Source organism: Vibrio sp. KUL80 (assembly GCF_059725495.1).
The window spans coordinates 2,130,687-2,188,357 of record NZ_AP045841.1; the positions used below are offsets into that span (position 1 = coordinate 2,130,687).

At 45.5% G+C, this 57,671-nt stretch carries 52 protein-coding genes and 1 pseudogene (2 of these 53 cut by a window edge); 19 read left to right on the forward strand and 34 right to left on the reverse strand.

Features of this window, described 5'->3' with window-relative positions; translation table 11 throughout:
• From AC6I8U_RS09830 to AC6I8U_RS09865, 8 genes are all read right to left on the reverse strand, one after another.
• Positions 1-853 carry the 5' portion of a quaternary amine ABC transporter ATP-binding protein gene (locus AC6I8U_RS09830; RefSeq protein ID WP_498016729.1) on the reverse strand. 410 nt of this gene lie to the left of the window's left edge, so the window shows 853 of its 1,263 coding nt (coding positions 1-853); its start codon is at positions 851-853; its stop codon lies off the left edge, out of view.
• Positions 853-1,746 carry an ABC transporter permease gene (locus AC6I8U_RS09835; protein WP_234493950.1) on the reverse strand — a complete coding sequence of 298 codons (894 nt, stop codon included), beginning with the start codon at positions 1,744-1,746 and terminating at the stop codon, positions 853-855. Before AC6I8U_RS09835 ends, AC6I8U_RS09830 begins: the two co-directional genes overlap by 1 nt.
• Before the next feature lie 129 nt (positions 1,747-1,875).
• On the reverse strand, positions 1,876-2,886 hold the full coding sequence (locus AC6I8U_RS09840) for an ABC transporter substrate-binding protein (protein WP_234493951.1): 1,011 nt from the start codon (positions 2,884-2,886) through the stop codon (positions 1,876-1,878).
• Positions 2,870-3,256 (reverse strand): hypothetical protein, encoded by a 387-nt coding sequence (locus AC6I8U_RS09845; protein ID WP_498016730.1) that lies wholly within the window; start codon positions 3,254-3,256, stop codon positions 2,870-2,872. Before AC6I8U_RS09845 ends, AC6I8U_RS09840 begins: the two co-directional genes overlap by 17 nt.
• A 542-nt stretch (positions 3,257-3,798) precedes the next feature.
• A complete protein-coding gene (glpC, locus tag AC6I8U_RS09850) occupies positions 3,799-5,058 on the reverse strand; it encodes an anaerobic glycerol-3-phosphate dehydrogenase subunit GlpC (protein WP_498016731.1) in 1,260 nt (419 codons plus the stop codon).
• Positions 5,055-6,416 (reverse strand): glycerol-3-phosphate dehydrogenase subunit GlpB, encoded by a 1,362-nt coding sequence (glpB, locus tag AC6I8U_RS09855; protein ID WP_498016732.1) that lies wholly within the window; start codon positions 6,414-6,416, stop codon positions 5,055-5,057. The genes glpC and glpB overlap by 4 nt, the downstream gene beginning before the upstream one ends.
• Entirely contained in the window at positions 6,413-8,068 is a 1,656-nt protein-coding gene (gene glpA / locus AC6I8U_RS09860; protein WP_498016733.1) for an anaerobic glycerol-3-phosphate dehydrogenase subunit A, read from the reverse strand. Before glpA ends, glpB begins: the two co-directional genes overlap by 4 nt.
• A 185-nt stretch (positions 8,069-8,253) precedes the next feature.
• Positions 8,254-9,015, reverse strand: coding sequence for a DeoR/GlpR family transcriptional regulator (locus tag AC6I8U_RS09865; RefSeq protein WP_498016734.1), 762 nt, complete (start codon positions 9,013-9,015; stop codon positions 8,254-8,256).
• Between the two features lie 314 nt (positions 9,016-9,329).
• Here AC6I8U_RS09865 and AC6I8U_RS09870 point away from each other — a divergent pair, with 314 nt between their 5' ends.
• Both AC6I8U_RS09870 and glpK read left to right on the forward strand, forming a co-directional pair.
• Complete coding sequence (locus AC6I8U_RS09870) at positions 9,330-10,190, forward strand: MIP/aquaporin family protein (protein ID WP_498016735.1); 861 nt, start codon at positions 9,330-9,332, stop codon at positions 10,188-10,190.
• A gap of 57 nt (positions 10,191-10,247) precedes the next feature.
• Entirely contained in the window at positions 10,248-11,771 is a 1,524-nt protein-coding gene (gene glpK, locus AC6I8U_RS09875) for a glycerol kinase GlpK (RefSeq protein WP_128650173.1), read from the forward strand.
• A 92-nt stretch (positions 11,772-11,863) separates the two neighbouring features.
• Here glpK and AC6I8U_RS09880 read toward each other — a convergent pair whose 3' ends face one another.
• The 5 genes from AC6I8U_RS09880 to AC6I8U_RS09900 form a co-directional block, all read right to left on the reverse strand.
• Positions 11,864-12,292: a DUF3995 domain-containing protein gene (locus tag AC6I8U_RS09880; protein WP_498016736.1), complete on the reverse strand. Its 429-nt coding sequence runs from the start codon at positions 12,290-12,292 to the stop codon at positions 11,864-11,866.
• Positions 12,293-12,460: 168 nt separating this feature from the next.
• Positions 12,461-13,534 (reverse strand): lipocalin-like domain-containing protein, encoded by a 1,074-nt coding sequence (locus tag AC6I8U_RS09885; RefSeq protein ID WP_498016737.1) that lies wholly within the window; start codon positions 13,532-13,534, stop codon positions 12,461-12,463.
• Complete coding sequence (locus AC6I8U_RS09890; RefSeq protein WP_498016738.1) at positions 13,534-16,047, reverse strand: ABC transporter permease; 2,514 nt, start codon at positions 16,045-16,047, stop codon at positions 13,534-13,536. The genes AC6I8U_RS09885 and AC6I8U_RS09890 overlap by 1 nt, the downstream gene beginning before the upstream one ends.
• The gene (locus AC6I8U_RS09895) at positions 16,034-16,711 is read right to left on the reverse strand and encodes an ABC transporter ATP-binding protein (RefSeq protein ID WP_498016739.1); all 678 of its coding nucleotides are present in this window, start codon (positions 16,709-16,711) and stop codon (positions 16,034-16,036) included. Before AC6I8U_RS09895 ends, AC6I8U_RS09890 begins: the two co-directional genes overlap by 14 nt.
• A gap of 266 nt (positions 16,712-16,977) precedes the next feature.
• Positions 16,978-17,718, reverse strand: a complete 741-nt coding sequence (locus AC6I8U_RS09900; protein ID WP_498016740.1) for a GlcG/HbpS family heme-binding protein — start codon at positions 17,716-17,718, stop codon at positions 16,978-16,980.
• Positions 17,719-18,043: 325 nt separating this feature from the next.
• Between AC6I8U_RS09900 and AC6I8U_RS09905 the strand changes: the two genes are divergently transcribed.
• The 5 genes from AC6I8U_RS09905 to AC6I8U_RS09925 all read left to right on the forward strand — a co-directional run bounded on the left by AC6I8U_RS09905 (position 18,044) and on the right by AC6I8U_RS09925 (position 23,696).
• Positions 18,044-19,075 carry an IS630 family transposase gene (locus AC6I8U_RS09905; protein WP_498016649.1) on the forward strand — a complete coding sequence of 344 codons (1,032 nt, stop codon included), beginning with the start codon at positions 18,044-18,046 and terminating at the stop codon, positions 19,073-19,075.
• 216 nt (positions 19,076-19,291) lie between these two features.
• The gene (locus AC6I8U_RS09910) at positions 19,292-20,377 is read left to right on the forward strand and encodes an L-dopachrome tautomerase-related protein (protein WP_498016741.1); all 1,086 of its coding nucleotides are present in this window, start codon (positions 19,292-19,294) and stop codon (positions 20,375-20,377) included.
• Between the two features lie 98 nt (positions 20,378-20,475).
• Positions 20,476-21,626, forward strand: a protein-coding gene (locus AC6I8U_RS09915; protein ID WP_498016742.1) for an IS3 family transposase whose coding sequence is annotated in 2 segments (ribosomal slippage) — positions 20,476-20,719 and positions 20,719-21,626 — 1,152 coding nt in all. Because the reading frame shifts where the segments join, the coding sequence is not laid out codon by codon here.
• A 173-nt stretch (positions 21,627-21,799) separates the two neighbouring features.
• Positions 21,800-22,567, forward strand: a complete 768-nt coding sequence (locus AC6I8U_RS09920) for a glycine betaine ABC transporter substrate-binding protein (protein WP_498018350.1) — start codon at positions 21,800-21,802, stop codon at positions 22,565-22,567.
• Between the two features lie 103 nt (positions 22,568-22,670).
• Entirely contained in the window at positions 22,671-23,696 is a 1,026-nt protein-coding gene (locus tag AC6I8U_RS09925; RefSeq protein ID WP_498016743.1) for a zinc-binding alcohol dehydrogenase family protein, read from the forward strand.
• Positions 23,697-23,846: 150 nt separating this feature from the next.
• Here the strand turns inward: AC6I8U_RS09925 and AC6I8U_RS09930 are convergent, their stop codons facing one another.
• From AC6I8U_RS09930 to AC6I8U_RS09960, 7 genes are all read right to left on the reverse strand, one after another.
• Positions 23,847-26,282, reverse strand: coding sequence for a PAS domain-containing hybrid sensor histidine kinase/response regulator (locus AC6I8U_RS09930; protein WP_498016744.1), 2,436 nt, complete (start codon positions 26,280-26,282; stop codon positions 23,847-23,849).
• 320 nt (positions 26,283-26,602) lie between these two features.
• The gene (locus AC6I8U_RS09935; RefSeq protein ID WP_498016745.1) at positions 26,603-27,577 is read right to left on the reverse strand and encodes a peptide ABC transporter ATP-binding protein; all 975 of its coding nucleotides are present in this window, start codon (positions 27,575-27,577) and stop codon (positions 26,603-26,605) included.
• 17 nt (positions 27,578-27,594) lie between these two features.
• Positions 27,595-28,554, reverse strand: a complete 960-nt coding sequence (gene dppD / locus AC6I8U_RS09940) for a dipeptide ABC transporter ATP-binding protein (RefSeq protein ID WP_498016746.1) — start codon at positions 28,552-28,554, stop codon at positions 27,595-27,597.
• A gap of 10 nt (positions 28,555-28,564) precedes the next feature.
• On the reverse strand, positions 28,565-29,470 hold the full coding sequence (gene dppC / locus AC6I8U_RS09945; protein ID WP_498016747.1) for a dipeptide ABC transporter permease DppC: 906 nt from the start codon (positions 29,468-29,470) through the stop codon (positions 28,565-28,567).
• Positions 29,471-29,494: 24 nt separating this feature from the next.
• A complete protein-coding gene (locus AC6I8U_RS09950) occupies positions 29,495-30,511 on the reverse strand; it encodes an ABC transporter permease subunit (protein ID WP_498016748.1) in 1,017 nt (338 codons plus the stop codon).
• A 60-nt stretch (positions 30,512-30,571) separates the two neighbouring features.
• Positions 30,572-32,119, reverse strand: coding sequence for an ABC transporter substrate-binding protein (locus AC6I8U_RS09955; protein WP_498016749.1), 1,548 nt, complete (start codon positions 32,117-32,119; stop codon positions 30,572-30,574).
• A 38-nt stretch (positions 32,120-32,157) separates the two neighbouring features.
• Entirely contained in the window at positions 32,158-33,279 is a 1,122-nt protein-coding gene (locus AC6I8U_RS09960) for an ISAs1 family transposase (protein ID WP_498016714.1), read from the reverse strand.
• Between the two features lie 899 nt (positions 33,280-34,178).
• On the opposite strand from AC6I8U_RS09960, the gene AC6I8U_RS09965 reads away from it, so the two are divergent.
• The 10 genes from AC6I8U_RS09965 to AC6I8U_RS10010 all read left to right on the forward strand — a co-directional run bounded on the left by AC6I8U_RS09965 (position 34,179) and on the right by AC6I8U_RS10010 (position 45,227).
• A complete protein-coding gene (locus AC6I8U_RS09965) occupies positions 34,179-35,162 on the forward strand; it encodes a DctP family TRAP transporter solute-binding subunit (RefSeq protein ID WP_498016750.1) in 984 nt (327 codons plus the stop codon).
• Positions 35,163-35,224: 62 nt separating this feature from the next.
• The gene (locus AC6I8U_RS09970; protein ID WP_498016751.1) at positions 35,225-35,698 is read left to right on the forward strand and encodes a TRAP transporter small permease; all 474 of its coding nucleotides are present in this window, start codon (positions 35,225-35,227) and stop codon (positions 35,696-35,698) included.
• A gap of 24 nt (positions 35,699-35,722) precedes the next feature.
• Positions 35,723-37,027 carry a TRAP transporter large permease gene (locus tag AC6I8U_RS09975; protein WP_498016752.1) on the forward strand — a complete coding sequence of 435 codons (1,305 nt, stop codon included), beginning with the start codon at positions 35,723-35,725 and terminating at the stop codon, positions 37,025-37,027.
• A gap of 269 nt (positions 37,028-37,296) precedes the next feature.
• Positions 37,297-38,223 carry a ketopantoate reductase family protein gene (locus tag AC6I8U_RS09980; protein ID WP_498016753.1) on the forward strand — a complete coding sequence of 309 codons (927 nt, stop codon included), beginning with the start codon at positions 37,297-37,299 and terminating at the stop codon, positions 38,221-38,223.
• Between the two features lie 256 nt (positions 38,224-38,479).
• On the forward strand, positions 38,480-40,672 hold the full coding sequence (locus tag AC6I8U_RS09985; RefSeq protein WP_498016754.1) for an FUSC family protein: 2,193 nt from the start codon (positions 38,480-38,482) through the stop codon (positions 40,670-40,672).
• A gap of 10 nt (positions 40,673-40,682) precedes the next feature.
• Positions 40,683-42,302: a TolC family protein gene (locus tag AC6I8U_RS09990; RefSeq protein ID WP_498016755.1), complete on the forward strand. Its 1,620-nt coding sequence runs from the start codon at positions 40,683-40,685 to the stop codon at positions 42,300-42,302.
• A complete protein-coding gene (locus AC6I8U_RS09995; RefSeq protein WP_394151924.1) occupies positions 42,303-42,506 on the forward strand; it encodes a DUF1656 domain-containing protein in 204 nt (67 codons plus the stop codon).
• 11 nt (positions 42,507-42,517) lie between these two features.
• Entirely contained in the window at positions 42,518-43,396 is an 879-nt protein-coding gene (locus tag AC6I8U_RS10000) for an HlyD family secretion protein (protein WP_498016756.1), read from the forward strand.
• Between the two features lie 24 nt (positions 43,397-43,420).
• Positions 43,421-44,107, forward strand: coding sequence for a potassium channel family protein (locus AC6I8U_RS10005; protein ID WP_042477341.1), 687 nt, complete (start codon positions 43,421-43,423; stop codon positions 44,105-44,107).
• A complete protein-coding gene (locus AC6I8U_RS10010; protein WP_498016757.1) occupies positions 44,100-45,227 on the forward strand; it encodes an AI-2E family transporter in 1,128 nt (375 codons plus the stop codon). The genes AC6I8U_RS10005 and AC6I8U_RS10010 overlap by 8 nt, the downstream gene beginning before the upstream one ends.
• 2 nt (positions 45,228-45,229) lie before the next feature.
• On the opposite strand, the pseudogene AC6I8U_RS10015 reads toward AC6I8U_RS10010, so the two are convergent.
• Positions 45,230-46,351, reverse strand: a pseudogene (locus tag AC6I8U_RS10015) (protein kinase family protein).
• Positions 46,352-46,555: 204 nt separating this feature from the next.
• Between AC6I8U_RS10015 and AC6I8U_RS10020 the strand changes: the two are divergent.
• Positions 46,556-47,347 (forward strand): CLCA_X family protein, encoded by a 792-nt coding sequence (locus AC6I8U_RS10020; RefSeq protein WP_498016758.1) that lies wholly within the window; start codon positions 46,556-46,558, stop codon positions 47,345-47,347.
• A gap of 15 nt (positions 47,348-47,362) precedes the next feature.
• On the opposite strand, the gene AC6I8U_RS10025 is transcribed toward AC6I8U_RS10020, so the two are convergent.
• From AC6I8U_RS10025 to AC6I8U_RS10040, 4 genes are all read right to left on the reverse strand, one after another.
• On the reverse strand, positions 47,363-48,040 hold the full coding sequence (locus tag AC6I8U_RS10025) for a glutathione S-transferase (RefSeq protein ID WP_498016759.1): 678 nt from the start codon (positions 48,038-48,040) through the stop codon (positions 47,363-47,365).
• A gap of 47 nt (positions 48,041-48,087) precedes the next feature.
• Positions 48,088-48,513 (reverse strand): phosphate-starvation-inducible protein PsiE, encoded by a 426-nt coding sequence (locus AC6I8U_RS10030; protein WP_498016760.1) that lies wholly within the window; start codon positions 48,511-48,513, stop codon positions 48,088-48,090.
• A gap of 80 nt (positions 48,514-48,593) precedes the next feature.
• Positions 48,594-49,523 (reverse strand): MBL fold metallo-hydrolase, encoded by a 930-nt coding sequence (locus AC6I8U_RS10035; RefSeq protein ID WP_498016761.1) that lies wholly within the window; start codon positions 49,521-49,523, stop codon positions 48,594-48,596.
• Between the two features lie 60 nt (positions 49,524-49,583).
• Positions 49,584-49,946: a MerR family transcriptional regulator gene (locus tag AC6I8U_RS10040; protein WP_498016762.1), complete on the reverse strand. Its 363-nt coding sequence runs from the start codon at positions 49,944-49,946 to the stop codon at positions 49,584-49,586.
• 179 nt (positions 49,947-50,125) lie between these two features.
• Between AC6I8U_RS10040 and AC6I8U_RS10045 the strand changes: the two genes are divergently transcribed.
• On the forward strand, positions 50,126-50,455 hold the full coding sequence (locus AC6I8U_RS10045; protein ID WP_498016763.1) for a hypothetical protein: 330 nt from the start codon (positions 50,126-50,128) through the stop codon (positions 50,453-50,455).
• 263 nt (positions 50,456-50,718) lie between these two features.
• Here AC6I8U_RS10045 and mnhG read toward each other — a convergent pair whose 3' ends face one another.
• From mnhG to AC6I8U_RS10090, 9 genes are all read right to left on the reverse strand, one after another.
• Complete coding sequence (gene mnhG / locus AC6I8U_RS10050; RefSeq protein WP_128650048.1) at positions 50,719-51,015, reverse strand: monovalent cation/H(+) antiporter subunit G; 297 nt, start codon at positions 51,013-51,015, stop codon at positions 50,719-50,721.
• Entirely contained in the window at positions 51,012-51,290 is a 279-nt protein-coding gene (locus AC6I8U_RS10055; protein ID WP_498018351.1) for a cation:proton antiporter, read from the reverse strand. Before AC6I8U_RS10055 ends, mnhG begins: the two co-directional genes overlap by 4 nt.
• Positions 51,291-51,327: 37 nt before the next feature.
• The gene (locus AC6I8U_RS10060; RefSeq protein WP_128650050.1) at positions 51,328-51,804 is read right to left on the reverse strand and encodes a Na+/H+ antiporter subunit E; all 477 of its coding nucleotides are present in this window, start codon (positions 51,802-51,804) and stop codon (positions 51,328-51,330) included.
• The gene (locus AC6I8U_RS10065) at positions 51,801-53,306 is read right to left on the reverse strand and encodes a proton-conducting transporter transmembrane domain-containing protein (RefSeq protein WP_498016764.1); all 1,506 of its coding nucleotides are present in this window, start codon (positions 53,304-53,306) and stop codon (positions 51,801-51,803) included. The genes AC6I8U_RS10060 and AC6I8U_RS10065 overlap by 4 nt, the downstream gene beginning before the upstream one ends.
• On the reverse strand, positions 53,306-53,659 hold the full coding sequence (locus AC6I8U_RS10070; RefSeq protein ID WP_042477366.1) for a Na+/H+ antiporter subunit C: 354 nt from the start codon (positions 53,657-53,659) through the stop codon (positions 53,306-53,308). Before AC6I8U_RS10070 ends, AC6I8U_RS10065 begins: the two co-directional genes overlap by 1 nt.
• Positions 53,659-56,304 carry a hydrogen gas-evolving membrane-bound hydrogenase subunit E gene (mbhE, locus tag AC6I8U_RS10075; RefSeq protein ID WP_498018352.1) on the reverse strand — a complete coding sequence of 882 codons (2,646 nt, stop codon included), beginning with the start codon at positions 56,302-56,304 and terminating at the stop codon, positions 53,659-53,661. The genes AC6I8U_RS10070 and mbhE overlap by 1 nt, the downstream gene beginning before the upstream one ends.
• Positions 56,305-56,744: 440 nt before the next feature.
• Positions 56,745-57,095: a rhodanese-like domain-containing protein gene (locus AC6I8U_RS10080; protein ID WP_498016765.1), complete on the reverse strand. Its 351-nt coding sequence runs from the start codon at positions 57,093-57,095 to the stop codon at positions 56,745-56,747.
• Between the two features lie 46 nt (positions 57,096-57,141).
• Positions 57,142-57,615: a response regulator gene (locus tag AC6I8U_RS10085; protein ID WP_128650052.1), complete on the reverse strand. Its 474-nt coding sequence runs from the start codon at positions 57,613-57,615 to the stop codon at positions 57,142-57,144.
• On the reverse strand, positions 57,602-57,671 hold the 3' end of the coding sequence (locus AC6I8U_RS10090) for an ATP-binding protein (RefSeq protein WP_498016766.1). It continues 1,256 nt past the right edge of the window; only the last 70 of its 1,326 coding nucleotides appear in the window; its start codon lies off the right edge, out of view; the stop codon is at positions 57,602-57,604. Before AC6I8U_RS10090 ends, AC6I8U_RS10085 begins: the two co-directional genes overlap by 14 nt.

Sequence of the window (57,671 nt, forward strand, 5' to 3'; positions counted from 1 at the left end):
TGACAGTTTCAACAGTCAGTGCTCGAGCTCGATTCACATCTTTAACAAACGCTTCTACATAATCGTCCGCTGGGTTAAGCAGGATATCGACGGGCTTGTCTTGCTGCACAACGACACCGTCTCGCAAAATGGCAATACGGTCACCGATACGAAGTGCTTCATCCAAATCATGGGTAATGAAAATGATGGTTTTATGGAGCTTTTCCTGAAGTTCGATCAACTGGTCTTGCATCTCACTACGAATAAGCGGATCGAGTGCAGAGAAAGCTTCGTCCATCAGCAGGATCTCAGCATCAGTACACAATGCTCGGGCGAGTCCAACACGCTGTTGTTGTCCACCAGACAACTGGCTAGGATACTGCGCTTCATAGCCTTCTAGACCAACGGTTTTTATCCAAGACTTTGCAGTGTCTAACCGTTTTGCCTTTTCCATCCCTTGGATTTGCAAACCATAAGCGACGTTATCAATCACGGTTTTGTGCGGAAGTAAGCCAAAGCGCTGGAATACCATTGACATCTTGTGGCGTCGAAACTCACGCAGTTCTTTGTCAGAGAGCTTCATGACATCGGAACCGTCAACAATGATCTCCCCTTCACTTGGGTCAATAAGACGGTTGAAGTGTCGAATGAGTGTCGATTTTCCCGAGCCAGATAGCCCCATAATCACAAAGATTTCTCCCGGATAGACATCTAGATTGATGTCTTTAAGACCAAGAGTGTGACCCGTACGCGCTAGCAGGTCATCTTTTGATTCGCCATCCTTCACGGCTTGAAGATAGGACTTATCTTTAGGACCAAATATCTTATACAGATTCTTAATTTGAATCATAGGTTGAGGTTGAGTAGTGCTCATTATTCTCTACCTCCTAAGTGAGCTTGGGTACGTTTTGCATAGCTTTGTGAAACACGGTCAAAAATGATGGCAAGTGCCACAATAGCAAGACCATTAAGTAAACCAAGCGTGAAATATTGGTTGGTAATGGATTTTAGAACTGGCTGCCCTAAACCCTTCACACCGATCATCGATGCAATCACGACCATCGCAAGTGCCATCATGATAGTTTGGTTGATACCCGCCATGATGTTAGGCATTGCCAACGGCACCTGCACACCAAAAAGGCGCTGGGCCGGACTAGCGCCGTATGCGGTTGCGGCCTCTAGTACTTCTTTATCTACGAGTCGAATCCCTAAATCAGTCAAACGTATGACTGGCGGAATCGCGTAGATCACAACGGCGATGACGCCAGGGATTTTACCGATGCCAAGCAGCATGACGACAGGAATCAAATACACAAACGCTGGCATGGTCTGCATTATGTCAAGTATAGGGGTAATGATGGCTCTGGCTTTTTTGGACTGAGCCATGAGGATCCCGGTGGGTATCCCGAGGGCTATTGCGAGCATGGTTGAGACTAAAATGATGCTCATAGTTCGCATCGTATTGTCCCACATGCCGAAGAAGCCGATAACAAAGAAGGCGATACCAACAGAAGCACTGAGTTTCCAAGATCGACTCGCGACATAAGCGAGACCAACCAAAATACCAATGATTAGCCACCATGGGCTAGAAAGCAGTAGCTTCTCGAACCAAATCAAAAAGCTTAATAATGGGTCAAATAGAGATTCGATGGTGTCGCCATATTCTCGAGAGAAGTCTCGATAGGCACCATCTAGCGTTTTTCGTATTTCTAGTAGTTGTTTGCGGTCTAACTGAGGTATTTCACTCAACCACGTGGCATTAGACATCTGTTACTCCTTGATTACTTCTGCCAGAAGCAGCGATCAGCGCTGCTTTGTGTTCGCATTCAAAAAAGGCGAACTTGTATCAATTAATTAAGGGGCTATCCCTCTAGCCCCTTTTACTACCGACTCGGTTTATAGTTCATCTACTGCTTTTTGTACTTTTGCAGCGACATCAGGCGTTAACCATGTAGACCACGTTGACTTGTACTCCTTCATAAAGTGCTCAACAGCGTATTCGCCATCGGCTTGCTCGTCTTCCATCCAAGCCAAAAGACCGTTCATTTGTGCGTTGGTAAACTCACGCTTAGCAAAGTACTCCATCGCCTCTGGAGAGCGCTTAGCGAAGTCCGTGGTAACAACCGTTTCCACGATTGATGGTGGATACATAGTTGCTTTAGGCTCTAGACAAGTTTCTTGAGTGATACACTCTTTAAACATCGTCTCATCAACACCACTACCGAAGTCAACTTTAACCATTTTGTACTTACCGAGAACGGCTGTCGGTGCCCAGTAGTAACCAAACCACGCTTCTTCGCGCTCATAAGCTTTAGCAATTGAGCCTGAAAGACCCGCACCTGACCCTGGATCGATAACTTCAAATCCTTTTTCTTCCATACCTAGTGCAGTGAATAGATTGCCAGCAGAGATTTGGCAGTTCCAACCAGCAGGACAAGAATAAAATGCTGATTTGCTTGGGTCTTCTGGGTGCTTAAACATTTTAGCGTTGGCTAACACTCCCTCAATCGTTGCCATTGATGGGTCTTTGGCAACCATATACTCAGGAACCCAAAATCCCTCTTCACCACCATCGGTTAGAGTGGTACCTGCGTATTGAATTTGACCTTCTTTCACGCCCATATCCAGTGCTTCACGCATAGAGTTACTCCAAAACTCTGGCGCAATATCTGGCTGGCCTTTGGAGATCATGGAAGCACCCGTTGGTTGAGTATCACCTGGTACGAGCTCAGCGTCGCAATCGAATCCGTGTTGAAGTATGAATTTGTCGACATTCGCGATGAGAGTTGCAGAGTTCCAGTTCATATCCGCAATGGTGACTGCACCACACTCGTCAGCCGAGGCAGTTTGAAGAGAACTTGCAGCGAGAAGAGACGAAAACAATAACGTCCTAGTTAAGTTTTTCATAGTAATTTCCATATTGGTTTTTCAATAAGTGTATGAACAGTGGGTTATTATTACAAATTTCATTTACATTCCGTTTACAACCAAAAGTCTTCGCCTTAACGGCGATGCTTGCGTTGCGCATGATAACTCTGGATGTCAGCACGCCTTTAGCGCTCATGCCTCTATGACAGGTTTCTTCATGGTCGTAGGTAAGGTTAGGTGGAATGTTTTCTGGAAGAACAACCTGCACTACTTTGCCATTTTGAAGACCAATCAGTGCTTTTTGCATTGCGCGTGGGATGAACGGACTCGAAGCCGAAAAAGCCTCATCCGTCGATAGAATATTTGGTTCAGAATCGAGAGCACGAGCTAGACTTACACAACTAGTCATATCGTCCTACTGTTCATCAGAGATTGTTTAAGCGTAAGCATTCCGGTCCGCGTACTCAAATGCAGAAAACGGCGCTCGATTACGTGTGCAACGCTCGTTCTATCAACATCGAGTGCGAGCATCCTTCCTGTGTTATCCCCAAACAATGTGTGTCGTCCCTTAACTTCCAGAATGGGATCCATGTTGAGCTGTCCTTAAAAGCACTTTGTAATGTAACGTTTAGCACTCTAAGTAAACTAGAGCACAAATTCAAGGTATGACATTCTGTTAACAATAAAAAAGCACCCATAAACAGGTGCTTTTGATTGACCATTAAACGTCACCAACACAAGGTAAAACATTGTTAATAATAGAAATTATTAGAAGTGTTATTCCCAAACCTTGATGGACTGCAAATTATTTTAAGTTTTTGATATCAAACGCAACAATTAGCAACCACTTGACAAATGAGTGGTAATGCAAATTACAGCGAAATATTTATTTAGTACTCTAACTTTTTATGTTCAAATCAACATTAAACAAAGCATTAAAACCAACTAACACTAATCGAAATCTAGCGCCTCCACTAGAACCGAAAGAGGATGAACGCAGGACAAACGCGTGTTCTCTTCTATCTGCCAGCGGCAAGTTTCACAGTCAGAAATCGCATAGTCGGCATTCGACTGATTAATTTGTTCGAACAAGTCTTTACCTATTTCCATAGAAACATCGAAGTTCTCTCGCTTATAACCATACGTACCCGCTAGCCCACAACATTCGCTATCCAACACTTTAACCGTCAGCCCTGGGATCATTTTCAGTAGCTCAATTGTGAATATATGATCGCCACTGCGCTCTAGGTGACACGGGGTGTGATACACAATGGTTTTGTTGACGGGTTTCATCGCTGGAATGTTGCCTTCTCTACATTCACTCAGCATAAAGCGGCTAAATAGATGTATCCGATCCACGACTTTTTGATTGTCTACATCTAAAACGTGAGGATACTCCTCTTGTAAGGTGAAAGCGCAGGTAGAAGAGGTGGATATGACCGCTTCAGAACGACCTGTCAGGGCTTTCTCGAGATGTTCCACATTGAGTTTGGCATTCTTCTGCGCCTTACTATGAAATCCATTGGCAATCAAAGGCACACCGCAACACTTCTCACGTTCGAGTAACTGTACGCCAATATTCATGGCATTCATGACACGAATAAAGTTCTGCCCAACACTGTGGTCATTGTAATTAACATAACAACCGTGAAAGTAGCTCACTTGGCGTCGATATTTGCTCTGGTCTGGCACATGCTTCTTGTACCAAGATCGAAACGTTCCGTGGGAGTATTTGGGTAGCGACTTATGATCATGCACTTGAATCGTATGATGCATGACTTTCTTAACAACCGATTGCTCAGTTAGTTTGTTTATCACCGGCGCAAAAGGTGTCGCCAAAGAACCAAACAAATCAGTGTGGCTTAACACGTAGTCGCGTGCGGTAGTCAGGCTAAGCGACTTACGCCCATGCTCTCTTCGAGCGACAGCGATAATGTCACCAATCCTAACCCCGGACGGACATGCTGTTTCGCAGCGTTTGCAGTTAGTGCAGAGCTTTAGCACATCGTCAAAAAACTCAGGACTTTTTAATCTTAGTCTTTCACCATCTGGGCCGCACTGTTTGGGTCCTGGATATTCAGGATTAGCTTTAGCGACAGGGCAATACACGGTACAGACAGTGCATTTAATGCATTTTTCAAATGATGGCGATTGGTGCTCATCACCAATATTAGTTACAGCAATGAGTTCAGCTGGACGTACTGCGGTCATGCCATCTCTCCTTTTCTCTGCTCACTTATCGCTTCGGGAACTGTGTTTACGGATGATTTTGCAATGACATGTTCAGCGACTTTATATCCAGTGCTGATTGCAACGCCACCCCCACAGCCATGTGCAATCGGATCATAGTGGGGCAAAATAGAGCCAGCACAATAAAGGTTTTCCAACGTTCTACCTGCTTTGGTAGGCTGAAAATGTTGGTTTGTCTCAACGCCAAAGCTTAAGAATGGGTGTGAGAATTGTGAGAAAAACCGCTCTGAATACCACTGCTCTCGCGACCCTGGGGTAGCAATATCGAGGTCAAAAATAGGCTCAGTAACCTTGTTGAGGCCTGCAACCAAACCTTTACTGAAGAAACTGCCGGTTGCTAAAACAAAGTACTCGGCATTGATAGGCACTGTCTTTAGTTTTTTGGTATAGATACACGCCAAAGACAGCTGTTCTCCAGATGGTCTAAACACACCGCTTGTCACCTCATCACCGACATGTAACGTCCCCCCAGCTTCGATAAACGCGCGTCTTAACGTGTCTTCTACACGAATTCCCAAGAGTGATGGAGGCATGGTTGGCACTTCGTGAAAACGCAGGTGCGTTTCTTGTGCCAACTTATCCATCAAGGTAAGACCATCTCCATTTCCCAATAGAGAAGGCAAGATGACAAGATCGTTGGGAGTAGCAACGTTTCTTAACTGCGAACAAAATTGAGAGAAATGTTGAGGTTGGCGCAGCAGTCTCGATACGTCTATTGAACGAAACTCATGGCTGTTTCGAGTTTCTAAACCCGCCGCATCAAGGCGGACTTTAACCATCTTCACCTCGATTCCTTCGAGCTCTGGCATAGAAGCGAGCTTGGCCCTGGCAATCTCAGGTTGAAAGTCACGAAACCCCTCTACAGAGACAAGCACGATGCGCTTGATACTAGAGAGTGCAGCATAATCAAAGTCTAAAGGAAACACATAAGGTTGCGACAGCCAAGTCGCTTTGAGCGAACCTAAACTCGCGATTCGATAATGGTTTTCTAGCGACTGATTATGATTCAGTGGTAATCCATGATTGCCAACAAACTGCTTAAACCATTGCAACGATTCAAGAACGCTTGCTCGACCTATTTTGGAATAAGGATGTTCAGGCATCTGTTGAGTCAAACGATCGATCTCATCTAAAGGGGCTCTTACCGCTTTGCCATCGACTGGGGAATGGCTGAGCACATCAATTGAACCTGAGGAAAAGTACATTGCACTTTGCCCATGGCTTACGACAGCGGTTTTCAACCCTTGCTCCAGAAAGCGCAATGCACTGGTGTAGCCAGCAACTCCACCGCCGATAACGACAACGTCATAGTTAATCATTGCAATTCCTCCCCAACTGGGTTGCGAGTCGACTCAGTATTAGTGAGCTCATCAGCACCAAATAACCCTTGATAAATCCAATAGCTAAACTCGGCTTCTCGTAGCGCATCCCCCCACAGAACGGGCTTGGTGCCTTTCCAGCGCTCTTCTAAAAAGTCGGTAAGAATCTCCCCTACCTCGATTCCAGAAAAATTGCCGTACTCTGCCATTAAGCTCGCCGCTCGATAACTACAAAGCTCTCCTTGGCAAGGCCCCATACCTAGCCGAGTTCTCCGTCTAAGGTCGACAAGGTTATGTACATCAAGCGCTTTAATCGCATACTCAATCTCGCCAGCGGTCACCATTTCACATTCGCAAATGACAGATTGGCTTGCTTTGTCGTCAGATAAAAAGCCGAGTGCTCGCTCACCATGGCGATCAATCGCAGACTGATAGACAGGTTTTGCAATGCTTGCTGTGTTTTTCGTCTGTTTAGGAGAGTTAGCCGAGCCTGGCAAGGGAATCGTGTGAGTCGTACAAGGGGTAGTGTTGCCTAGCTTTTGCGCTACGGAATCAGTCGCCATCTCAGCCATTAAGCGGTAAGTCATGAGTTTGCCGCCGGTAATTGTCGTGAAGCCATGTAAGCCATCATGCTGCGCATGATCGACAAGCACGATACCTCGGCTTATGTTGCGACCACTGCTATCTTCACTTAAAGAAACGAGCGGTCTCACTCCCGCATACGCTCTGAGTACTCGGCTATGACTCATAATCGGCGCAAGCTTGGCACCTTCTTCTAACAAGGTATCGACTTCTTCAGCGGTAACGTGGAGGTTATCGATCTGGTCGTAGTCAATATGTTCCGATGTGGTACCAATAAGCGAAATGGTATCCCCAGGTACGAGAATGTCGGCGTCAGATGGTTTACGGCAGCGGTTGATTACTCGATTGTTAATACGATAATCGAGTATCAGTAGTGACCCTTTTGCTGGAAACATCTTCACACTAAGGTCAGCATATTCGCAGATCGTTTGCCCCCAAATACCCGCAGCGTTAATGACCTCTTGCGCGAAAACCTCAAAGGGTAAATTTGTGCGAGTATTGAGTGCATTGACTCCTTTTACGCGATCACCCTCTCGAATCAAAGAAGTCACAATACAGTGACTAAACAAGCGCGCACCGTGCTCTTTAGCATCAAGCACATTGGATGCACAGAGGCGAAAAGGGTCGATAGTACCGTCGGGCACTTGGATAGCACCTAGCATCTTTGGATTCGCATTTGGCTCAAACGCAAGCGCTTCTTTGGTTGTTAGGCGCTTAGTCTCGATTCCGGCAATATCGCACGCTGCAATAAACTCATCCTGAAAGCTCAGTTCATCTTCTGGCAGAGTAATAAAAAGACCGCCCGTATCCTCAACACAATGAGCGGCTATGGACTTGAGTATGCGATTTTCTGCAATACACTCTGAGGCAGATTCATGATCAGTGACAGCATATCTAGCGCCTGAGTGCAGTAGTCCATGATTTCTCCCTGTCGTACCCGACGCGAGATCATCACGCTCAATTAAAATACAGTCGATGCCTCGAAGTGCGCAATCACGCATGATGCCTGAGCCTGTGGCACCGCCCCCTATGATGATGACGTCTGTTTGATAACGAGCTGTTGCTTTCATTGCATTTTACCCACTGAATATACGCACAATTATTGTGGCATTAAAATGCAACCAGTTTCGCGATTTCGCTCACAAATGCTCGTTCGAGCATTTATTTTTGCTCATTTACTTTCGATTTGAAGTGTAGGTACAAAAAAAACCAGCCATATGGCTGGTCATATTGACTAAAAACAAGTTATGAAAAACTAGGCAACTTCGATATTTATATCGTTTTCTTTCAGAACATTGCATATTTCTTGGGGTGGTTTCATATCAGTAATGACCAAGTCGACTTCTTCAATACCACCAAGTTTCACCATTGCGTTTCGACCAAACTTACTATGATCAACGCCCAGTAACACGCTTCGGCTGTTTTCGATAATTGCTCGTTTTACACGTACCTCATGGTAATCGAAATCTAACAGCGAACCATCATAGTCGATGCCGCTTATGCCAAGAATACCAAAGTCCAACCTGAACTGAGCGACGAAGTCGATGGTTGATTCTCCTGTCACGCCACCGTCTTTTCCACGCACTTCACCCCCTGCGAGTATGACTCGAAAGCTTTCTTTGTGCATGAGCATTGAGGCAACGTTTATATTGTTAGTCACAATACGTAAGTCATTGTGTTCATTCAATAAAGATTTGGCAATCGCTTCAGGCGTCGTGCCAATGTCGATGAACAGTGTCGCGCCATTCGGTATGTGTTTGACTAGCTGAGCGGCGATCCTTTCTTTTTCTGCCTGACTCGATACCTTCCTGCTCTGATAGGATGAGTTTTCAGAGCTCGTCACTATGGTTGCACCACCGTGATTACGTTTAATTTTGTTCGCATCCGCTAATTCGTTCAGATCCCTACGAATGGTTTGCGGGCTCACATGAAACTTATCGACCAAATCTTCAGTACTGACGTACCCGTGTGTCGTCACCAATTCGATGATTTCCTGATGTCGCTTTATCGCTTTCAACCACACTCCCTCGCGCTCAAACTATGTTATTACTTGATTTTACTGTGTCTTGCACATGTTTTAAATAGCGCCAAACCGAAATGTATTCCCTCTTCACTAAACGCTCAATCCCCGAGCAAAAATACACATTCAGCTGCATAAAAAACCCTTTAAACGAACATTAAATGTGCTTTAGTTAACATTTATGAACATAATGCGAACATTATTAACTTTCGTACGCACATTTGAGATCTGACCGAGATTTCCATTTTTTTATTTTGGCTACAATCCTCACCGCATTTGATGGCATATGAATCAAGACCAAGGAAAGAACTATGAGTATAAAAAAAGATCCTGCGTTACTCGGTCAGTGTATCGCGGAGTTTATTGGAACTGGCTTGTTGATATTTTGGGGGGTCGGATGTGTGGCGGCTCTGGTATTAACCGGCGCTGAGTTCGGTCAATGGGAAGTCAGTATCGTCTGGGGTTTAGCGGTAGCGCTAGCTGTTTACTGTACGGCGGGTGTCTCCGGAGCACACATTAACCCTGCGGTGACAATTGCGCTAGCAGCGTTCCATGGCTTTGAGAAGCACAAGGTACTGCCTTACATTTTTTCTCAAGTTGCCGGAGCGTTCTGTGCGGCTGCTTTAGTCTACGGCTTGTATAGCAACTTATTTGTCGACTGGGAAGTCGCTAACGGCGTTGCCCGTGATACGCCAGAGGCGCTAACTACCGCGGGCATCTTTTCCACTTACCCTAATGCGTCACTCTCATTTTTCGGTGCCGCTGCGGTCGAGTTTACGATTACTGCAGTACTGATGTTTGGGATCCTAGCCTTTGGTGACAGCAACAATGGCGGTGAGTCAAGAGGTGCAATGGTGCCACTTCTCATTGGCTTGTTGGTTGCAACTATTGGTGGCTCGCTCGGTCCACTAACAGGATTTGCGATGAACCCTGCTCGTGATTTTGGGCCAAAACTGTTCGCTTATTTTGCGGGTTGGGATTACGCGTTAAGCGGCGCTAGAGACATCCCTTACTTTATCGTTCCAATCTTTGCCACCATTGCTGGCGGTCTATTTGGCGGGTGGCTGTACCCGAAAGTGATTGGCGCTTACCTTCCTGCTGCAGGTGGCTGCACTAGCCCAGCTCAATGCGATGATGAAGTGGAGGTGAATGACACCGAAGCTCACGTGTAAACACAACAACTCTATCCCCTACAAATAATGAATAAAAAATGAAAACAGAAGGACACTATTATGACTAAGAAATACATCGTCGCTCTCGATCAAGGGACCACCAGCTCTCGTACCGTTGTTCTCGATCATGATGCAAATATTGTCAGTGTCGCGCAGCGAGAATTTACTCAAATCTATCCAGAAGCAGGCTGGGTTGAACATGATCCACTAGAAATTTACGCGACACAGAGCTCTACATTAATCGAAGCTCTGGGTCAAAAAGGCATTACCTCCGACGAAGTCGCTGCTATCGGTATCACTAACCAGCGTGAAACGACCATCGTTTGGAACAAAGAGACGGGCGCTCCCGTCTACAACGCTATTGTTTGGCAGTGTCGCCGTACCGCAGAAATCTGTGAAGAACTAAAAGCACGCGATGGTCTTGAAGCTTATATTCGAGAAAACACGGGGCTTGTTCTCGACCCTTACTTCTCAGGCACCAAGGTTAAATGGATTTTAGATAACGTAGAGGGCGCTCGCCAGCAAGCCGAGGAAGGCAAGCTGATGTTTGGTACCGTGGACACTTGGCTAGTTTGGAAGATGACCCAAGGTCGCGTTCATGTCACTGACTACACCAATGCATCAAGAACCATGCTATTTAATATCAATACTCTAGAATGGGACGAACGTATTCTTAAAGAGTTTGATATCCCACTTTCCATGATGCCTAAGGTCAAACCTTCGTCAGAGGTTTACGGTCAAACTAACATTGGTGGTAAAGGTGGCACGCGTATACCTATTGCTGGTATCGCTGGAGATCAACAAGCTGCACTATTTGGTCAAATGTGTGTCGAACCAGGTCAGGCGAAGAACACCTATGGCACGGGCTGTTTCATGCTAATGAATACAGGCAAGGAGAAAATCACCTCTAAGAACTCTTTGTTAACGACCATCGCTTGCGGACCAAAAGGCGAACTTGCTTACGCGTTGGAGGGTTCGGTATTTATGGGCGGCGCTTCTATTCAATGGCTACGCGATGAAATGAAGCTGTTGAATGACGCCAAAGACTCTGAATACTTTGCAAACAAGGTCGAATCCAGCAATGGTGTCTATGTGGTTCCAGCCTTTACTGGTCTTGGTGCACCCTACTGGGATGCTTATGCTCGTGGCACCATCATTGGTATGACTCGAGGCACAGGTGCAAACCACATCATTCGCGCAACGCTTGAGAGTATCGCTTATCAAAGCCGCGATGTGATTGATGCGATGCAAGCTGACTCTGGAATCAAGCTCGCTTCTCTGCGCGTTGATGGTGGCGCAGTCGCGAATAACTTCCTGATGCAGTTCCAAGCGGATCTATTGAACACAGAAGTACAGCGACCTCAGGTTGTTGAGGTTACCGCTCTTGGTGCTGCATATCTTGCAGGCATCGCTGTGGGCTTCTGGAGTGGGTTGGAAGAGGTGTCTGATAAAGCCGAAATCGATAGAACCTTCATTCCATCTGACGATGAAGAAAAACGCGAAGCGCGTTACAGCGGTTGGAAACGTGCAGTGCAAGGCGTATTGAGCTGGTCTGAGATCGCGCATGCAGACAAGCGCTAAGTAAAGTTAACGCGTTGATCTAATTAGTTAGCTCTCTTTATCTCAAGGTAGAGAGAGCTAATATCCTCACTTGCTATATAGCGTTCTATCCATCATTTCATTCCCCATGCAAGGTAGAAGTAACCTGCTCCCAAACAAAGACACAGCGGTGAATAAAGCCATGTATCCAATCGAGCGAACTGGCCTTGCTGGTTATTCTTACTAAAACCAACTAGGTTGAAGTCTCCCACTGCCCTGAGAACGAAAATTGCGCCTACGACTAACGCAATCCATTCAATATAATTTTCGAGTGTTTGAGGTGTTGCTATTACGTCAGTCAAACTGAGAGACAACAGAGCGAAAACAGCAAGAGCGGCTGCAACAAGCAAAGTGATCAACGTACCCGGAGTGAATGCCTTGCTACCTTCGACAACCGGAATCGCTAGATCGACGCCTTTCTTGCCGCCAAAAGCCCAATAAACATGTATCAGTGAGATTGCGAATAGAATGCCAGAAATAGTGAAAGCAATGAGTAAAGGCATTGAGTTTCCTCTAGAGTGTGAATGTGGGATTGACTCTCGTTTTACTCTTCCACTATGCACTTTCCAATATCAGCAATAACTTTACGCTCCCTTACACTCATGTTTGTGTCATGAGCTGCATTCACATAAATATCACTTGAAACTTGCTTGTAGCACTTTAAGCGATGCTTAGTAGCCAGTCAGCTCCATGTATCCGCGACCTTGGTGAGTCCCTTCTATGGTAACGGGTCCTTCCCAATAAGGGACGGTCAAAGGCATTTTCGCCAAAGGATTGAGCGCCTCTATCGTTAAAGCAATATTATGGCTAGGTATCTCAAGTTGCCATACCGTGGGATAGTTAGAGCCTTGAATAGAAACGGTCTCTAGTGCTTTGAGCGTAAGCTCTTGCGATGATATTGAAATTCCCGAGCGGTCACGCCGCATCAGTTGACCATAGGCATAACTCGCGTCTCCAGTCTCACTGTCTCTTAACTGGAATACCACCAAGCTCGTATCATTGTCGAGTCTAAGCGCAAACCAATCCCACCCTTGCTGTGAACCAAGCAGAAACTGCGGGCTCCATTCCCTATCAATCCAACCCTGCCCTGTCACCTTATGTTGTTCACCTTTGAAGGTAATCGTGCCTTCGACATCAATAAAAGGCTGGCTATAGTAATGTGAAGCAACTGAACCATCCGCGCTTTTGACACTGTAGCCCTGCTCACCCTGAAGTTGAAACGACGATTCACTAACAAGACTAAGCGAGTAACTGAACTGCTCTGTTGCTACGTTCAATGACGCTGGGAACATCTCCTCAGAGTTGGAGCGCCACTCCCAATCGTCGAGAAAAACACGAAACGGTGACTTAGCCACCCCTGCCATCTTAGGATGAGCACGAGACCATTTTTCGGCAGCTAAATGATGAGTAGAGTTGGTGATCGCGCTGTGCGCCATGTATAGCTGACTGGTTTCCCAGCCTTGATTAGCAGAGCCATTTGACGCCAGCGCAATGCGAAACTGAGTCCACTGAACGCCAAATGCTTCACCCTCAGACGTGACTAAGTTTGCGGTGAAGTACCACCATTCATATCGGTAGTCTTCATGTGCTTGGTGGTCTTCTGGAAAACGGAGTTGCGTTTCAGGTGAGACCTTAGTAAATGCCCCACTAACTTCTCCCAACCAAGAGCCAAAACCTTGTGGTTGACTCTCCTCACAACCGGCTAAGGTCAGCGCTAACAAAGCTACGCTTAATGGTTTCAGCATTACAACACCTCGCTTTGTAGGCTCGACATAGCGGGTTTAGACACTAAGCGCCACAGGGGTAACGCCGTGGCTGCTGATGCGGTAATAATACTCACGAAGCAGAGCATCGCTATATCACTCCAACTCCACACAAATTGCAGACTCCAGCCAAAAGCACGGAGGGTAATGACGTCGGTTAAGACGTAGCCAACTAGAGCGCCAAGCGGTAACGCTAAACAGAGTGTAAAACAGACTAACAGCACCATTTGCATCACGACCATCATCAAAAGCTGGGCGCTTCTAACACCTAACGCATAAAGTCTTGCAATGGCAGCTTTGCGGGCTTTAATCAACATATAACAGGCACTGAACAGCCCAATAACCGCCACCAGTAAAGTCACGCCATTCAACGCTTTGGTTACCGCGAAAGTTTGAGAGAAGATTTGCAATGCGATCGTTTTGATTTCTTGCTGATCATAGAGCTGATTGTCACTCAAGCCAAAGCGCTCGATAAGCTGCTGGCGCATGACATCATTGTCTAGCTCCGTTTGGATCCCTAGACTGGTTGGCACTGATGAAAAACCAGCGTCTCGCCAGAGCGAAGGTGAAATCAAAAGCTCTCCTGTCGGGGAGCCATAGTCGTAGAAAATAGCGCCGATTTGAAGTGGGGTATCCACCACTGATGATAGCTCGGGAACCAGGACTTCATCGCCAAGCGATAAACCGAGCTTCACCGCCATCGGCTCACTGATCGCAACCATCTGGTTTTGGTAAAAGTTCGACCAAAATCCATCAACCATAGACTTCGCGACCATGGTTTGCTCAAGAGTATTGGTGTCTTTTGTACCGAGTTTAGTGGGCAGGCCTTCGATATTAGTATCAGTGTAGCTCTGAGTATAAATAGCAGAGACACCTGGCATTTCACTAAGCGCACCTTGAGTCGCTTCCATTTCACTTTGCGCAGGGCTTATATAGATGTCAGCATGAAGTCTCTGCTCAAGCCACTGTTTCAGGGTGTGCTCAAAGCTCACGACTAAGGTATTCATTGCAAGATTTGCCGTCATCGCAAGTAGCAAAGCCATCATCGCAAGCGACAGTGGAGCAATAAGCTCCTTGAGCTCTGCGACCAAATAGTGTTTCAAGCCAACAGAAAACACCTTTTCCGCCCAATGACTGAGTACCAATAAGCCTTTGGGAAGATACAAAGGCGTCGCGATAATAAGCAAACCAAGCCAAAGCATGGTGACTCGAAAATGGTCACTTAGCCATAAGCCAATGACAGCAAGAAAAGTCAGTATCAGAGCTGCAATAAATAAACGAGTCGTATTTTGGGGTGCGGGTAGCGCGTAAAATCCACTGTGAATAGAAAGTGGCTGCTGAACACTCCCCTTGAAGTGATGCCAACATGCACCGAGCGCTGCGACTAACGTGATTAGCAGTGCTTGGAGTAACCAACTCAGATGCCATGTACCGGGTAACAGCGTTGCCCCATAGAGCTGCTCTAAGGTCAGTGCGACGGTTGGATGAAGCCAATGACTGAGCTGCATTCCCAATACAAACCCAAGCAGTGAACCCACTGACACCATGACCGCAAGCTCTACCAACAGAGCAGAAAACACAGTGTTCGCGGTCACGCCCGCTTGCTGCAACTGTACCAAGAGTCTGCGTCTTTTGAGTAAGCTGTATTTGACGCCATTGTAGGCAATAAATAGCCCTACAAGAAACGCAAGCATGCTCATAGCTGTTAGATTTAAATGAAAACTGTCAGTGAGCGAAGCCAGATCTGAGCTTTGCGTATTCTCTATCCATTGAGCTTGGCTTCCTATTATCGCCAACCATCTATCAAAGTGTTCACGAGAAGCATCAAAAACTGCGATGTAACTCAATTTCCCCTGTTTTTGCAGCAATCGCTCCGTAAAGCTGATATCCACCAGCATCCGATTTCCCAATTGCCAATCATCGGGAACCGCTAAAAGACGCGTCTCAACATTATCGAGTTGCAAAACACTCGGTTTGCCCAGTTGCTCAAAGTGGGCCGAGCTCACCAAAGCGATGGGCTCTCCCATAAGCATGTTCGCTAGCGGTAGATTTCCATCAAACAGAAATACGCCTTGCCTCTGTTCGTGCTCTGAGTCGCTGCTATTCGCTCCCCGGCTCATTGTTGCTGTTACTGCCGCAACAATATCACTGCCCTGCACTGAAAATCGGCGTCCCGTCTCGTCGCGCACTCGACCTTCTAACACCGCTAGAGACTCGCTCATTCCAGCAATGCGCAACGAGAAGTAAAGCTGGCTGTCGATATGCTTTTGACCACTGGGTGGCACTATAAAATGCTGCGCCGGTAGACTGAGCTGCTCTGCTGCATCGGAGTAACTGCGTTTGGCATTGAGATTTATCGCTTGTACCGCGACAAACAACATCACGGCCAGCACTATCCCGATGAGAATAGATGCTGCCTGTAATGGTGCTTGAAAGTAGTGCTTGCTGTATACACGCAGCACAACAAGTAGGTGGTGAACACTAGCTCGCTTCATAGAGCTGCCCGTTAATAAGCTGCAACCGAGACTGCATAAAGCTTGCGCATTCAGCGCTGTGCGTCACCAAAACAACCGCCGTGTTGCCTTGATTTGTGATCGTGGAAAGCAGCTCCATGACCTCTAAGCCAGATTGCTCGTCGAGGTTCCCTGTCGGCTCATCCGCAAGCAGCAGTTTTGGCTGACTCGCCAGTGCTCTCGCGATGGCCACTCTTTGTTGCTGCCCTCCAGACAACGCGGCAACATGTCGGTCAAGCAAGCTCTCCAGCCCTAAAGTCTCAACAAGGTAATCACACCAATCATGCCAGCCTCTGCCCTCTAATGAGAGTGGAAAGGCGATGTTTTGTTTTACATTGAGTGGAGTCAGTAAATTGAACTGTTGAAACACCACCCCAAGCTTATGTATCCGAAAATGGCTCCACTGTTTGTCGCTCCAGTTTGCGGTGTCTTGTCCTTCGAGATAAAGCTGACCAGCATTTAACGGCTCAAAGCCAGCAATAATGTTCATCAAGGTACTTTTACCGCTGCCACTCGCACCCATTAACGCAGTGCTCGCTCCTGCCTCAATCTCTAAACGACAATCACTGAGCACTGAGTGCTCTTCCACACCATCGGTGAACTGCTTAAACGCATTGTTGAGTGACACCAGCGAGTCGATCGCCATACCTTCCCCTTTTATCAAGATGGTCGCTATCTGATACGTAGAAGTTTAGTCTTAAGACCACGTAACTCTATGGTTTTGTTTCACTAATTTGACAGGAAGTGTGACAAAGTCGAAACTCATTTCAAACATTGGTTCAAGCAAAAGCTTAAACCTAGAGATGATTCACTTCAAAAGGCTCTAAGATTTCAAACTTAGAGCCTTTACAGGACGGGATTTACTGTATAAAAACAGCGCGAGTTGTACGCAACAAACTGTGTTAAATAGAGCTAATTCGATATTGGGAACATCTGTGGAAGTTTATTCGCAACTTCCGCTTCCCCATTCCCACATGATACATGACCGAAAGGATGCCCCTCGGTATAGATGATATTATCATCACCGGTTTCCGACACACCGTTTAGCACGTAATCTAACTTAAGCGCATGCCGGGTCTTCCATGCGATGTTGTGATCAGCACAGGAAGTATCACCACTAACACCGATCGCTCCTACTAGTTTTCCATCTTTATCGTATAATGCAAGACCACCGCCAAAGACATTAACACCGCCTGCACGCTGTCCTATCATAGAATCCTCAGTTGAGCCGTATTTCTCTGCCTCTCCTTCGTAGACCACATTAATGTCAATTGGATTACTAAATTGTAAGCCAAACAAACTCCCTCCCGGCTGAGTCGGCGCCCACAGATTAGCAGTCGATAATGCGAGGTTAGGAAGGCTGAAAGCATTGGCCGTGTTTGCTTTTTGAGCAGAAATTGTGCGACTACCAGGCCACTGATCCCCAAAATGCTCGCCGGTGCGAGATACTGCACATACAGTTCCATCCCGAGCAACGATAGTCCCCCACATATTGAGTTCCAATCCACCATTTTTTTCGTCACTTGTCGTTGCAACGGAGCTTTTGAGCGCTTTTGTTAGAGCCTCGTGGTTTGGCAACGCATCGCAAGCCGATGCTTGAACGTATGTGGATAATAAAAATGTTGTTGTGGCAATCGCTATTTTAAAAGTCATTTCTAATTACTCCTAATTAATATAAACGGGCATTTAAGCCAACAGACCTCAAATAGGTATCTAACGGTTTTAGCACCAAAAGTAACTAACGACACTCACAGTGCATACAAATTTTTCTGGGATTAAGAATGGTGTACTTTGTTTTAGTATCCCCAAAAACTATAGCAGCGGTCGAATTAATAATTATCAAATATCATTTGAAAGACAATTAAACTCGATTTGACTCTTCATCGTAGTCGTTGGCAGCTATATCGATAATTTTTGATATACCAGTGATCATTGAAGACGCTTGATTTTTCCTGAATAGAGGATCATGCTAGCAACTATGAAAATTACTCTGACCAATGAACAGAAGCAGGAACTAAAAATCCAGCACAGCACAACGCGTGACGGACGAGTTCGTGACCGTATAAAAGCGGTTATTCATGCGAGTAATGGTTGGTGCCCCGAAGAAATTGCAGACGCACTTCTTATTCATGAATCCACTGTTCGTCAACATATCAAAGATTACCTAGAGTCGAACAAGCTCAAGCCTGAAAATGGCGGTTCACAAAGCTATCTATCGGCTCAGCAAACCCAAGAGTTGGTTCAGCATCTAACTGAAAATACATACCACCATTCGTCCGAGATTATTGCGTACGTATTTGAAAGGTTTCAGATTCACTATAGTGTTCCTGGCATGAACAAATGGCTTCATCACAATGGTTTCAGCTACAAACAGCCGAAAGGCGTTCCACATAAGTTCGATGAGGAAAAACAGCAAGCGTTCATAGAGGCTTATGAAGCACTGAAAGCAAGCTGTGGCGAGGATGAATCGATAGTGTTTATCGATGCCGTTCACCCCACACTGTCAACCAAACTCTCCCATGGTTGGATACGTACAGGTCAAAGTAAAGTTCTGGAAACAACAGGTAATCGTAGCCGATTGAACATTGTTGGTGCTTTGAACCTATCAGATATTGGAGCGACCATTGTTAGCGAATACGACAGCATTAACAGTGAAAACATGGTTCGATTTTTCTGTAAACTCAGAGAGAGCTACCCGTTAAATCACAAGCTCCATGTCATCTTAGATGGAGCTGGATATCACCGCAGTGATTTAGTCAGAGATGCGGCATTTGTCCTTAATATTGAACTGCATTATCTCCCACCTTACAGCCCGAATCTTAACCCAATAGAGCGGCTTTGGAAGGTTATGAATGAGAAGTCAAGGAATAACGTTTACTTCAAAAGTAAACGGGATTTCAAGGAAGCCATTACCCAATTCTTTACTGTGACTCTTCCAGAGATTGCAGGCTCGCTGACGTCTCGAATTAATGATAATTTTCAGGTGTTCAAGCCTGCATCTTCAAGTTGATTGGGTATATAGCCGATTGTCAATTTATTTTTGAAAATCTATCAAAAATAAGTGAACGATAAATATCACGCTTTTGCCTACACTGAATCTGGCGTAAGGGTCACAACACTACAACAGTGTACTCTAGTCATAAATATACTTTACAGAGTATTAGCAATGAGACGCCGCACTGTTGAGCGACTAAAGGATTCAAGACAACCTAGCGAGGAAGACTACATGAAAAATGTTTGTTCAGTGTTAGCAATAGCTGCAACGGCACTACTCAACTCCGCACAAGCTTCTCAATTGGAAATAGTAGCCGAGCTTAATGGTACTAGACCCGGAAACATTACAGTTACAGGGCAAGGTAGAACCTTTCTCTCAATGCAACCGCTTGACTCACCAGAGCTTCGCGTCGTTGAGTTGATGGCTGATGGGTCAATAAAGCCCTTTCCAAACCAAGATTGGGCAGATGGTCCTGAAAAGGGCAGTGTCGGCTTCACTGCAGTTATTGGAATCGATAGTACTGACGATGGTGTTGTCTGGATACTCGATATGGGCAGTGCAAACACACCCACTCAAATCGTGGCTTGGGACACAGTAAACAACAAGCTATTCAAACAAATAGAGATTAGCAAAAATGTTCAAGTAGAAAACTCGTTCCTACAAGACTTTGCATTAGATACACAGCGCAACCAGATGTACATTGCCGATACCACATTGGGTAACCTCGTTGGCCAAGCCGCTCCAGCCTTTATAGTTGTCGACCTGACGACAGGTATAGCTCGTCGAGCTCTTGAGTCTGACAAAACCTTATTGTCACCAAAGCACGACCTTATTATTGATGATTCTTTAATGGCTGCAAAACGTGACGATGGGACGGTAGAAGCGCTTTACCTAGGGCTCAACCCTATTACCATTGATACGCAAAATGAATGGGTGTACTTCGGTACGGTAAATGGCAGTGCCATCTATCGAATACCCGCTGGAGCACTTGCTAACAGCAAGCTAACTGATAGCGAACTGTCGCAATCTATTGAGTTTTATAATGAAAAACGGCCAAGTGATGGGATGAAAATTACCGAAAATGGCGAAATATATGCAGGCGACGTAGAAAAGAACGCGTTGAGTGTAATAACTAAGGATGGCTTTGAGTTAGTTTCACAAGACCACAAGCTGCTATCATGGGTTGATGGGTTCTCGATTCAAGGTGGGTATCTATATATGACCCAAAATTCGCTCCATCTAAATCCGGCATTAAATGAAGGGAAAGAGGGCTCAAGCAAACCCTATCACGTACTTAGACTGAAACTAGATAATTAGAATTATCTAAACAAAATAAAACAGCAACCAAAAATATGATCCGCACCAGCAGTTTTGGACACCAAGTTAAGTGAGTACAATCACTATCGAGGTGAACCATGACAAGCAAGAAAAAACGTATTATCCACTCCCCTGAGTTTAAAGCAGAAGCACTAAGGCTAGCAGAAAAAGTCGGAGTCGCTGCGGCAGCGAGGCAACTGTCGTTACACGAATCCCAGATCTATGGTTGGCGTAAGGCAGCTAAGAGTGACACCAGTACCAGTCAGCGAGAAAAAGATCTAGCCGCTGAAGTAGCCAAACTCAAAAGGCAATTGGCTGAGCAGGCTGAGGAGCTAGATATTGTAAAAAAGGCCGCCACCTACTTCGCGAAAAACCTAAAGTAGATTGCTACGAATTCATGCTCGAACACCTGTTGAGCTTCAGCGTAGCCCGCATGGCTCAGGTGTTCGGCGTTTCACGAAGTGGGTTTTATTACTGGATTAAGCATCGCCACAAGGCGATCCAGCGAGAGGTAACTCGCCAAGAGCTTGATACGAAGGTCAAAGAGGCTTTTGTTAATAGCAAAGGCCGTGATGGCTCAAGGCGCATCCAGAAAGAGCTGGCTGAAAACGGTGACAGTCGTAATGTTAAAACCATAGCCGCCAGTATGAAACGGCAAGATTTAACGCCGAAAGCAGCACGTAAGTTTAAGTGCACGACGGACAGCAAACATACTATGCCAGTTGCGCCGAACCTACTAGCTCAAGATTTTAACGCTGAGGCTCCGAATCAAAAGTGGGCGGGAGATATCACCTATGTCGCGACAAGCGAAGGCTGGCTGTATTTGGCGGTAATTATCGACCTTTATTCAAGGCAAGTAGTCGGTTGGTCTATGGATACCCGAATGACGGCGACTCTGGTCTGTGGTGCGTTATCAATGGCCTTGTTCCGTCGTGGTTTCCCTGAGCAGGTTATCGTTCATAGTGACCGAGGTAGTCAGTATTGCTCAAAAGATTATCGAGACATGATAACCGCTCATAATCTAAAGCAAAGTATGAGTAGGAAAGGAAATTGCTGGGACAATGCTTGTGTTGAGAGCTTTTTCCATTCAATGAAAGTTGAAGCGATCCAGTACGAACCGATCATGACGCGAGACGAGATGCGCCAAACGATCTTTGAATACATAGAGGTTGATTATAATCGTACAAGAAGGCACAGTGCTCTTGGGTATATAAGCCCAGTTAACTTTGAAAATCAAAATGTCGCTTAATGAAGTGTCCAGTCTTGCTGGAGCAGATCAATACATACTCTCCAAAAATTAGAAGTATTAATTACGTGGTATTTACAACTTAATTTATTTTCAATAAACAAGTTAGTTACAACCATATTATTTAAATTCAAACCCTCCCTACAAAAGGTTAAATTATGAACAAGACAATCAAGATGGGTGTTACCGATTTGTCATTTCACCGCACGACTGCATCTCTAGTAGCGAATGTACTCACGAAGATGGGCTTCGAAGTAGAAAGAGTCTTCTCTCCTCACCAAGACAACTTTAAAAAGCTGAAAACTGGTGAAGTGGATATGCTGTCATCGGCTTGGTTGCCATCGAGTCATGGTATCTACAAAGCAGATGTTGAAGAAATTGTGCCATTGACTGAACTCGGCCTCCACTATGAACCATACGCGTTATGGGGCGTGCCTGACTATATTCCTGGCGATGCCTTATCTGAAATAAGCGACTTACTAAAGCCTGAAGTACTCAAAAAAATGAACCTGACTATTCAAGGTATCAATGCTGGAGCAGGCATTACACGGTTTTCGATACAGATGCTAAAAGAGTATGGGCTCAGCGAAGTTGGCTATGAGTTTTTTACCGGCAGCGAGGAAGACTGTTTTGGTGCGTTTGAACAGGCAGTATCAAATAAAGAGTGGGTTATTGTACCCCTTTGGAAACCGCAGTTTCTTCACTATCGTTATGACATCCGTGAGTTACAAGAACCAAAAGGTTTACTAGGTATTGTCGATAGGGCCGTGCTTCTTTTAAGAAATGATAGAAAAAACCTGTTTACTAATGAACAACTTGAGAAGCTGGATTCGCTTCGTTTTTCCAACGACATCATAGCCCAGTTGGATTACAAAGTTTGTCGAGAAGACGCCTCTCAAGATGAAGTGACTTATAACTGGTTAACTGACAAAGGGCTTATTTAGTAACTTCTAAATAGGTCATGCAGAAGCATTTTCGTGTGTTTAAGCCGTTTATAGGAACGTAAACTAACACAGCCACGACAAACTAACTTAGGGAGAAGCGATCATGACCCTACCATCAAAGATGAAAGCGATTGGATTTACTCGGTCACTAAGTATTACAGAACCTGATAGTTTAATTGAATTTGAAACGGACTTACCTGAAGTCAGACAGAATGATCTTTTAGTAAAGCTCAGCGCGACTTCTATGAATGCTGCCGATGCAAAGATTCGTATTCGGAGCGCCAAAGACAAGGTACTAGAAGAACCTAGAGTACTTGGATATGATGCAGTCGGTGAGGTCGTAGAAAAAGGCAAAAATGTTACGGGCTTCGACGTGGGTGACCGTGTGTATTATGCGGGTGATATAAGTCGGATGGGTGCCAATGCGGAGTATCAAGCCGTTGACTACCGTATCACCTCTCAAGCGCCGAGCAGTCTTTCTGATGAATCTGCCGCGGTCATGCCTCTGGTTACTCTCACTGCTTGGGAAGCAATATTTGAGCGCCTCAGAGTTCGTCCTGATGAAAGAAAATCCATTTTGATCATTGGTGGTGCGGGAGGCGTAGGTTCGATCGCTATTCAGTTAGCAAAACAGTTAACCAAGCTAACGGTGATTGCAACCGCATCCAGGCCAGAAACTGAGCAGTGGGTCAAACAAATGGGAGCCGATCACGTGGTTAACCATCGAAATCTCGTTGAATCAGTTCGAGAGCGGGACATACAATATGTCGACTACATCTTTAATGTAGCGGATACAAAAGGGCATTGGGACTCAATGGTAGAACTGATCGCCCCACAAGGTATGATTAGCTCGATTGTAGAGTTTGAGGGCGAGGTTAATTTATCGGCATTACAAGGTAAGTCTGTGGGCTTCATTTGGGAACTGATGTTTACTCGCTCACTCTATCGTACCGAAGATATACAAAAGCAACAAGACATCTTATTTCAGGTTGCTAATCTGATTGATGCGGGTCGCATTAAATCAACGCTAACCACGACCTTGAATGGATTTAGTGCAGAGACCTTGAGGGAAGCACATAAACTCATAGAAAGCTCTGCATCGATTGGTAAGCTCGCTATCAAATACTAAATTTAAACGAGCAATTGGGTTAGGCTATCAAGACAAGTGTTACTTTAAGTCGATCCACTTTCCAAACTAATTCGAATATTCGAACTAAAGCCAGGTACTAGCTATGAGAAACCAGGGAAAGTCACTATTTGAGATTTGCTCCTAATACGATTAAGAGATTTTCTTTATCTCTAGTTTATCTAAATAACTCAGCAATGCTTCTTCAAAGTCCTTTTTGACCAAAGGCTTGGCTATGACGGTGTTCACGCCACTATCTAGAAACTCTTGTTTATTCTCGCTGATTACATCTGCAGTCCAACCAAAAATGAGAATACTGTCGCCGTACTTTCTACGGAGTTCTGCGGCGGTGGTTGGTCCATTCATAACAGGCATATGATTGTCTAGTATCACTAGGTTGAACTTCGACGGGTCGAACATCTCTAAACATTCTGCACCGTTAGAACAGCTTTCTACATCGATCGACAAAGACTGACAGAACTTACCCGCAACGATACGATTTATCGCATTGTCATCAACCAAAAGTACTTTGTAGACAGAAAAATCGGCGTTGATCGGATCAAAGTGAGATAACTGTTCGCTCTGTTCTACAATGGATGAAAGAGGTAGCTTAACGGTGAACGTTGACCCCATGCCAAGTTGACTGGATACGCTTATCTCGCCACCCATTAACAACGTAAGACTTTTCACGATAGAAAGCCCTAACCCAGTGCCGCCAAACTGACGCGTCGTCGACGTCTCTGCTTGCTCGAACTTTTCAAAGACACTATCAATTCGATCGGGTGCGATGCCAATACCAGTATCTTGAACCGTGAGTTCACACTCTCCTTGAAGCGGTGTTGATACCGTTACGGTTATTCTCCCTTTTTGGGTGAACTTTAGCGCATTTCCCACTAAGTTGAGCAATATCTGCCTTAGCCTGACCTGATCGCCAATAAACTGTTTATTTGGATCTGTGTTGTCGACTATCTCGAACAGGAGCCCTTTTTCTGAGCACAAGCTTTGATAGGTATTATTTACTGGAGACAGTATCTCCTGCATCTTAAAATGCGAGTGTTCCAAAACCAACGCTTGATTCTCGATTTTTGAGATATCTAGAATATCATTCAAGATGGATATCAAATGATTTCCCGAGCTAAGAATTAGCTGAAGCGCTTCCCTATGCTTAGGGTCAGTGATCTCTTTTTCGAGTATTTGTGTTAGACCAAGCACACCATTCATAGGTGTACGTATTTCATGACTCATCGTGGCAAGAAAGGCTGACTTGGCTTCGTTAGCGGCGCTCGCCTCTTTCGCAGTAGCCATGAGTTTGCTTTCCAGTTTTTTGTATTCAGTCACGTCTCTTTCGATGGCAATGAACCGGTCAATTGCGCCATCTTGATCCGTTATCGGGGTAATATCTATATCAACCCAGTATTCATTTCCTTTGGAATCATAGTTCAGGATCTCCGCCTTGATTGGTAGGCCCTGCGACAAAGACTTTGCTATCCGAATCACGGTATTGGCATCCGTTTTATCACCTTGTAGAAACTGACCTGGTTTCTTACCTTGAACACTTTCTAAAGCGTACCCCGTCATCTCTTCAAAGGCTCTATTTACCCATTCAATAGCGCCATGTCTATTCGTGATCACCACAGCATCTCGCGCTGCTTTCACCACGGTCGCGAGAATCTTACTTTCTCTCTCTCGTTCAATCAGTTCACTGTTTTTGGTCGCGAGTTCTTTTTGAGATATTTCGAGCTCTCGATGCGGGTTCACAAGCACCTTGTTTCCTGCAAACAGAACAAATAAGAAACTGATACCCATGACCACGGCGATGGCGTCATAGATGTAACTCATAAAGCTATCAGATTGCAGCTTGAGGAAATCGGGATTTATCCCCTGCATCAGCGTCAACCCCGCCGTTGCAATCTGCGTGTTGTTGACCAGCCAGGAATTAAGGTTATTTTGATTAATATAATCCGATACGCTGCCCTGTGTAAGCGCATACCACCGCTCTTTTGGATCAATCAGATCACCAAACAGTTCATCATAATCGACTGGCGTTTCACCAAAAACCATCCCAATAAAGCGACCCTCACTCATTACTGGCATGAAGATCTTAATGCATATATGGTCTGTATCATTGTGAAGCAGGTAGACTGGAGGTGGCGTAATCAAGTCGGAAGCCTGCTGCTTCATGGAATCAAAAATGCGGATCTCATTGGCACGTGAAGGGTGACGAAACTTATCTTCAAAAAGAACCGTTCTCTCTTTGTTAAAAACGGCAAACAGAACAGAGCGACTGTCTCCTTCATATCGATGAAGTGTGGCGTCAATATTTACCTCACGCTTGCCTTCTAACAGAGCGATGATGTCATTATTACTGGAAGCAAGTTTTACACGCGCTTTTGCATTATCCAAATACTCTTCTACGAACAGCTTGGCTGCTTGTAATTCTAACTTTGTGCCTGAGTTTTGAAGATAATCTATGGCATGTTTAGACTCTCGCCCCAGAATAACGATGGATGCGACAGTAAATACACATATCACGAAAACGGTGTAGATGAATACCAGTGTTCTTCCACTTAGCCCCTTGAGTGTTGGCACTTTAAATCCCTTTTTTGAGTCCGCTACTCTCAATCTAGGAGGTTTTACGTGGAAAGAAAGAACCATTTTTCCAAAAAGGCCATCGGAAAATTAACAACAAAGGTCACATTTAGCTAGCATCACACATCCAGTTATACGCTACATCTCATCGAGGCTATGTCGCTGAATTCAGGGCAAGGGTGAACGCTCGTTAAGTCATTTGAGTGTAAAACGATATACTGAAATTCTGGCATACCTATACCAGTTAGCTTATTGAGTGCTTTAATAATTGCGTAATTGCGTAATTGCGTAATTGCAACTTGCGCGTTGCAACTACGAAGTTACACATGATGACAAGCAACTTTTCTCTGCGCATGCTCGATCAATAAAGGTGAAGCTTCACACTGCTTCGTCGCACTCTGACAACGAGTTTTAAATGCGCAGCCCGGCGGGGGCGATAACGGACTTGGCAGCTCACCGGATAGCTTAATTCGCTCTTGCCTATGCTCAGAGTGCAGCTTTGGAGTCGCTGACAACAATGCTTTGGTATACGGATGCTGTGGATTGTCAAAAATTTCTCTTTTGCTGCCCTTCTCAACACATCGACCCAGATACATCACCATCACTTCATCGGCAATGTGCTCGACTACTGACAAGTCGTGAGATATAAACACGTAGGACAGCCCTAGCTCCTCCTGAAGATCCATCATTAAGTTAAGAACCTGAGCTTGAACCGAAACATCGAGAGCAGAAACTGGTTCGTCAGCGATTAGGATCTCAGGCTCTAGCATCAATCCCCTGGCGATGGCGATCCTCTGCCTCTGACCACCGGAAAACATATGTGGGTAGCGATTATAGTGCTCTTCTTTTAGCCCTACTTTACCCATTATTGCTAACGCTTTCTCTTTGCGTTCGGACTTAGACAAAGTAGTGTTTATAAGTAGCGGTTCTTCAAGAATACTGCCTATCTTCTTACGAGGGTTAAGCGACCCATAAGGGTTCTGAAAAATGATTTGGATCTTCTGCCTAATGAGTTTATCAGTCGAAGTCTTGCGGTCGAGTAAGGTCTCTCCCTTGAAGTAGAGATCACCTTCAGTTGGCGATTCTATTTTTGTTAGCAATCGCCCTAATGTCGATTTACCACAGCCAGACTCACCAACCACTGCCAACGTTTTTCCAGCTTGCAACTCAAACGATACGCCATCTAACGCCTTAAGTGTCTTATTGGGCTTGAACACCCCCTGCTTAATTGAGTAATACTTTTTGAGCCCGTTCGCTTGTAGTAGCGGCGCTGCATTTGTGTTTTGGCTTTCCATATATTCACATTCTCTCATCAAGCAAGCGGATAGTGACATTTGACCTGTGTCTCCAGCGGCCCTTGCAGCGAAGGTTCTGTCGTACGACACTGAAAATCAGCGTAACGGCACCTCGGATTTAACAAACAGCCACTTGGACGATCGTATTTTCCGGGCACAACACCTGACAAAGAATCGAGTCGACTTTGACCCACTGATGATTCCGGTAGCGAGTGCAACAGTGCCTGGGTATAAGGGTGTTTAGGACTGGCGAATACCTCTGTTGCTCGTCCTGTTTCTACAACTTGCCCCGCATACATCACGGCGACTCGGTCGCAAGATTCCGCGACTAAAGCTAAGTCGTGAGTTATCAAAATAAGCGCCATATTTTGCTCTTTCTGAAGATCCAACAACAGGTCGATTATCTGGGCCTGTATCGTCACATCTAAAGCCGTGGTTGGCTCATCGGCAATCAGTAGCCTAGGGTTGCAGGCGATTGCCATCGCAATCATGACGCGCTGACTCATACCACCGGATAGTTGGTGCGGATAAATCCCTAAACGAGACTTGGCATCTGGAATACCGACCATATCGAGTAGCTCTATTGTTCTGCGTTTGCGTTCTTTACGATTGCCGCTAGTATGAACTGCCAAGGCTTCCATGATCTGTGCACCCACCGTAAAGCATGGATTCAAACTGGTCATTGGGTCTTGGAATATCATAGAAACTTCAGCGCCGGTTATCTGTTGTCGCTCCTTACTTGAGGTTTTGAGTAAGTCATGATTGGCAAAATGCAGCTCATCGGCTGTCACCTTCCCTGGAAAGTCTATAAGCCCCATAACAGCTAGCGAGCTGACTGATTTACCTGAACCGGACTCTCCAACAATCCCTAAAACCTCACCCTCGTCAACACTAAAGCTGACGTTGTCCACTGCCTTAAACGGATCAACATCATCACCAAAATGCACAGATAGGTTTTTCACTTTTAAAATCGACATATCGAGATTCCTACTGCTTCAGTTTAGGGTCAAGTGCATCACGCAACCCATCACCCATCAAGTTAAACGCGAGTACGGTAAGCAGGATAACAACTCCTGGGAAGGTCACTATCCACCATGCAGTGTTAATAAACTGGCGCGCATCGGCGAGCATCACTCCCCATTCTGGAGTTGGTGGCTGAGCACCAAGGCCTAGAAACCCAAGTGCAGCCATATCTAAAATAGCGGTCGAAAAACCGAGCGTCGCCTGAACAATTAACGGAGCTAAGCAGTTGGGGAGAATCACAACAAACATCAGACGCAACACACCCGCGCCAGCAATACGTGATGCTGTCACATAATCTCGATTAACTTCGGAGAGCACCGAAGCCCTTGTAAGCCGGACATAGTGCGGCAGTGAAACAAATGATATAGCCAGTGACGCATTGAAAATTGAAGGTCCCAAAATAGCGACGATCGCGATCGCAAGAAGGAGACTTGGTAAGGCCAGCATGATATCAACAAGGCGCATGATCATTACTTCGACAACACCACCAAAATAGCCAGCGACCAAACCCAGAAACACTCCAACACACAAAGACAACGACACCACTAAGCAACCGATGAGGAGCGACAGCTGTGCACCATAAATAAGGCGCGATAAGATGTCTCTACCAACATCATCGGTACCCAAAATGTAAAGCCATGAACCTCCCTCTAGCCAGGCGGGAGGGGTCAATAACGCGTCGCGATACTGGTGAGCAGGGTCATGGGGCGCAACAACGTCGGCAAATATTGCCACCAGAACAATGGTAACGATATAAACCATACCAATGATCGCGCCACGATTTTGCGAGAAATAGAACCAGAACTCTGCTAACGGAGACAGGGGTTGTTGTTCCACTGCAGTTTCTTCTAGAGGAATAGTTTCAGACATACAGATCCTTGTAGTTAGCTGAGATTACTCTTTAGCGTGTCGAATTCTTGGGTTAACAATGCCGTATAGCAAATCGACAATAAGATTGACGCAGATGATCATAGTGGCAACCATGAGAATTCCCCCCTGTACGACGGGATAATCTCGTCTACCAATGGATTCGATCAGCCATTTCCCGATACCAGGCCAAGCAAATATTGTCTCCGTCAAAATGGCCCCTGACAGCAATATCCCGACCTGTAATCCAATGACGGTAATAACCGGGATTAAAGCATTTCGTAAGCCGTGTATTAAGATGACTCGCCATGGGAGAAGACCTTTGGCTCGCGCAGTACGAATGTAGTCCTCACCCAGCACCTCAAGCATCGCTGAACGCGTCATACGTGCAATAACAGCCAACGGGATGGTACCTAGCGCCACGGCTGGCAATATCAAGTGGTGAACGGCTGAAGCAAAGGCTCCCTCTTCTCCAGAAATCCACGTATCAATGAGCATAAAGCCCGTTACTTCATCTATCCAAAACTGGGCATCGTTTATCCTTCCTGAGACCGGAGTCAAATCGAGACCAATAGAAAAGAACAGTATCAGTAACAAAGCCCACCAGAAAATCGGCATTGAGTAGCCTGTCAACGATACCGCCATTACGCTGTGGTCAAATACCGTCCCACGTTTTACCGCCGCAATAATCCCCGCAGGAAGACCTACCAAGACGGCAAAGATCGCCGCACACGTCGCAAGCTCGACCGTTGCTGGAAACAAGGAAAGAAACTCACTGATTACCGGTTCACGCGTGATCAAAGAAGTACCTAAATCTCCCTCAAAGATCCCACGAATATAGATGAAATATTGTTCAAGCAGAGGCTTATCTAAACCTAACTCAGCAATTAACTCCGCATGACGCTCAGGAGATAGACCACGCTCACCAGCCATAACCTCCACTGGGTCTCCAGGAATCATTCGTATAAGAGCAAAGGTTAGTAAAGTAATACCTAGGAAAGTTGGAACAACGAGACTCAAGCGTTTAAAAACAAACTGCAGCATATGTTAGTACTCAAATAACAACAGAGTGACCGACGGTACGGTCACTCTATTTGATTACTCTTATTCTTCTAGATCGACGCCATAGAAGACATGTCCACCAAATGGATCTATCTTGTAGTCTTTGACCTCTTTTCTGACTGGCTCATAAACCACTGAGTGTGCAATCGTTACCCACGGTGCTTTTTCCTTAAACACGACTTGTGCCTGTTTATATAAGTCAGTACGTTGAGCAAGATCGGTAGTGGTTTTCGCTTGTTGAATGAGTGTCTCGAACGAGTCATCACACCACATCGCTCGGTTCGCACTTCCTACCGCCGCGCAGCTCAATAGAACGCTCAAGAAGTTATCAGGGTCACCATTGTCCCCAGTCCAGCCAAGTAACACAGTATCGTGTTCACCTTGTTTAGAACGTTTTAGATACTCCCCCCACTCGTACGTCACAATATCGGCTTTCACACCAACTTTCGCCCAATCTGCCTGGATAATCTCCGCCATTCTTCGCGCATTTGGGTTGTATGGACGCTGAACTGGCATTGCCCAGATATTGGTAGTAAACCCATCCGCTAGGCCAGCTTCCGCCAGCAGTGCCTTAGCTTTTTCCAAATCATAGTTGTAATCTACAATGCTATCGTTATACGACCAGATAGTTGGCGGAATTGGGTTCTTAGCCGGTGCGCCAGCACCTTGGAATACGGCATCAATGATCGCAGACTTGTTTACCGCAAGGCTTAAAGCCTGACGAACTTTAACGTCGTTTAGTGGCTCTTTCTGCGTATTGAATGCGAGGTAACCTACGTTCAAGCCTTCTTGCTGCAACAAGTTGACTTCTGGGTCCTCAGCCATCCGCTTAATATCGGCTGGGTTTGGATACGGCATCATATGACACTCGCCTTTTTGCAGCTTAGCGTATCGAACCGAAGCGTCAGGAGTAATAGAGAAGACCAAGCGATCGATTGGCGCTTTGCCTTCATAGTAGTCAGGGTTTGCTTGATAGCGAATCGTTGCATCTTTTTTGTAGCCAACAAACTGGAACGGGCCCGTCCCAACCGGATCATAGTCGACCTTCTCTGGAGTACCTGCTGACATCATCTTATCGGCATACTCGGCTGACATGATCACAGCGAAGTCCATGCCGAGGTTTGCCATAAACGGTGCTTCAACGCGGGTCAAATTGAACTTTACTGTATAGTCGTCGACACGTTCAATTGATGCAATTAGGTCATCCATTTCCATCGAGTCAAAGTACTCGTACGAAGCACCCGATACTTTGTGGTATGGATGCTCAGCATCCTTTTGACGCATAAAAGAGAAGATAACGTCATCAGCATTAAAGTCTCGTGTTGGAGTGAAAGATTTGGTGTTGTGAAACTTAACGCCTTTGCGCAGGTGGAACGTGTAACTTAAACCATCTTCTGAGACGTCCCATGATTCAGCGAGTCGTGGCTCAATCTCTGTAGTGCCTCGTTTAAACCCAACCAAGCCGTTAAAAATATTGCGTGACGTTGCATCGAAGGTGGTGCCAGATGTATAGAACGTCGGATTAAAGCCTTCTGGAGAGCCCTCCGAACAATATACAAGTGTCTTTGCTTGAAGACCTGAAGCAGCCAAAACGGCCAACATGCATGTCAGGGCGACCGCATGAGTGTCTAGTTTTTCGCCATTTGACTAAAACCAGCACTTAATACTGCCTCTAGCATGGACGTATTCATCATACATCGCTTTTGTTTCCCTACTATGCTTAGCTTGGTTGGCTCTTCTCGGAGCATGTTCAAGCTCATATGACGTAGACATGATAGGTTCTCTGCACCGTGCTCTTTGTATATCTGGCACGCATCTTCATTCATGGTGACATCAAGTACCCAGTGCATTGATTCTATGCCCCAATGTTCTCTGACTGCCATAGCTGCTTGCTCTGCACTAAGCTCTTTAGAGCTGATGTAATAACGGTACTCTAGGTCGACAGATTTACCTTTCTCTAGGCGAAAATTTTCAACCATTACAATGCTCTTCAAGCCTTTCCAGCGAGAGAAGTTACCTTCAAGTTCGGTACTGTCAAAAACATAGCATTGGCGAGACTCTATGCGGCCGTGTCCTTGCTCAAGAGAGATGTCATCAGCCATATTAACTCGCTGCGAAGAGAATGCCTTTTCGATTGCTTGTCGGAGTTTTCCTTGGTTGCTTTTTACAGCAAGCAAGTAGTCTCCACCTTGATTTACAATGGCTTTAGCAATCTTGGTTTGACAGGCCATAGCATCAATAGTTACTAGGGCTCCCTTGATATCGAGCATCTTTATCAGTTCAGGGATCGCTGTAATTTCATTGCTTTTTTGTTCAGTCTTTAGCTGTCCTAGTACGAGCTTGTTTGACGACGCATAGGCGCTGATCATATGAATGGTGCTGGTCCTGTCTTCACGATTATATGAGCCGCGAAGTGTTTTGCCGTCAATCGCAATCACTTGACCTTCGGTAAGAGTATGTATTGATGACATCCAGTTAACGAAGCACTCATGAAATTGCTCTGGCTCAACGGTAGAGATGATACGAGCAATAGTGTCATCCGCAGGAATGCCATTCAAAAACAAGTCATTACGCTTAAACCAATCATGATGACCCAGAATGTATTCACGAATATCAAACCAGCCTTTCGCGCCTGCAATTACCGCACATAGTGAGCCAAAAAGGACTTCAAACAGGCAATAAGTGACCTTTGCACCTTGGCGATGGTCGATAATCGTTTGAAAATGTTCTTTGAAGTGGTCAATGTGCATGATGCTCTCCCTTAAAAGGGAGTATATGATCACAGCTAAATGTGATCGTCAAATCGATCGTAATTTTGATTAAAAAACGTTCACGATCTCACCCTGACATGCATGTACTGTACTTCCATATACTACTTTTCATGTTCACTCCATGATTAATATATTCACCTGAGCTAAAAGTAAAAATGTGGTGATTAGATGATTCTCTAAATAATATTTTTATTTTGAATATTATTTACACTGCAATATGATGAACACTAGCCTACTGAGCTTTTTGTGATTATCAAATCCTCAGACATTATGTCTACAGATTTAACTTTTCGCGAGAAACTGAATTAAGCATTTATTTCATAAATAATATGATAATCAGAATAATTACGTTGCAAAGAAATCTCTTGCAGGTCGATCAGCCTAATACCTACTTAACGCTCAAAACTTAAATCTATTATCTAACATTTTTGACAAAATAGGTCGTTTTCACATTTTTGATGATTCTGATCAACGATTAATACAATTAACTCAGTCTTGTTATATTAATTAGTTATTTAATTCCACCTACTAATAATAAAACGCATTCCCCTCTTAAACCACAATCAAGACACGTATTAAAACTAGCACGTAAAATTCGACGAAAACACAGCAAAAGTCTAATACACCACCAACGCGCTTAATTTCACCATTAAGAAACCAGAATTGACCAGATAGAACAAAACAATTATCCACCTTCCAAACTCAAATTAGATATATCCATAAACCATGCGCCATAAGCCATTGATGTGAAAATTATTTTATGTCAATGTCGAGCCACACAATTGACGATTAACAATTGACACTGCAATAGCCCTCAAATAAAAATGTCAGTAAAGAACCCATTAAGTAGATCCCTCTTGCTTTAAAGGAATATTACTATGCATTTTCGCTCTGCCATTAGATATATTAGCATTGTCTTTTTTATCTCAGTTTTTAGCTTCGCTACTCATGCTAAGACATACCGACTTTCTCACAACGTATCTAACACCACTACGTGGCATCAGGGTGCTGAAAAATTTAATGAATTACTTTCAGAAGCTACTGAGGGTGATATGAAAGTCAGAATATTCCCCAACGCAGTACTGACTGGGGGTGACCAAATCAAGCAAGCTGAAATGCTAGGTGCAAACAAGATTGATTTTGTACTTAGCTCGCCGATTAATGTAACGCCACTTATTCCTGAGATGGCAGTTTTTGCACTCCCTTATTTATTTAGTGATTATCAGTCGGTAGACAGCGCACTAAACGGTCCTGGTGTAAAGAAAATAGAGGAAATAGCACTCGAAAAGAACATTATTATTTTAGCTTGGGGTGAAAATGGTTTTCGTGAGCTCACCAACAGTGTCAAGCCGATCACGTCACCAGACGATTTAAAAGGCATGTCGGTACGAGTAGCCGGCCCTATGTACATTGATGTATTTAACGATTTAGGAGCCAACCCACAACAGATGCAATGGGCAGAGACATTCCCTGCACTTCAGCAAGGAGTGGTTGATGGGCAAGAGAATCCAGTTGGTGCCATCATCGTACCTCAACGACTCTACGAGATTCAAAGCAACCTTACCCTATGGCACTATTCTTACGACCCTATTTTCCTCGCAGTGAGTCGTAAAGTGTGGGATAGCCTAGACAGTGAAACTCAAGGAAAAGTAGCGAACGCCGCCAAAGAGGCCATGCAGTACCAAGTTGATATCTCTCGCCAAAAAACAGCTGACGGCGTTCAGATCCTACGCGACAACAATATGAATGTGATTGAGTTAACGCCTGAGCAACTCGACGCGTTTCGACAACAAACCAAGCCATCTTACAACAAGTGGAAAGATCGCATTGGCAAAGACGTCGTTGATTTATTCGAGGGCTAACGCCATCTCGAAACAAGCTTATCTAAGATTAGACATCTACACATAAAAGAACTTAAGTACCAATGGCAAAACTGTTAAACAAAACTTGGGATAACCTTGAAGAAGTGATATGCGTCGCTATCTTCGTGATTATGCTTCTTCTTGGCTTCTCTAATGTTGTGGTGAGGACGGTGACGAACTACTCCCTCGCCTCAACACAAGAAGTAGTCATCAACGGCATGGTGGCTCTGACTCTTTACGGTACCGCAATAGCGATTAAACGCAGCCAGTTGCTCTCTGTCGGCTTTCTTATCGACAACGTAAAGCCAAAGGTGCGCAAAGTACTTCACGTATTTATCTCGCTGGTCATTATCGTGACGTTAGTTGTCATTTTATACTACATGATCGACTTGCTCTCTAACCAATACCAATCGCAGATACTTTCGAGTGCTCTTCAGATTAAAGCTTGGTATTACACCTCTATTTTACCGCTTGCCTTCATTCTCATGATCATCAGGCAGGTTGAATGTTTGGTCCTTCAGCTTAGGCGTCAATAGCTTTCATAAAGAAAGGTGGTATTTATGGATATCTCAACTGGAAGCCAGATGATAATGCTGTTCTTCGCACTGATCATTTTGGGTGTACCGGTCGCATTTTGTTTGGCGCTATCTTCATTGTTTGCAATGTGGCAAATGGACTTCGGGCTTGACATGGTTGCCGACCTAGTCATAGCTAGTAGCTCCAAATATACCCTATTAGCAATCCCGTTTTTCATACTCGCGGGCAACATAATGGGAATCAGCGGTATCGCAGAGCGAATGATTCGATTCTTTCGGGTTCTAGTCGAAAAGCTACCGGGAAATATGGGGTTAGTCGGTACCGTAGTGTGCCTATTTTGGGGTTCGGTCAGTGGTTCAGGACCAGCTTCCGTAGCGGCTATTGGGCCGTTGATCATTAAAGGAATGGTCGAAGATGGCTACAGCAAACCATTCGCAGCAGGGTTAGTCTCTACAGGTGCAGCTTTATCACTTATTATCCCACCATCAATCGGGTTGGTGATATACGGCGTTATCGCTGAGACATCAATCAGTGATCTCTTCTTGGCTACTATTGTTCCTGGAGTCATGCTCGGTGGCTTAATGCTGCTCACCTTACCACTGTCTCGCTTCTACCACTCGAGCGAAGCCAACGACGGCCCTGTGTCCTTTACTCACCAGCACTCCAATGAGCCATACTCAAAACGCCTGTGGCAGGCTTTTGCTCACGCCTTTTGGGGATTATTTACCCCGGTTTTAATTCTTGGCGGTATCTATGGCGGTATCTTTACGCCGACTGAAGCCGCAATTGTAGCGTCGGTATATGCATTGATGGTTGGTGGTCTTATCTATCGAACAATCAACCTTAAGCAGACCTTTGTTGCATTCGGCCATTCTGCTTGCTCCTCCGCGGTCGTTATGATTGTGGTCGCATTCGCGGGACTGTTCGGTTGGGTAATTGAAATAGACGGCTTGGTGGTCGAGTACTCTGAAGTTCTCATTACTCTTAGCGATCATCCGCAAATCATTCTGTTTGTTATTTTAGCGATTTTACTTACCGCCGGGATGTTTATGGATGCGGTAACCATCATGTACATCACGCTGCCGATATTCCTACCAGTAATCCGTGCGTTAGGTATCGATTTGACTTGGTTTGGCGTATTGTTAATGACCGCGCTGTCGATCGGCCTTATTACACCTCCAGTGGGTATCAACTTATTTGTGGCAGCTAATATCACCCACTGCTCGCTTGGATCGATCGCTAAAGGGGTTATGCCTTTCTTGTTGGTATCGATTCTCGGCCTATGTCTGTTGGTTTGGTTTCCGCAGATTTCGCTGTTCATGCTGTGAACGGTATCTACTTATGGTTTGACTTTATCTTTTTTGTCAGCGCACTGCTCTGGATAGTTCATCGCACACAACTAGTGCAAAATGATCAATCTGGCAGTGTGTTGAAGTTAATATCAACGGAAGCCAATGCAGACGCTCAGCCCTTGCCTCAATGATCGAATACTGCCCTTCGACTTCATGCTCGGATAAACCTTCAAATCTACGCTAAACCATACAAATGGTATGGATAATGCATTGCTACTCGTAGTTCTATTTTTTGGGGGTGCAATATGAGAATTGCTATCATAGGTGCAGGTGCTATGGGCTGTTTGTACGGCGCTTACTTAAGCAGACATCACGATGTGTGGATGGTCGATATTCAGAATGAGCAAATCAATGCGATTAACCAATTTGGTATTGTTGTCGAAGATTCAAATGGAGAAGTCTCAACCTACCCTAACCTCAAGGCCTGTCTATCGGGCCAATGCAACCAAGATGTGGATTTGGTTATCCTCTTTGTAAAATCAACCTACACCGAGGGTGCTTTAGAACAGAATAAGAAACTATTCAACGCTGACACCATTGTGGTCACACTCCAAAATGGCGCTGGCAATGACCGTAAGTTGGAAAAGTACGTCTCGAAGCACAACATCATCATTGGCACGAGTAAACACAATGCCGTAAACCAAGGTCGAGGAACTATCAGACATGCAGGAGCGGGTTTAACAACAATTGGCAGTAACCATAGCGAAGAACAGGTCGTCAATGTCGTTGAACACCTTTTTGACTCTTCAGGCATTCGTGTAGAAGTCGCTAAGGATATACAACGCATCATTTGGAGTAAGCTTCTGGTCAACCTGTCTGTCAATACGTTCACTGCCATCACTCAGACACCTATTGGCTACATGGTCGAAAACAAATATGCATGGGATTTTGCCAAAAGGCTAGTTTACGAAGCTATTGAAGTTGCAGAGGCGGATGGTACTTACTTTGATCGTAGAGAGGCATTAAGTATGGTGAAATCCGTTTGTGAGACCGCTAAAGACGGATATTCATCAATGTATCAAGACCGCCAACATCAAGTGAAAATGGAAATCGATGCCATAAACGGTGCAATCGTTGAACAAGCCAAGCTCTACGGTGTACCAACCCCCTACAACACGCTGATTGTTGACCTCATTCACGCTATCGAAGGGGCCTACGATTTTTATGACTAACTCATTAATTAGGACTAGTCGTTACCACTAATTTCAGTCAGTTGAACAATTGGCCTACTATCATCGCCTAAATATCATCGCCTAAATATCCCCGCCTATCAGTTAACCAAAATCAGGTTTTACTCATTTTTTCATTCAACATAGTCGCCTCATCGCATCCAAAAAAATTTTATTATAAATTTCTTGGCCTTACCTCCCTAACCTATTAGATACCGTCTATATTTCTCTAAAGGAAACCTTTGTATTATCAAGGACGATGAATAGCAAAGCGCGATTTGCCACCAAAGTGGCGCTAAGTCTTACTCTCGCCTATCTCATACCTTTTGCTATGGGATGGCCACAAGCTTCTACTGCGGCGACAACCGTTATGCTTATTGCATCGACGGGGAGTCAACGTGAATCATTCGAAAAAGGAACGCTTAGGGTACTTGGAACTATAGTGGGCGCTGTGGTGGGCCTCGTCTTAGTTGGTGCTTTTGCACAAGACCGTTTTCTGTATATGTTTAGCGTTTCTATTGTGGTCTCGTTTATTTTCTATTTCCGAAACGCTTATCAAAGTGACCCTACTCTACTCATGCTCACGGCAGTAATGACCTTGATGATGTCCAACGGCGGCGATGCCGAAGGTGCCTTTCTGTATGGCGTTGATAGAGCGTATATGACGGTATTTGGCGTGGTAACTTATACCTTGGTGGGTGTCTATCTTTTCCCAAGCAAAGCCGAGCAAAACCTATCGGCACTATTAAAAGAGACGCTGTCAATTCAGCAGCAAACCTTTACCAAAATCTCGGAATCACTCCCGGGGATGATCAAGCCCGAGACTTCCGCTGCGACAGATGCGTCTTCCAGTGACAATGAAACTGAACATGAGCCTACCGAAGAAGCGAGCCCTTCACTTGATGAGCTTATTGAAAAGCTATTTGCCGCTCAAAACACACTTGAACAGCGTTTCAGTGTGGTCAAAAAAGAAAGCAGTGAGATCGCGGCTTATCTTCAAGAATGGAGGCTAGTGATTCACCATAGTCAGAAGATAACGCAGCTACTCGCCACTGCCTCTAATGCACGCTTTAACCACAATGACACGGAAAATTACCTCTCTGATTTTCCCGTTTTCATTGAACAAATCGATCACCTTTTGCAGCAAAGCCAACAGTTTTTAGTTTCACCGGAAACCGGAGAGACCTTCCGATTCAGTGAGAATAAATTAAAGGCTAATGAAGAAAAACTATCTGGCAGCGACCACCTGACGCGAGCCTCTGTCTTAACGTTAGGCTACCTGCTAAATCGACTCTACGATAACGCCAGCAAACTTGCTGAAACGATAAGCTGTATTGACTCCATCACTAAGACAGTCTCTTTTAAAGAGCAACTCGCACCCTCTCAAAGTGCTTTTTTATGGTGGGATGCAGAGAACTTTAAAACAGCCATTAAGGTGTTTGTCACTTATTGGGTCGCAGGTGGGCTTTGGATTGCGTTCAACCCTCCTGGTGGTTATAGCTTTGTTATCTTCTCGACGATTTTTATGGCGGTGCTCTCTTTTATGCCGCTGCACCCCAAAGCACTTGGATTTCTGTTTACTTTTGGTTTTCTGTTTGCCATTCCAGCCTATGTGTTTATCTTGCCGCAGTTAGAGCTCGGTGTAGAGTTAGCGCTGTTCTTATTTATCTACACCTTTGTTGGCTTTTATCTGTTCAAAGGACCTATCACCATCTTCTTTATGCTAGGGATGTTTGTGCTAGGCATAGACAACACCATGACCTATCACTTTGGCATCATTCTAACCGTCATGACGCTGTTCTACCTTGTGGTGCTGATGATTGTTTTTTCTCACTACTTCCCGTTTTCCAGCAAGGCAGAACATCTTTTCTTGGCCGTCCGACAGCGACTATTCTTCCACCTATATCGCTTGCTACTAACAATGCAGAACCTTAAACCTACTTGGTTGACGCGCATAACGCTCACACTGCATCTGAAAACCGCCAATGTGGCGTCCAAAAAGCTTTTGCTGTGGGCAAGTAAGATCGATGTCAGTTATTTCAACAACAACACTCAAGAGCAACTAGTTCTCTATGCCAAACGCTGTGGGGTGTTAATGGGACACGCCAACAATCTGGTCGCGGCACAAACAATCCTGAAAAATAACTCATTGATTACTAAGCTTAGAGAGACGCATATCGACACCGTTCTACCTAGCTTGGTAGAAGTTCATAGCAAGGCGAAGCCAGATAGTGGTGACCATTTTGACCACGCTGAACAAGAGTACACAAAAGCCGAACAAGCACTGGAAGCTTTCTTTGAGTCGCTCGATTTGGACCAGGTAAACAAAACTGACATCGCAGGTTTTTATCTCTTTCTTCACCTAAAAAGAAACCTGTATGAGTCACTTAAAAATGTTGAGGAAGCCAGTCAAGGTATCGATCTGGACAATCTCAAGATGCATCGATTTTAGGGATAAAATAATGATGACTCATCGGCTAATAATAGCCTCTTTCACAACACTGATAATGACTGCCTGCACGACGCTGGGTCCAGAGTTTGAGCCAGATAATAACGTCGCGCTACCTCAGTCATGGAGTGACAGTGATACGGCATTAAGCATGGCATCTACGGCAAACTGGTGGCAGCAGTTTAATGATCCGACACTTGATCAACTTGTCGAACGCGCGGCTAAACAAAATCTCGATGTTGAAGCTGCCGGACTGAGAATTTTGCAAGCGAGAGCTGTTCTTGGGATTGCTGATGGCTTGCGCTATCCACAGGTACAAACTGTTTCGGGTAATCTAGCAAGAGCTTATGTGAGTGAAAGTTCCTTTAATAATGCGGCACTGACTTTCGATGCAGGTTGGGAAATGGATGTCTGGGGTAAATACGCGCGCGGAATCGAAGCCGCCCAAGCCACTTATTACGCATCTATCGCATCCTACAACGACATACTCGTGACCATCACTTCCGAGGTTGCTCGAAACTACATTAACTATCGCTCGTTCCAAGAGCGCATGTTGCTCTCTGAGAGAAATATTGAGATTCAGGAGCGAGTGGTCAATATCACTCGCGTTCAATTCGAGTCAGGTAATGTCACCGAGCTCGATGTCCAACAAGCGCGAAACCAGCTATTTACCACCAAAGCCGCCCTGCCCGCTCTTGAAATAGCCATGCTACAAGCCAGAAACGCACTTGCCGTATTACTTGGCATACTGCCAGAGCAAGTGGACCCTTTGTTAGAAGATGGCATGACGCAAAGGCTTGCGGAGTATGAGCAACGTTTTCGTTCATCTGGGTCAAAGTCGCTGATCTCCGAGGATGAAGATGGCTCAATCGTACCTGAGGCGCCTGCCCTCAACTCAACGATTGATGCCAGTTTGGTCATGAGGCGCCCTGATCTCCAAGTCGCGCAGCTACAAGCTCACGCACAGAGTGCTCAGATTGGTGTCGCTGAAACGGCCCTTTATCCAAGCTTCTCACTATTTGGCTCTATCGGTATCGATAGTTCGGTGCCATCAGGTTCCAGCTTTAGCTTCAATGACTCGTTGACGCTCGTCGCTGGTCCTGCGTTTAGTTGGAACATTTTTCAATATGGTCGAGTAAAGAACAACATTCGCCTTGAAGATGCACGCTTCCAAGAAACGATGACCAACTACAACAAGAAAGTGCTTCAGGCAGTGCAAGAAGTCACTAATGCGATAGAAGCGTATGAGCTCTATGTAGAACAAAAAGCGCTACGGCTACAATCGGTTAACGCCTCTGTTCGAGCATTCAATATCTCCTTAACGCAATATGAGAACGGTCAAATCTCCTTCGAGCGTCTGCTGAACTCTGTCGAAAAGATGACGCGCAGCGAAGATAGCTACGCCCAAATAAAAGGCAATGTCGCCAATCAGGTCGTCGCCCTATACAAATCACTAGGTGGCGGCTGGCAAATTCAATCGGGTCAAGCGTTTGTCTCGCCCGATAATGTCCAAAAAATGCAAGATCGCACTGACTGGGGTACACAATTAGACGAGGAAAACACGGTACTCCCACCTCTTACCATCAGGACAGGAGCACCCGTCACGACGAACACCAATGAGGAGGGCCAATAAATGCCACATGAACTCGCTTGGGGCGACGTCTATTTCTCCCCCCTGTTACTCGTCGTGTGTATGGCTATTGTTGCCACTTGGATTACTGTCATCATCATGAACAAAACCAAGCTGGCGCGCTTTGTCGCGTTTCCATCACTCACTTTTCTCGCCATCGTCGTGATGTATGTAGTGGCGATCGATCATTTTATTCTCAGGTTTTAGGAGCCGCTTAAATGAAGAAGACTATTATCATCGTCCTAAACCTCATTCTCCTTGGTGGAGCCGCTTGGTTTGGATACCAAAAGTATCAAGACTATTTCAACAACCCATGGACCCGAGATGGCCAAGTTCGAGCCAACATTATTAAAGTGGCACCTCGTGTTTCGGGACCAATAGTCAATGTCGCCATAGTCGATAACCAAAGGGTGAACAAAGGTGACTTACTGTTTGAAATCGACCCAGAAACCTATCAAGTGGCGTTAGCCCAAGCAGAGGTCGCTCTTCAGCAGTCGATTATTAGCTCTAAAGGAAAAAAGATTGAGTACGACCGATTGCTCGATATTCGTAAAAAAGACAAAGGCGCAGTCTCACATAAAGACCTAATTAGACGAGAGATCTCCTATCAAGAGTCGCTTCTAAAAATCAAAGCGTCTGAAGAGAAGCTCAAATCAGCTAAGCTCAATCTGAGCTACACCAAAGTTGTCGCCTCTGTAGATGGTTTTGTTTCAAACCTCGACATACGAACCGGCACTCAAGCCGTGGCCAACCAACCCTTAGTAGCGCTCATTGATGAAAACAGCTTCTGGGTCTTCGGCTTCTTTAGAGAGAACCAACTCCCTCAGATTCAACCAGGAAGCGAGGCTCGAGTCACTTTAATGTCCCACCCTGACACGCCCATTGACGCGACGGTAGACTCAATTGGTTGGGGCATCGCACCTAAAGATGGCACGGTTGGGTACAACTTGCTGCCAAACGTTAATCCAGTATTCCAGTGGATCCGACTGGCTCAGCGTATTCCAGTTCGAATCTCTCTAAATGAACTTCCTGAAGGTGTGCACCTACGATTTGGGCTGTCAGCTTCTATCATGGTGATAGAGGAACAGGACGAATAATGTCATTGAGCAAGGACAGATAAAATGAAAGTGGGAAAACGGCTTGAAAACATCAATGAAGGAAACAACTTCTTCTATTTAACCGTTGCACTCGTCGCTCTACTCATCAGCTCGGGCCTCGCAGAAGTAGTGGGTAGCGGGTGGATAGATCGAGTGCTGCAGATATTTATTATCGTGGTCTTTATCGTCTGTTTTGCTAGCCTGCGCTTTGATAAGAACTGGTCACGACTTTTGAAAACTCTCGCAACATGCTGGGTTATCGCCACCTTAGTAAAACTGATCTTTGATATTCGTGAGATGGATGTCCTTATGCTCGCGCTCACCTTCAGCTTTTTCTTTGGCACCTTTAAGTCGACAGCAAAACAAGTGCTGTTCCATGGTGAAGTGAATACCAATAAAGTGGTGGGCTCAGTCGCATTATTTCTGCTACTCGGTCTAATGTGGGCTATCGTTTATTTAATAATCATTGAATATTCACCCAATGCATTTACTGGACTAGAAGCCATCTCATGGGGAGAAAATTTCTCAAACGCAGCCTATTTCAGTTTCGTAACATTAACAACCTTGGGCTATGGTGATATCAGCCCGATCAGTCCACTGGCACAAGTAGTGGTGTATTTAGAAGCGATCGTCGGCGTATTCTATATGGCCATCGTCGTATCGAGTTTAGTCAGTGCAAATTTGGAACACAGGGAAAAAAACAATGGATAGACAAACCGAACAACGTCAAAGCAAGCTCTTTGTCAATAATATGGTGGAGTCGGCCATTCGGATCGGCTTACTCGTTCTTTTACTCAGTTTTACCTACGACATTATTAAGCCGTTTATTATCCCAGTGCTTTGGGGGGCCATTATTGCCGTTGCATTGTTACCTTTAACGAAAAAGCTTGAACGTTCATTAGGAGGTAAACGCGGTCTAGCCTCAACGCTTGTTGCATTGATTGGTATTTCAGTGTTAGTTATTCCGTTTGTGTTGGTTTCTGGGTCAATCTATGACGGTGTCGCACATACAACAGAAGTTCTTCAGGGCGGTGAAATAAAGATCCCAGGTCCCACTGCGAAAGTTGCCGAGATACCAATTATTGGCGACAAGCTATATAGCATTTGGAACTTGTTCGCGACCAACCTCGAAAAAGGCATTCAGCAATTCTTACCTGAAATAAAAGGCTTCCTTGGTACCATCGCCTCAATTCTTGGCGGCGCACTAACAAGTTTGATCATGTTTATTATTTCACTCGCAATCGCTGGCGGCTTTATGGCGCACGCAGAGAAAATATCGGGGGCACTCGAAACCGTTGCTGTACGAGCGGTGGGTAAAAAGGCCGAACAGTGGGCGAACCTGATGGCAGCGACGATTCGTAGTGTGTTACTTGGTGTGGTAGGTGTCGCCTTTATCCAATCTGCAATCATCGGCGCGGCGATGTTTGTGTTCCAAGTGCCTGCCGCAGGTTTGCTGACACTAGCAACACTCATCCTATGTATCGCGCAACTTCCAGCCCTACTGATTGTTGCCCCAGTCATTTTCTATGTGTATTCCACAGGCGATGGCACCAGTACAACTATCTTCACGATTTGGGCATTAGCAGGTGGCCTGTCGGATAACTTCCTCAAACCAATGTTAATGGGACGAGGTGTCGATGTTCCAATGCCAATCATCCTAATTGGTGCTATTGGCGGCATGTTGTTTGCTGGGATCATCGGTTTGTTCTTAGGTGCTATTGTTCTAGCAATTTGGTACGAATTGTTCTTGTTCTGGATAAACTACGAATCGCAGAGTGAACTTTCAGAAAAGCCAGAGCAAGCCGAAAGCGCTGAGGACTACAGGATATAATCTTACGGTTTAGCGGAGTCGTTCTCCGCTAAACCTCTCTTCCGCTGCAACTGATATTTTTCAGCCAAAATGCGCTTGTGTTGATAGATGTCGATGAGCTCTTGTTGCGTCTTCCCTTCGTTATCGAAAAACAGCGCTCCTTGATCTGCCAATAACGTGAAGTGCTGAGCGATCATCTCGAGAACTGCCTCTGCACGCTTCATTGTCATTGGAGTACAACTCTTACCATGAAGGTCATCTTCTATATCTAAAACGTGGGATCGAAACATCTCAACGAGGTAAAGCTGTTCCAACAAAGCTCGGTCGTCCAGTGCCTGTTAATATCTATTTCTCAATGATTCCGTTAGCGCTATGACCTCATCGCTCCCGTTCTCTTTCTTCAGCCAAGCTAGTTTTGCTTCAAGGGCAATGTAGGCAGCTTGCTTAACCGTTCGAAAGACACTTATCCGGTCTTGATCATTCCCACTGTATTCCAGTACCCAACCAGAAAAAAACCGTGTCTCAAAGCGCTCACAAAACTGAAATAGAGGCGCATTAATACCATCGCTATTAAACTCATGACGCGGCTCAAATGGGTACATGTAACCAAAATCAAAAAGCTTGAGCTGGTTGTTATCGTCTAGCAGCAAGTTACCCGAACACAAATCCCATTCGAAGAGCCCTGCTTGCTCACACGAGGCTAATGTAGAGAATAAGTCGCTAAGGAGCTTTGGCGTAGGTTCAAAAGGAGTGCCTTCAATCCACTCAGATAAGATAATCCCGATCCGATAGTTCGCGTAGACTGTCTCAACGATACAGCGAAAATCATCCGCGGTAGTAGGATCGGTTTTAAGTTTGTGAAAGTCTGCACGGCGCTGGACTTCATTTAGGAAAGAGTATTCACCATCAAGGTTCTGCACTCTGGCTATGGGGCGTTTTTTCTTGAGCGTATAATCTTTACCGTCAATACGTATGTGAAATACTTCAGCGGTGAGCCCACTATCAAACGATTCTACGACATAATCTGAATCTGAAGTCGTTTGTGCCAACTCGCTCGGAGAGATAGGGCAATGACGTTTGTCACCGACAATGAGTGGCTTTTCGCTTTTTTCAAATAGTTGCTGTGCTCTCTGACGCTGATTCATTCCCTTGCCTCCGTTCACCTATGAGTGTCTTACCATACACGTACCTTGAACAGTTCATATCATCCTCAGGTGACCCAATGGGGGCTTAGTAAAAGGTAGTGCAACAGTACGCCTTCACCAACGTACAAATCATGTATACTTGGTTGCTCCCTTAACTCACCCAGTGCCTAAAGCAACAGCTCAACAACAAAGCCGAGGCCCGAATTGCAACTGACTAACTTCAAGTACCGTACACGAAAAGGTCCCGACTATCGTCACGGAGATCAGATCTCTTTTTTGGATATCAAAGAGACATTTGGTATCGGCAGTATTCGTGTCGGTAAATGGGTAAACAATGAAGAGAAAGATCTTGCTGCCAACCTTATCTTCGATTCATTGGCGGACCTTGCGTTCTTTTTAGCTCTACCTTCAAAGGCGATCGGTTTACGTGGCAACTTGAACCTTGCATATGGAACTGGGGGAAGAAAGGGCGTTCAAGCACACTATGCGCCAAATCAAAGAGAATTAGCCTTAGCAAAGAACGCGGGAGCGGGAGCACTGGCCCACGAATTTTGGCACGCCTATGACCATTACATTGCCGAGAAAGCCTTTGATATTGGCGATCGTTCCGGTCCACAAAAGCGCATTCTATTCGCAAGTGATTGCTGGCTCGCAAATACGACACCCTTCCCTCATCTCTTGAATAATAGATTGATGAAGGTATTTGATTCGGTACTTCTTAGTAGTGATGGGCAAGACAGACATGACTACGTGTCACGAAGTGTGAAAGCAGACAAAGCGGTTGGAACGCATTACTTTTCACAGCCGACCGAAATGATGGCACGTGCGTTTGAGGCAGTGGTCGAGTCTTGTTCAGGCATAGAAAACGCGTATCTAGTCTCTGGTACCACGCATCCCGATAACATTCATATTTACCCTGATGTCGCCCATCGACACATTATCAGCGAGGCACTAAAAGCCTACTTTCACCCACTCGGAGAAGCGCTGAGCCGTTAGATACAACAACGCTGGCTATTTTTTATAACTGTAACGACCAAAAATAACGTCCTCACGATGGTCAAGCCATAACTCCTGCTTTTCCATTACCTTTGAAAACATCGGGCTCTGCAGATAATTATTAAGCCATGTGCGCAGCTTCGGATAAGGCGCATCCCTGAACCATTGCTTATCAATGCGGGCAAATTTGCGCAAAAACGGCACCAACGCAATATCAACAAGACTCTCTTTCTCTCCGAACAGAAAAGTGTGCTGAGACAATCGCGATTCAAGCAAAGCAAGTTGCACTTCACAGTCTTTCCTTAGTGATAACATGTTGGTTTCATGGTAACGCTTCGCACATCCAAACGCGTTTAGTGCAGGGTCGAAATCATGTTCAAAGCTTTCGATTGTTGAGAGCATTCGCTCCAGTGCATAGCTATCTTCTGAATACAACAAGTTGTTTGGGTCGCTCTGTCTCAGCGCCCAAACCATAATGTCTAAACTCTGTTCAATGGCTGGCGTGTTATCTTCGAAAGTCAATACTGGGACGGTTCCTTTTGGAGACACTTCTAGCATCTCAACAGGTTTGTTATCGAGTTTTATTGCTCGGATACGTACCTGTAGTTGAGCCTTCACAATGGCTAAACGAGCTCGTATTGCGAACGGACAGTTGTGTAGCGAATATAAAATAGGGCGTATTTCATTGTCCATTGCCAATCGTTCCTGCACTCGTTGATTTGGAGACGAATAACTCGCTTTTATTCATCCGGCTCTTTGGTATTTCTATCGACGTAAGGCCAATAGTGATGCCCCGCGCGAATAATCAAGGTTGCTGCCGCCAAAATGAATGCCGCAACAGATAACCATACGACGAGCGTAGCATCCATCTCTTTCATTCCTAGCGTGATGTATCGAGCAATTGCCATCATAGCAATGTAGATCGGGTAGCGTACGGGTATCTTACCGTTGACCACAAACTGCTGAACCATGGCGAGTACTTCTAGGTAGATAAACATGAGAAGAATATCGGTCAGTAGCACTCTTCGCTCAGTAAAGACGTGCATAAACTCTTCGGCCATGGCGTAGATGGTCGCCAATGTAATGGCGACAAGCAGCACAGCCTCTAATACATGGAATATTTTTAGAAATGGCTTACTAAACGATTTTGGTAAATGAGAAGGCATAACACTTTAATAAGTTATTGTTAGTTATGTTGTTACTCTAGCACATTTTTATTTCGCCAATGAACCGCTAACGCAACGCATTAGGGAAGCTGATGGCCAAATATCAGCTTGATATCAGGATGCTGTGTTGCGAACATTTTAATAGAAGCGAGGGTTTCTGCGGCTTGCTCACGTAATTCGCCACTTAGCGCTGCCGGTGCATAGTTATTGTCATAGGCATAGCCGAAGTGGCTGGCGTCGCCGACAACAAACTTGATACCTTGTGTCGTGTTGAGTAAGTAGGAAGTATGCCCCTTGGTATGCCCTGGCGTCGATACCGCCCAAACGGCGCCATCTCCAAACACATCAACCACACTTGTAAATGGCGCTATCTTAAAGCCTTTCGTGAAGTCTATGCCGTGCCAATCATAATCCTCAGTAAAGAGCGCAGTATTTGAGAGCCTAGCAATGAAGTCATACTCTTTTTCATCGGCAATGACGGAAGTGCCCGTCGGCAGGTCGCTTATTCCAGAGGAGTGGTCAGGGTGAAAATGAGTGATCATCACACCGTTTATTCGACCAACTTTGTAGTTTAGTTGAAGCTCTAGGGACTTCTCCAAGCTGTTTTCAATACCTGAAAGCGAGGCAATGGTTCGCATCAGCCAGTTATAGTTGCCCCTACTATTATTTTTGAACGACTTGGAAAACCCCGCATCGACGAGATACTCGCCATAGACAGGGTGGCGAATCCAGTGACTCAGTACCGGTAGTGCGGCATGGCGTTGCGGATAAGAATCAGGGGCGCCCTGCATTAGCAGATTACGGTCCATAACAATTCTACCTACCTGAAGTAGTTTGTAGTCGACCACCGCCGCACCTGATAGAGCCGTTTTCCAGTCGGAGAACTGAACTGGCTTGTTTTGCTCTATGGATTTGATCTCTGCGGGGTAACCTGTAAGCCTGTATACATAGCTTGTCAATGTAACAAGTACAATGGCCAAAAGAGCAAATAGTCCTTTTAAAATCTTCATAATCCCTCTTATCTTGATGATGTTTTTTCGGGAGTATAAAGTTTGACGTATACGTCAGAGTCAACAGCTATTATCGATTCTATGTTGAACATCCAACTCTAGCTTATTCAGTCTCTCCAATAATCTTTGTTTCTGAACAATCTCTTGTGACAAGGTCACTTTCTTCTCTGCAATCACCTTTAAGCTCGCTTTGCAGCGCTCGCCTTTTGGTGCATCGAAAAACTGAATGAGCTCACCGATTTCGGCTAAGGTCAAACCGATCTGCTTACAACGACCTATAAAGACCATACGCAAATGAGCGTCCTCATTAAAGACTCGATAGCGCCCTTCCCTCTCTTGCGTCGGGAGTAATCCAATAGACTCATAATGACGAAGTGTTCGCTCGCTCACCTCATGTTGTTTTGCAAAAGTGCCTATACGCATAAATCTTTTCTCGGTTGGTTTCATTGCGGATCACTATATTTCTGCTCTGCACCCCTGCTCTATTTGCGCGGTAAAACTGCGATCAAGTTACCATTTATAATGAAAACGTCAGAGAAACCTCGAATAGCAGCAAATATTTCCTAGATTGTTTGCACGTGGCATCTATCGAGACTTTAAACATGAGTGAAAATCAAAGACAACACTATCGCCTAAATTATCCGACGCCTGAGCGGCCAACACTAAATCTGTCTAAGCAAAGCTTTGAGGTGTTACAAATCGCAGAAAGTAGCATCGTCATTTCGATTGCTGAAAACCGGCTCAACAGTGAGTATATATTTCAGGGTGAAATCTCATTTAATGACGGGACCAGTGACACGATCGCCGGAACGATATTAAAAGATAGCGATGAACAGGCGGTGATTAGCCTGACCGAAACCTTGTCGTTTAAAAGGCTTATGTCTGAGCAGCGGAGAATAAAGGTCAAGTATCCCGCCTTTGACTTTAGCTAAATTCGATAAACCGCTAGTGATGCCACGTATAAAAAAAGCAGTATCGAGAAACCTGAAAAGGAGCCTCAGATACTGCTTAAATGACCTCTTAATAGAGGCTTACCGAGTGTTCATTTCCCAACAACTAAAGTGATGAGAAAACAGACACAGGCAACGACTAATAGTGTTAGTTCTTTTCTACGCATAGGCTCTCCTTGGTTAGACAATAATAAAACTGCTAAGTCTCACAGTGAGGTAGAGAGCGAACCTTTATCGCGAGACGATTACTTCTTTTTTCGCCACATTTTGTAGCCATTCCAATACATGCTTTTGCTCAGCAAATGAGCGGCAACCGGTGCGGTTAGCAAGATAAACAGCATGGTGCCAAGTACACGGGAAACCACGGTAATATCTGGCATTCCAAACGCAACTGCCGCAAGCAGTGCTGTCAGCCCCATAGTGTTAGCCTTGGTCGATGCGTGCATTCGGGTGTAGAGATCGGGCATACGCAATACCCCAATGCTCGCCACCAACACAAAAAACGTACCGATACAGAGTAAGAGTCCAGTGATGAACGTCATGACTTACCTCCTTGCTCTAAGCTTTCGTGGTTTTCTGACTCACTCTGTTGCTGGTTGCGCTTGGCAATAAAGCCTGCAAAAGCGATGGTTCCTAAGAAAGCGACTAAGCCAAGGGTGATCGCCACATCGAGTAGCGATTTTTGACCACTCGCCAAGGTGTGTACCGCGATAAATCCAACCGTAATAAAAGCGATAAGATCGAGCGCGACCACACGGTCCGCAAGCGTGGGACCTTTAATCAAGCGAATAAAGACCAGCACTAGGCTGAGCAGCATCCCGACGTAAGCAAAGTTGATACTAAATGACAGCCAACTATCCACGTGTCACCTCCAAAATTCGTTTTTCCATACCGTTCTTGATTGAGCGAATCACTTCATCGTGATCGGGTGCGAACATGGCGTGCACCACGAGGTGTTTCTTGTCTTCCGTCACATCCAGACTTAAGCTGCCCGGTGTCAGTGACACCATGTTAGCAAGCAAGGTGATCTCAAGATCTGAGGTCACATCAAGCGGGACATAGATGATGTCTGGATCGCTAAGATGCGTCGGCGTGACCACATCCCAGACCACATGGGCTGCCGATATCAGCATCTCGTAGCAGAAGTACAGGAATAGCTTTATAGAAGCACTAAAGCGCTTGAAGTAGCTCGACTTAAGTCCAAATGGCTGACTCAACCTAAGAGCGAAGTAACCCACCACGAAACCAGTAACAAAGCTCAAGCCTGTGTATTCACCATTGAGTAGCATCCATGCGCCACCCAAAAACACATTCAAAAAGAAATAGTTCATGCACCACCTCCTAGAACGGCATGGATATAAGCACTAGGGTCAAGAAGCTGTTCCGCCGCCGTAAAGGCAAACTGGAAGAAAGGCTCAGCCGCAAAACCAATCACTAACGTCATTGAGGTCAACACGACAATGGGTGCGTAGTACAAGGCTCTGGTTTTTTTGCAAAGTTTTTCACCTGAAGTCTGCCCGTCTTGCTTTGACGGTTTTGCCTTCCAGAACACTTCGCTCCAGATCTTGGTCATGGAGAAGATAGTTAATAAACCGACGAATAACGCGACAGCCGCTAGCATGTAGTACTCGTTTTGCAGGCTGTCTTTGATAACCAAAAACTTACCCCAGAATCCTGACAATGGTGGGAAGCCAGCCAAGGAAAATGCCGGTACTAAGAACAAGAAAGCTAGCAATGGTGTCGCTTTGTACATACCACCTAATTCACTCAGCTCACTGGTTTGGTGCTTGCGTTCAACAAGACCACCAATGAGGAAAAGATTCGCTTTGACGATAATGTGGTGAACGATATAGAAAATCGCCCCCGCGAGGGCAAGCGGGGTATACAAGGCAAGACCCATAACCATATAGCCAATTTGACTGATGATGTGGAAAGAAAGGATCTTCTTCACATTGTATTGGCTTGCCGCCCCTAATACGCCCGTTAGCATGGTCAGTGCTGCCACCCAAATCATGAGTGGTTGCCAGCCACTGTCTGCCAGTGGAAACACGAGGGTAAATACGCGCATTAACGCATAGATTCCAACCTTAGTGAGCAGCGCAGCGAAGAGCGCCACCACACCGCTTGGAAGTGTGTGGTAAGACGCCGGAAGCCAGGCAAACAAAGGAAATAGCGCCGACTTAACCGCAAAGCCAAATAGGAACAGCGCAGCTAGCAGAACCTTGGTCTGAGGAGCGATGTCAGCCGCTTTGCTGTGTAAGTCTGCCAAACTAAGTGTGCCAGTTGCACCGTAAAGTAAGCCGATGGCAAGTAAGAACATGAGCGTCGAGATAAAGTTAAGCATCACATACTTAACCGCACCGTCCACTTGTTGACGATTTGCGTCGAGCACCATCAGACCAAATGATGCAATCAGCATGACTTCAAACCAGACATAAAGGTTGAAGATATCTCCGGTCAAGAAGGCACCATATACGCCAGCAAGGAGCACATGAATCAACGAGTGGAACACGCCATATGACGGTTTCTGTTTCAGATCCGCCATCGCATAGAACACACTCACCACACCAATGATAGCCGTGATAACCACCATTGCCGCGGAAAGAAAGTCAGCAACGAATACAATGCCAAATGGCGCAGCCCATTGACCAAACGCCACAGCCTGAGGGCCGTTATCCAGAATACCGTTGATTAAGAACACGCTGCCGAGCAAGGTAAACAGCGCACTCGTGCCGCTTATCGCTTCAGCAAGCTTGTGATTGTGTCTCGTAAAGAACACCAAAACGGCGGTCAAAACAGACATGATAACAGGCAAGGTTAACCACATTGACATTACGCCTGCTCCTCAGAATATTTCATTTCATCGATATCCGCTGATTGCGTCTCTTGGTAAGCGCGGTAGAACAGCACCAAAGTAAAGACTAAGAGTCCGAAGCCAATAACGATTGCCGTCAGAATTAATGCTTGTGGCAACGGGTTAGCCGCGTCGACATGCGGTAGCACGGCATCACCATCAATGAGCGGTGGGTTACCGACCGTTAATCGACCCGCGTTAAAAATGGCTAGGTTGACCGCACTACTCAGTTGGATCAGGCCAAATAAGACTCTAAGCAGATGCCTCTCTAGCATCAGATAGATGCCAGATGCGACAAACACACCAACGACAACACTCCATAACATTTCCATCAGTCCATCTCCTCCGTTACATGGAGGATCATTCCCATCACCCCACCAATGACACCTAGGTAAATACCAATATCGAAAATAAGTGGCGTTCCTAGCGGTAACACGTCTTTCCACCACAGACCTGTCAGGAATGGCAGGTTGAACACTAGACTCACCGCACCAGCAGCGAAACTAATGAAAACCCCCAGCATAGCGATACTAAACGGCGCGTAATGCAGCCTTTCTCGAACATATTGAGGAGACTCAGCGAACATAAGAAGCGATAAGCCTATTACCGCGATAAGTGCGCCAATAAAGCCACCACCCGGTGAGTTATGGCCACGCATCAACAGATACAATGAGAACACCAACATTAGAGCCGCAACAATATGAGACGCCGTGCCCAAGATCAGTGACTTCACTTTTGTGGATGGCACACTTCCTGGCTTAAGCAAGCTCACTGCACATAGACCTGCCAGCGCGACGACTAACACTTCACCGAAGGTATCGAACGCTCGGAAGTCAACCAGAATTACATTAACAATATTGCGACCATGACCGCCTGGCACACTCTGTTCGTTGAAGAACTGAGATACCGACATGTCCATTGGCTCAGCCGTGATCGAAAGCAGCACCATAGTGACTGCGATACCAATACTGCCCGCCACCAAGGCGTGGATAGTGCGGCGTCCTTTTGAGTGTTGTTTAACCGTCGAAAGCTTAGGCACGTGGCGCATCAACAGAACGAGGAAGACAACCATTAGGGTTTCGACTAGAAGCTGAGTCTTTGCGACATCCGGCGCGCTATAGATCATGAATACCAAAGTGGTCATGAAACCAATCATGCCAAGTGCCGCTACCGCTAAGAACTTGGTTCTTGAGATAATCACTACAAACGATGAGACAATCAGCAGTGCCGCGATCACGACTTCATACAGCTTGATGCCTTCTAAACGACCCGCGAACTGACTGAGCGACATTGGGGTTTGACTGATAAGCAGTACCGCTAACGCTCCAAACGATAGCAGCCCATAGACGCTCATGCGCTTGGTTTGCAGCATATTAGTTTGCCACTTAGCAAAGCTCACCATGGCTTCAAGCAAGTTATCAAACACTCGGTTGGCACATGGCAATTTTGGTAGCGTACGTTCTAGCAAGGCGGTAAGCGTTGGGTAGACTTTGTACATCAACACACCAAGCAATAAGGTAATGCCACTCAGAATGAGAGGTGTATTAATGCCATGCCACACTTTCACTGGGTCCGGATCAGACACAGGTGCAATGGTCGTTACCCCTGGGATAATCACTTGCTCATTCAACCAGCCCAATCCAGCAACAGTTGCAATCACACTGACAATTGCGAGCATAAACGGTGGGATCCACAGACCTTTGTTGATCTCCACAGGCTTAACTTTGGTTGGCTCACCTTGATGACGTGTCGTAAATGGCTTAATGAGTAGCACCATGACCAAAGTCACGGTCAACGCGTTCACCAGCACCATCAAAAACACAGCCCAGTTGCTCACTTCTAGCCCCGCCTTATACATGTACTCCTTGCTGAGGAATCCAGGTAGTGGAGGAACACCTGACGTCGATAGAACCGCAATCACCGCGGCAACAAAGCTTATCTTTAATACTGAGCGTAAGCCGCGTAGCTGACTGATCTCACGTGTGCCTGCCGCTTTATCGACATTACCTACCACCATGAAAAGGCCCGCTTTATAGAGCGCATGAGCGACGATAAGCATCAAGGCTGACTTAAGCGCTAAGTCACTACCAATACCCAACAAGAAGGTCAGTTTTCCAAGTACGACTGTGGTGCTGTATGCCAACATCAGCTTGAGGTCGGTCTGCTTGAGTGCCATCAATGCGCACCACAAGGCCGTAAACCCGCCCATGATCGTCAGGGTGTAGAACCAGAGTTCAGTCTGTGCATATATCGGAGAGACAACGGCCAATAAATAGATACCCGCTTTTACCATAGTGGCAGAGTGCAGATAGGCACTCACTGGAGTTGGCGCCGCCATGGCATTGGGTAGCCAGAAGTGGAATGGGAATTGAGCTGATTTTGTCAGCGCACCCAGCAGAATAAGCACCAGAGAAGGCAAAAACAGTGAATGACTAGAAAGCTCACCGGCCTGCGACAAAATGCCAGTTAGCTCGTAGCTGCCCGCCATAGAACCAAGCAGAATAAGTCCAGCAAGCAGAGCCAAACCACCCGCACCGGTAATTAACAATGACTGCAGTGCATTCTTTCTAGACTTAAGCGCCTCATGGTTAAACCCGATTAAGAGATAAGAGGTTACAGTCGTCAGTTCCCAAAAGACAAACAGCAACAACACGTTGTCACTAAGAACAACACCTAGCATCGCCACCATAAACGCCGTTAAGTAGCAGTGAAAGGCAAATCTTTGTTTATGTTCTCTCAGGTACGCTAGCGCATAAATCTGCACCATAGTCCCTATTCCGCTAATCAAGCAGGCAAACAAAAACGACAGCCCATCGAGTCGAAAACTCAATGCTAGTCCCAAACTTGGGACCCAAGGAAGGCTCCAACGGACGCCTTCAGGGCTGTATAGCGACAACACTGCCGCTAAGATCAGTAACGGAAACAACGCAAAAAGACCGAACCATAGAGATGAGCTTGGCTGCTCCGCTCTAGTTATTTGGTCTTGTGCTCCGCTATTAATGACGGCTCTCTCGATACTCAAGGTAACACTCACTTCTCTCTAACTATTGTGCAACGTATGCGGGTTTATTTTTCGTCCAGATTAGGCTCCCTGATATAAACTTCGGAAAATCCGAACCAAAAACCACATATGCACTATAAAAATCGAAGCCAATTCTATCCTTGAGCCGTTCTAAGGTTCTAGGTAGGAACTGTAAAATTCGATGCAAGAGTTAAATAAAGCGTTTCTTTAGATGAGAAAGTTCGACTATTTGCGCCCAAATTTTGCGAATTAGGCAGATTAAATGTCTATTTGTAACGAACTGTCACGAGCAGGCTAGTCATATTACATGACTAAGGTAGGAAGGTTACTAACGAGCGTCAAAAAGCCCGGATTTAAGACTGCTATTCGGGCTTGAAGTTCATTGTTTTACAGAATTATTGAGGGGCTTCAATCTTCATCTCATTCAATCCACCAGCGTTATGAAGCGCTGTAAAGCCTTTGGAAGATAGATATTGCAAGGCTTGACCAGAACGATTGCCGCTGCGGCAATAAAGCACTATCGGTTGCGACTTGTCGAGATTTCCGATGTATTTATCCAATTCCGAAAGTGGATAGTTTACAGCTTGATCGAGATGGCCCTCGCTAAACTCAGCTGGTGTGCGGACATCGATGACCATCGCTCCCTCCTCTATCCACTGCCAACCTTGCTTCGCCCTTTCACTTGCTTGAACAGAGCTAAATGCAAACAAAAGGCTAAGCAGAAAACAGTTAACAAATATCTTCATATTCTCTCCTTGGTAATCACACGGGAAGTCGTCGCAAACTTTGAGTTTAGCGCAGCCTTTCCAGTACGATATTTTGATCTAACTCTTCATGATACGGCTGATAGTCGAAGCCACGATCAAAAATATACGCTGTGACCAAGGAGCGCACACAACTGACCAGCTCTTCTGCCTTCCAAGGTTTCTCGAAATAGTGACTCACGCCTGCAGTGTTAATTGCGGTGATGGTGTCTGAGTGTGTCGCTTGTCCAGTAAGCAACACCTTTTTAGTCTCTTTAAAACGACTGTCGCGTGATAGCTCGGTCAAAAGCTCTACACCTGTCATACCTGGCATCACATGATCAGACACAATCACAGCAATGCTTTCACCATCGGCATCAAGGTCTTCAATGAGATCCAGCACTTCTTCACCAGACTCACAGTCTTCAATGTTTAGCCAGCTTGATAAGGGTTCAAGATCTTGAATGACGGCACTGAGTACCTCTCTTTGGTCATCAACACAGATGACGTTAAGCTTCTCCATATGCTTCTCCTACTGGTAACTTGACACGAAAGATAGTGCGAGTCTCATCGCTTTTA

Excerpts from the sequence above, each read along its gene's own strand:
- AC6I8U_RS09835 (WP_234493950.1), bottom strand. The coding sequence starts at position 1,746 with ATGTCTAATGCCACGTGGTTGAGTGAAATACCTCAGTTAGACCGCAAA.
- AC6I8U_RS09840 (WP_234493951.1), bottom strand. The coding sequence starts at position 2,886 with ATGAAAAACTTAACTAGGACGTTATTGTTTTCGTCTCTTCTCGCTGCA.
- AC6I8U_RS09845 (WP_498016730.1), bottom strand. The coding sequence starts at position 3,256 with ATGACTAGTTGTGTAAGTCTAGCTCGTGCTCTCGATTCTGAACCAAAT.
- glpC (WP_498016731.1), bottom strand. The coding sequence starts at position 5,058 with ATGACCGCAGTACGTCCAGCTGAACTCATTGCTGTAACTAATATTGGT.
- glpB (WP_498016732.1), bottom strand. The coding sequence starts at position 6,416 with ATGATTAACTATGACGTTGTCGTTATCGGCGGTGGAGTTGCTGGCTAC.
- glpA (WP_498016733.1), bottom strand. The coding sequence starts at position 8,068 with ATGAAAGCAACAGCTCGTTATCAAACAGACGTCATCATCATAGGGGGC.
- AC6I8U_RS09870 (WP_498016735.1), top strand. The coding sequence starts at position 9,330 with ATGAGTATAAAAAAAGATCCTGCGTTACTCGGTCAGTGTATCGCGGAG.
- AC6I8U_RS09880 (WP_498016736.1), bottom strand. The coding sequence starts at position 12,292 with ATGCCTTTACTCATTGCTTTCACTATTTCTGGCATTCTATTCGCAATC.
- AC6I8U_RS09885 (WP_498016737.1), bottom strand. The coding sequence starts at position 13,534 with ATGCTGAAACCATTAAGCGTAGCTTTGTTAGCGCTGACCTTAGCCGGT.
- AC6I8U_RS09890 (WP_498016738.1), bottom strand. The coding sequence starts at position 16,047 with ATGAAGCGAGCTAGTGTTCACCACCTACTTGTTGTGCTGCGTGTATAC.
- AC6I8U_RS09895 (WP_498016739.1), bottom strand. The coding sequence starts at position 16,711 with ATGGCGATCGACTCGCTGGTGTCACTCAACAATGCGTTTAAGCAGTTC.
- AC6I8U_RS09900 (WP_498016740.1), bottom strand. The coding sequence starts at position 17,718 with ATGACTTTTAAAATAGCGATTGCCACAACAACATTTTTATTATCCACA.
- AC6I8U_RS09905 (WP_498016649.1), top strand. The coding sequence starts at position 18,044 with ATGAAAATTACTCTGACCAATGAACAGAAGCAGGAACTAAAAATCCAG.
- AC6I8U_RS09910 (WP_498016741.1), top strand. The coding sequence starts at position 19,292 with ATGAAAAATGTTTGTTCAGTGTTAGCAATAGCTGCAACGGCACTACTC.
- AC6I8U_RS09920 (WP_498018350.1), top strand. The coding sequence starts at position 21,800 with ATGGGTGTTACCGATTTGTCATTTCACCGCACGACTGCATCTCTAGTA.
- AC6I8U_RS09925 (WP_498016743.1), top strand. The coding sequence starts at position 22,671 with ATGACCCTACCATCAAAGATGAAAGCGATTGGATTTACTCGGTCACTA.
- AC6I8U_RS09935 (WP_498016745.1), bottom strand. The coding sequence starts at position 27,577 with ATGGAAAGCCAAAACACAAATGCAGCGCCGCTACTACAAGCGAACGGG.
- dppD (WP_498016746.1), bottom strand. The coding sequence starts at position 28,554 with ATGTCGATTTTAAAAGTGAAAAACCTATCTGTGCATTTTGGTGATGAT.
- dppC (WP_498016747.1), bottom strand. The coding sequence starts at position 29,470 with ATGTCTGAAACTATTCCTCTAGAAGAAACTGCAGTGGAACAACAACCC.
- AC6I8U_RS09950 (WP_498016748.1), bottom strand. The coding sequence starts at position 30,511 with ATGCTGCAGTTTGTTTTTAAACGCTTGAGTCTCGTTGTTCCAACTTTC.
- AC6I8U_RS09960 (WP_498016714.1), bottom strand. The coding sequence starts at position 33,279 with ATGCACATTGACCACTTCAAAGAACATTTTCAAACGATTATCGACCAT.
- AC6I8U_RS09965 (WP_498016750.1), top strand. The coding sequence starts at position 34,179 with ATGCATTTTCGCTCTGCCATTAGATATATTAGCATTGTCTTTTTTATC.
- AC6I8U_RS09970 (WP_498016751.1), top strand. The coding sequence starts at position 35,225 with ATGGCAAAACTGTTAAACAAAACTTGGGATAACCTTGAAGAAGTGATA.
- AC6I8U_RS09975 (WP_498016752.1), top strand. The coding sequence starts at position 35,723 with ATGGATATCTCAACTGGAAGCCAGATGATAATGCTGTTCTTCGCACTG.
- AC6I8U_RS09980 (WP_498016753.1), top strand. The coding sequence starts at position 37,297 with ATGAGAATTGCTATCATAGGTGCAGGTGCTATGGGCTGTTTGTACGGC.
- AC6I8U_RS09985 (WP_498016754.1), top strand. The coding sequence starts at position 38,480 with ATGAATAGCAAAGCGCGATTTGCCACCAAAGTGGCGCTAAGTCTTACT.
- AC6I8U_RS09990 (WP_498016755.1), top strand. The coding sequence starts at position 40,683 with ATGATGACTCATCGGCTAATAATAGCCTCTTTCACAACACTGATAATG.
- AC6I8U_RS09995 (WP_394151924.1), top strand. The coding sequence starts at position 42,303 with ATGCCACATGAACTCGCTTGGGGCGACGTCTATTTCTCCCCCCTGTTA.
- AC6I8U_RS10000 (WP_498016756.1), top strand. The coding sequence starts at position 42,518 with ATGAAGAAGACTATTATCATCGTCCTAAACCTCATTCTCCTTGGTGGA.
- AC6I8U_RS10005 (WP_042477341.1), top strand. The coding sequence starts at position 43,421 with ATGAAAGTGGGAAAACGGCTTGAAAACATCAATGAAGGAAACAACTTC.
- AC6I8U_RS10010 (WP_498016757.1), top strand. The coding sequence starts at position 44,100 with ATGGATAGACAAACCGAACAACGTCAAAGCAAGCTCTTTGTCAATAAT.
- AC6I8U_RS10025 (WP_498016759.1), bottom strand. The coding sequence starts at position 48,040 with ATGGACAATGAAATACGCCCTATTTTATATTCGCTACACAACTGTCCG.
- AC6I8U_RS10030 (WP_498016760.1), bottom strand. The coding sequence starts at position 48,513 with ATGCCTTCTCATTTACCAAAATCGTTTAGTAAGCCATTTCTAAAAATA.
- AC6I8U_RS10035 (WP_498016761.1), bottom strand. The coding sequence starts at position 49,523 with ATGAAGATTTTAAAAGGACTATTTGCTCTTTTGGCCATTGTACTTGTT.
- AC6I8U_RS10040 (WP_498016762.1), bottom strand. The coding sequence starts at position 49,946 with ATGCGTATAGGCACTTTTGCAAAACAACATGAGGTGAGCGAGCGAACA.
- AC6I8U_RS10045 (WP_498016763.1), top strand. The coding sequence starts at position 50,126 with ATGAGTGAAAATCAAAGACAACACTATCGCCTAAATTATCCGACGCCT.
- mnhG (WP_128650048.1), bottom strand. The coding sequence starts at position 51,015 with ATGACGTTCATCACTGGACTCTTACTCTGTATCGGTACGTTTTTTGTG.
- AC6I8U_RS10055 (WP_498018351.1), bottom strand. The coding sequence starts at position 51,290 with ATGCTGCTCAGCCTAGTGCTGGTCTTTATTCGCTTGATTAAAGGTCCC.
- AC6I8U_RS10060 (WP_128650050.1), bottom strand. The coding sequence starts at position 51,804 with ATGAACTATTTCTTTTTGAATGTGTTTTTGGGTGGCGCATGGATGCTA.
- AC6I8U_RS10065 (WP_498016764.1), bottom strand. The coding sequence starts at position 53,306 with ATGTCAATGTGGTTAACCTTGCCTGTTATCATGTCTGTTTTGACCGCC.
- AC6I8U_RS10070 (WP_042477366.1), bottom strand. The coding sequence starts at position 53,659 with ATGGAAATGTTATGGAGTGTTGTCGTTGGTGTGTTTGTCGCATCTGGC.
- AC6I8U_RS10080 (WP_498016765.1), bottom strand. The coding sequence starts at position 57,095 with ATGAAGATATTTGTTAACTGTTTTCTGCTTAGCCTTTTGTTTGCATTT.
- AC6I8U_RS10085 (WP_128650052.1), bottom strand. The coding sequence starts at position 57,615 with ATGGAGAAGCTTAACGTCATCTGTGTTGATGACCAAAGAGAGGTACTC.